42 protein-coding genes and 1 rRNA gene are annotated in these 57,671 nt (G+C 42.7%); 28 read left to right on the top strand and 15 right to left on the bottom strand.

The features are described 5' to 3' along the window. Positions 1-93 precede the first annotated feature (93 nt). Complete coding sequence (locus A37S_RS0116885) at positions 94-552, bottom strand: type I restriction enzyme HsdR N-terminal domain-containing protein (protein ID WP_028298016.1); 459 nt, start codon at positions 550-552, stop codon at positions 94-96. Between the two features lie 44 nt (positions 553-596). On the opposite strand from A37S_RS0116885, the gene holA reads away from it, so the two are divergent. After that, positions 597-1,604, top strand: coding sequence for a DNA polymerase III subunit delta (gene holA / locus A37S_RS0116880; protein WP_028298015.1), 1,008 nt, complete (start codon positions 597-599; stop codon positions 1,602-1,604). A gap of 19 nt (positions 1,605-1,623) precedes the next feature. After that, entirely contained in the window at positions 1,624-2,208 is a 585-nt protein-coding gene (locus tag A37S_RS0116875; protein ID WP_157278761.1) for a hypothetical protein, read from the top strand. 7 nt (positions 2,209-2,215) lie between these two features. Here A37S_RS0116875 and A37S_RS0116870 read toward each other — a convergent pair whose 3' ends face one another. The 5 genes from A37S_RS0116870 to A37S_RS0116845 form a co-directional block, all read right to left on the bottom strand. Beyond that, complete coding sequence (locus A37S_RS0116870) at positions 2,216-3,838, bottom strand: ABC-F family ATP-binding cassette domain-containing protein (RefSeq protein ID WP_028298013.1); 1,623 nt, start codon at positions 3,836-3,838, stop codon at positions 2,216-2,218. Positions 3,839-3,893: 55 nt separating this feature from the next. Continuing rightward, entirely contained in the window at positions 3,894-5,330 is a 1,437-nt protein-coding gene (locus A37S_RS0116865) for a TolC family protein (RefSeq protein ID WP_028298012.1), read from the bottom strand. Between the two features lie 10 nt (positions 5,331-5,340). Then, the gene (locus A37S_RS0116860) at positions 5,341-8,484 is read right to left on the bottom strand and encodes an efflux RND transporter permease subunit (RefSeq protein ID WP_028298011.1); all 3,144 of its coding nucleotides are present in this window, start codon (positions 8,482-8,484) and stop codon (positions 5,341-5,343) included. 173 nt (positions 8,485-8,657) lie between these two features. Then, positions 8,658-9,740: an efflux RND transporter periplasmic adaptor subunit gene (locus A37S_RS0116855; protein WP_028298010.1), complete on the bottom strand. Its 1,083-nt coding sequence runs from the start codon at positions 9,738-9,740 to the stop codon at positions 8,658-8,660. Positions 9,741-10,468: 728 nt separating this feature from the next. Beyond that, positions 10,469-11,008: a DinB family protein gene (locus tag A37S_RS0116845; protein ID WP_028298008.1), complete on the bottom strand. Its 540-nt coding sequence runs from the start codon at positions 11,006-11,008 to the stop codon at positions 10,469-10,471. Between the two features lie 163 nt (positions 11,009-11,171). On the opposite strand from A37S_RS0116845, the gene rpsL reads away from it, so the two are divergent. The 8 genes from rpsL to mgtE all read left to right on the top strand — a co-directional run bounded on the left by rpsL (position 11,172) and on the right by mgtE (position 19,646). Then, positions 11,172-11,585: a 30S ribosomal protein S12 gene (gene rpsL / locus A37S_RS0116840; RefSeq protein WP_028298007.1), complete on the top strand. Its 414-nt coding sequence runs from the start codon at positions 11,172-11,174 to the stop codon at positions 11,583-11,585. A 19-nt stretch (positions 11,586-11,604) separates the two neighbouring features. After that, on the top strand, positions 11,605-12,072 hold the full coding sequence (gene rpsG, locus A37S_RS0116835) for a 30S ribosomal protein S7 (RefSeq protein ID WP_028298006.1): 468 nt from the start codon (positions 11,605-11,607) through the stop codon (positions 12,070-12,072). A gap of 180 nt (positions 12,073-12,252) precedes the next feature. Then, complete coding sequence (gene fusA / locus A37S_RS0116830) at positions 12,253-14,361, top strand: elongation factor G (protein WP_028298005.1); 2,109 nt, start codon at positions 12,253-12,255, stop codon at positions 14,359-14,361. Between the two features lie 87 nt (positions 14,362-14,448). Beyond that, the gene (gene rpsJ / locus A37S_RS0116825) at positions 14,449-14,754 is read left to right on the top strand and encodes a 30S ribosomal protein S10 (RefSeq protein WP_028298004.1); all 306 of its coding nucleotides are present in this window, start codon (positions 14,449-14,451) and stop codon (positions 14,752-14,754) included. Between the two features lie 119 nt (positions 14,755-14,873). Next, entirely contained in the window at positions 14,874-15,551 is a 678-nt protein-coding gene (locus tag A37S_RS0116820; RefSeq protein WP_028298003.1) for a response regulator transcription factor, read from the top strand. Positions 15,552-15,624: 73 nt separating this feature from the next. Continuing rightward, positions 15,625-16,947, top strand: a complete 1,323-nt coding sequence (locus A37S_RS0116815) for a HAMP domain-containing sensor histidine kinase (RefSeq protein ID WP_169719520.1) — start codon at positions 15,625-15,627, stop codon at positions 16,945-16,947. 207 nt (positions 16,948-17,154) lie between these two features. Next, on the top strand, positions 17,155-18,084 hold the full coding sequence (locus tag A37S_RS0116810) for a bestrophin family protein (RefSeq protein WP_028298001.1): 930 nt from the start codon (positions 17,155-17,157) through the stop codon (positions 18,082-18,084). Positions 18,085-18,203: 119 nt separating this feature from the next. Next, positions 18,204-19,646 (top strand): magnesium transporter, encoded by a 1,443-nt coding sequence (mgtE, locus tag A37S_RS0116805; protein WP_342663606.1) that lies wholly within the window; start codon positions 18,204-18,206, stop codon positions 19,644-19,646. Positions 19,647-19,688: 42 nt separating this feature from the next. Here mgtE and A37S_RS0116800 read toward each other — a convergent pair whose 3' ends face one another. Further along, a complete protein-coding gene (locus A37S_RS0116800) occupies positions 19,689-19,925 on the bottom strand; it encodes a hypothetical protein (RefSeq protein ID WP_028297999.1) in 237 nt (78 codons plus the stop codon). Between the two features lie 250 nt (positions 19,926-20,175). Then, positions 20,176-21,006 carry a universal stress protein gene (locus tag A37S_RS0116795; RefSeq protein WP_028297998.1) on the bottom strand — a complete coding sequence of 277 codons (831 nt, stop codon included), beginning with the start codon at positions 21,004-21,006 and terminating at the stop codon, positions 20,176-20,178. A 457-nt stretch (positions 21,007-21,463) separates the two neighbouring features. On the opposite strand from A37S_RS0116795, the gene A37S_RS0116790 reads away from it, so the two are divergent. Continuing rightward, positions 21,464-24,196, top strand: a complete 2,733-nt coding sequence (locus tag A37S_RS0116790; RefSeq protein WP_169719519.1) for a TonB-dependent receptor — start codon at positions 21,464-21,466, stop codon at positions 24,194-24,196. A gap of 266 nt (positions 24,197-24,462) precedes the next feature. Next, positions 24,463-25,431, top strand: a complete 969-nt coding sequence (locus tag A37S_RS0116785; RefSeq protein ID WP_211229809.1) for a hypothetical protein — start codon at positions 24,463-24,465, stop codon at positions 25,429-25,431. A gap of 605 nt (positions 25,432-26,036) precedes the next feature. Here A37S_RS0116785 and A37S_RS0116780 read toward each other — a convergent pair. Further along, on the bottom strand, positions 26,037-27,359 hold the full coding sequence (locus A37S_RS0116780) for a M23 family metallopeptidase (RefSeq protein ID WP_028297995.1): 1,323 nt from the start codon (positions 27,357-27,359) through the stop codon (positions 26,037-26,039). A gap of 238 nt (positions 27,360-27,597) precedes the next feature. Here A37S_RS0116780 and A37S_RS25050 point away from each other — a divergent pair, with 238 nt between their 5' ends. Next, positions 27,598-28,521, top strand: coding sequence for a L,D-transpeptidase (locus tag A37S_RS25050; RefSeq protein WP_036602911.1), 924 nt, complete (start codon positions 27,598-27,600; stop codon positions 28,519-28,521). Between the two features lie 20 nt (positions 28,522-28,541). Here A37S_RS25050 and fmt read toward each other — a convergent pair whose 3' ends face one another. Both fmt and A37S_RS0116765 read right to left on the bottom strand, forming a co-directional pair. Next, a complete protein-coding gene (gene fmt, locus A37S_RS0116770; RefSeq protein WP_028297994.1) occupies positions 28,542-29,459 on the bottom strand; it encodes a methionyl-tRNA formyltransferase in 918 nt (305 codons plus the stop codon). 129 nt (positions 29,460-29,588) lie between these two features. Beyond that, positions 29,589-30,827: an exo-beta-N-acetylmuramidase NamZ family protein gene (locus A37S_RS0116765; protein ID WP_028297993.1), complete on the bottom strand. Its 1,239-nt coding sequence runs from the start codon at positions 30,825-30,827 to the stop codon at positions 29,589-29,591. A gap of 74 nt (positions 30,828-30,901) precedes the next feature. Here A37S_RS0116765 and A37S_RS0116760 point away from each other — a divergent pair, with 74 nt between their 5' ends. The 11 genes from A37S_RS0116760 to A37S_RS0116710 all read left to right on the top strand — a co-directional run bounded on the left by A37S_RS0116760 (position 30,902) and on the right by A37S_RS0116710 (position 50,520). Next, positions 30,902-32,125 (top strand): ABC transporter permease, encoded by a 1,224-nt coding sequence (locus A37S_RS0116760; protein WP_028297992.1) that lies wholly within the window; start codon positions 30,902-30,904, stop codon positions 32,123-32,125. Between the two features lie 182 nt (positions 32,126-32,307). Continuing rightward, positions 32,308-32,874: a sigma-70 family RNA polymerase sigma factor gene (locus tag A37S_RS0116755; RefSeq protein ID WP_028297991.1), complete on the top strand. Its 567-nt coding sequence runs from the start codon at positions 32,308-32,310 to the stop codon at positions 32,872-32,874. 301 nt (positions 32,875-33,175) lie between these two features. After that, entirely contained in the window at positions 33,176-34,309 is a 1,134-nt protein-coding gene (locus A37S_RS0116750) for an FAD-dependent oxidoreductase (RefSeq protein ID WP_028297990.1), read from the top strand. Positions 34,310-34,561: 252 nt separating this feature from the next. After that, positions 34,562-35,887, top strand: a complete 1,326-nt coding sequence (locus tag A37S_RS0116745) for a M20/M25/M40 family metallo-hydrolase (protein ID WP_028297989.1) — start codon at positions 34,562-34,564, stop codon at positions 35,885-35,887. A 52-nt stretch (positions 35,888-35,939) separates the two neighbouring features. Further along, positions 35,940-38,690 carry a M14 family metallopeptidase gene (locus A37S_RS0116740; protein ID WP_028297988.1) on the top strand — a complete coding sequence of 917 codons (2,751 nt, stop codon included), beginning with the start codon at positions 35,940-35,942 and terminating at the stop codon, positions 38,688-38,690. Positions 38,691-38,792: 102 nt separating this feature from the next. Beyond that, the gene (locus A37S_RS0116735; RefSeq protein WP_157278759.1) at positions 38,793-40,196 is read left to right on the top strand and encodes an amidohydrolase; all 1,404 of its coding nucleotides are present in this window, start codon (positions 38,793-38,795) and stop codon (positions 40,194-40,196) included. 545 nt (positions 40,197-40,741) lie between these two features. Continuing rightward, positions 40,742-43,924: a SusC/RagA family TonB-linked outer membrane protein gene (locus tag A37S_RS0116730; protein WP_028297986.1), complete on the top strand. Its 3,183-nt coding sequence runs from the start codon at positions 40,742-40,744 to the stop codon at positions 43,922-43,924. A 46-nt stretch (positions 43,925-43,970) separates the two neighbouring features. Continuing rightward, entirely contained in the window at positions 43,971-45,428 is a 1,458-nt protein-coding gene (locus A37S_RS0116725; protein WP_245586415.1) for a RagB/SusD family nutrient uptake outer membrane protein, read from the top strand. Positions 45,429-45,796: 368 nt separating this feature from the next. After that, positions 45,797-46,975, top strand: coding sequence for a pyridoxal phosphate-dependent aminotransferase (locus A37S_RS0116720; RefSeq protein WP_028297984.1), 1,179 nt, complete (start codon positions 45,797-45,799; stop codon positions 46,973-46,975). A 195-nt stretch (positions 46,976-47,170) separates the two neighbouring features. Next, the gene (locus tag A37S_RS25045; RefSeq protein ID WP_211229808.1) at positions 47,171-48,268 is read left to right on the top strand and encodes an AEC family transporter; all 1,098 of its coding nucleotides are present in this window, start codon (positions 47,171-47,173) and stop codon (positions 48,266-48,268) included. Between the two features lie 86 nt (positions 48,269-48,354). Further along, positions 48,355-50,520 (top strand): S9 family peptidase, encoded by a 2,166-nt coding sequence (locus tag A37S_RS0116710; RefSeq protein WP_051293250.1) that lies wholly within the window; start codon positions 48,355-48,357, stop codon positions 50,518-50,520. Positions 50,521-50,558: 38 nt separating this feature from the next. Here A37S_RS0116710 and pdxA read toward each other — a convergent pair whose 3' ends face one another. After that, entirely contained in the window at positions 50,559-51,614 is a 1,056-nt protein-coding gene (gene pdxA, locus A37S_RS0116705) for a 4-hydroxythreonine-4-phosphate dehydrogenase PdxA (protein WP_028297982.1), read from the bottom strand. 164 nt (positions 51,615-51,778) lie between these two features. On the opposite strand from pdxA, the gene rsmA reads away from it, so the two are divergent. Beyond that, on the top strand, positions 51,779-52,561 hold the full coding sequence (rsmA, locus tag A37S_RS0116700) for a 16S rRNA (adenine(1518)-N(6)/adenine(1519)-N(6))-dimethyltransferase RsmA (protein ID WP_028297981.1): 783 nt from the start codon (positions 51,779-51,781) through the stop codon (positions 52,559-52,561). 2 nt (positions 52,562-52,563) lie between these two features. Further along, complete coding sequence (locus A37S_RS0116695) at positions 52,564-53,517, top strand: NAD(P)-dependent oxidoreductase (protein WP_036602920.1); 954 nt, start codon at positions 52,564-52,566, stop codon at positions 53,515-53,517. A gap of 46 nt (positions 53,518-53,563) precedes the next feature. Here the strand turns inward: A37S_RS0116695 and A37S_RS0116690 are convergent, their stop codons facing one another. Together A37S_RS0116690 and A37S_RS25040 are read right to left on the bottom strand one after the other, a co-directional pair. After that, a complete protein-coding gene (locus A37S_RS0116690) occupies positions 53,564-53,917 on the bottom strand; it encodes a HesB/IscA family protein (protein WP_028297979.1) in 354 nt (117 codons plus the stop codon). An 81-nt stretch (positions 53,918-53,998) separates the two neighbouring features. After that, positions 53,999-54,454: an acyl-CoA thioesterase gene (locus tag A37S_RS25040; RefSeq protein WP_036602909.1), complete on the bottom strand. Its 456-nt coding sequence runs from the start codon at positions 54,452-54,454 to the stop codon at positions 53,999-54,001. A 118-nt stretch (positions 54,455-54,572) separates the two neighbouring features. Here A37S_RS25040 and A37S_RS0116680 point away from each other — a divergent pair, with 118 nt between their 5' ends. Continuing rightward, positions 54,573-55,016 carry an Hsp20/alpha crystallin family protein gene (locus A37S_RS0116680; protein WP_028297978.1) on the top strand — a complete coding sequence of 148 codons (444 nt, stop codon included), beginning with the start codon at positions 54,573-54,575 and terminating at the stop codon, positions 55,014-55,016. A 79-nt stretch (positions 55,017-55,095) separates the two neighbouring features. Here the strand turns inward: A37S_RS0116680 and dnaA are convergent, their stop codons facing one another. After that, a complete protein-coding gene (dnaA, locus tag A37S_RS0116675) occupies positions 55,096-56,526 on the bottom strand; it encodes a chromosomal replication initiator protein DnaA (protein ID WP_028297977.1) in 1,431 nt (476 codons plus the stop codon). 760 nt (positions 56,527-57,286) lie between these two features. Here dnaA and A37S_RS0116665 point away from each other — a divergent pair. Further along, a 16S ribosomal RNA gene (locus A37S_RS0116665) occupies positions 57,287-57,671 on the top strand; the annotation flags it as partial.

Raw genomic sequence — 57,671 nt, 5'->3', positions numbered from 1 at the left:
CAGCGGCATAGGTGTGATACGCATGATCACCGATGTGTGCAGGTATGGGGTTGTTTGTATGGGCGGCCTTTTAGATTAAACAACCCATTGCTTCTATAGCTCTTCGTATACGGGTAGCTCTGGAAGGAAGCGATACGATTGCAAGTTAAAATCGACCAAGGCATAGTAATGCTCCAATCCGTTGCTTACCAAGAGGTATTTCACGCGATGTACCATGTTGTAGCGGGCAATTTGGTCAAAAACCTTTTGGGTGATCTTTACGGTGGGAGCTTTGAACTCGGCAATAAGCAGCCGATTGCCATCCCTGTTAAATAACACTAGATCGGTACGTTTTTGCAAGCTGTTCAGCCTGAGGCCGCCTTCGGCCTGTATAAGTGCTTTTGGAAAATTTTTATTGGAAATGAGGTGCTGTATCCAATGTTGCCTCACCCACTCTTCGGGCGTGAGCAGCAAATGCTTTTTGCGCAGTTCATCGAAAATCAGCAATCTATCGGCATCCTGTTTTAAGGAAAAGGGGTAAGGGGGTAAATTCAAGGGAACCGGCTTAAACATTTCCAAAATTAATTGTTATTTTGCTGTTTTAAAAATAACAATACATGAGCGTACAACAAGTCCTTTCCGATCTGAAACAGCGTAAGCTAAAGCCCGTCTATCTGTTTCATGGAGAGGAGGCCTATTACATTGATCTACTGAGCGATTACATCGAGAAAAATATCCTGAGCGACGCGGAAAAAGGGTTTAACCAAACGATATTGTACGGTAAGGATATAGATTGGGCAACCGTGGTCAATGCCGCAAAGCGTTATCCCATGATGAGCGATTACCAGGTCATCGTGGTCAAGGAAGCGCAAAATCTCAAATGGGATAAAGCGGATGAACTGCTGCAATCCTATGTAGAGAAGCCACTGAACAGCACGGTCTTGGTTTTTGCTTATAAATATGGGAAGTTCGACAAACGGAAAAAGATTTATAAGGCAATAGAGAAACAAGGTGTAGTCTTGGAATCGGCCAAGATATATGACAATAAACTGGGGGCATGGATCAACGACTATGTACTGGAGCATGGTGCACGGATACACCCACAGGCAGGGGCCTTGATGGGAGAATACCTGGGTACGGAACTTTCCAAGGTGGCCAACGAGCTGGACAAACTTTTGCTCAATGTACCAAGAGACCGTGAAATTACCATGGCCGACGTACAAAACAACATCGGCATCAGCAAGGATTTCAACGTATTTGAATTACAGGCTGCGCTGGGTCGACGGGATGTGTTCAAGGTCAATCAGATCGTGGACTATTTTGCCGCCAATCCCAAGTCGAATCCCTTCGTGGTGGTTATGGGATTCTTGTATTCCTATTTTGTCAAGGTGCTCAAGTATCACGCGCTTCCTGACAAGAACCCTGCGGTTGCTTCAAAAGCATTGGGTATGCATAGTTTCTTTATTAAAGATTATGAGCTGGCGGCCAGGAATTACCACTCCGGAAAATTGGCTCAGATCATAGGGTACTTGCGCGAGTACGATCTCAAATCGAAAGGAGTAGGCGCGCAAAATATGGAAATGGCGGATTTATACAAGGAATTGATGTTTAAGATTTTACATTAAAAAACGGATTAAATACAGGATGAATAACTACAGATTTGCATGGAGATATATGCTATTGAGCCTATTGGGACTGTTTGTTTTTGGAATACCTGCTGTGGCTCAGGAGCGAAAGGTATATACGGTGTTGGAAGCAGGTGGCATCTTGGGACTCAATGAGCAAGAACCGATTGACGGGCAGGTGCTGAGTGGTTATAGGATGCGACTGGCATTAGGAAGGAATTTCAACGACAGCTTTTTTCTGGGCTTCGGTCTGGGAAATGAGGTATATAGCGCAGGTCGGCGCCCAGAGGGACTTTTTAGCAGCAGGTTCAGGGTATTGCCTTTCTTTGCCGATTTGCGGGCTAAACTGTCGGAAAATTTTGTTTCTGGAGAGCTCTTTGTCCTTGGCAGCGCAGGTTATGCCCCTCGCTTGGGAAACGATACCTTCCGGGGAGGCCTTGGGCACCTTGGGTTGAGCTACGGCTATCCGTTGTCGCCTGAACGCAATGGAAGTACGGTCAATTTAAGTTTGTTATACGGCATACAGCAAATAGTTTTGCCTTATCAAGCAAAAGACCTACAGCAACATAGCTTGATGCTCACTGTAGGTCTTTTCATAAAATGATATAGTGTTATGCGTAGAGGGCGGCCCTTTGCTTGTCTATGTCTTCATTATTGATATACTCATCGTAGCTCATCAATTTGTCTATGATGCCATTGGGAGTAAGTTCAATAATGCGATTGGCCACCGTTTGAGTCAACTCATGGTCACGAGAGGTGAACAAGATAGAGCCTTTGAAATCTTTCATCCCGTTGTTCAACGCGGTGATGGACTCGAGATCTAAATGGTTTGTAGGTTCATCGAACAATAGCATATTGGCCCGTTGCAACATCATACGGGAGAACATGCAGCGCATTTTCTCTCCTCCCGAGAGTACGGAGCATTTTTTGAGCACTTCTTCACCACTGAATAGCATTTTGCCCAAGAAGCCACGGATATATTGGTCGTCCTGGTCCGCTTCTGAGTATTCCCTCAGCCAATCGATAAGATTTTCGTCCTTGCCATCAAAAAAGCTGCTGTTATCCATGGGGATATCAGCTGTACTGATGGTGACTCCCCACTTAAATTCGCCTTTGAAATCCTTGTCCCTACCTGTGAGGATATCGTAGAAGGCCGAAGTGGCCAAGCTGTTTTCCGAAAGCACGGCTATTTTATCCCCTTTATTCATCATAAAGTTGACTTTGTCGAACAATACCTCACCGTTTAAAGTCTTCCCAAGATTTTCCACCTGCAGGATCTGATCTCCAGGTTCGCGATTCATGTCGTTGAACATGATGGCTGGATATTTGCGACTGGAAGGCTTAATGTCATCCAGATTGATCTTATCCAAAGCTTTTTTACGACTGGTAGCCTGTTTTGACTTAGAGGCATTGGCACTGAATCTGCGGATAAATTCCTGTAATTCTTTTACTTTGTCTTCCAGTTTTTTGTTCTGGTCTGCCCGTTGCTTTAATGCCAACTGGCTAGATTCGTACCAGAAAGTATAGTTGCCGGAGTAAATGGTGATCTTGCTAAAGTCGATGTCTACGACATGGGTACACACGGCATCGAGGAAGTGACGGTCGTGCGATACCACCAATACCAGACCTTGATAATCGGCCAAGAAATTCTCCAGCCAAGCGATGGTGTCGATGTCCAAGTCGTTGGTAGGCTCATCGAGCACCAGAATGTCAGGGTCGCCAAAGAGGGCCTGTGCCAATAGAACACGTACTTTTTGGTTGCCATCCAGCTCTTTTACCAATTTATAATGCAGGTCTTCTTTAATGCCCAGATTGCTCAATAGCGTAGCCGCATTGTTCTCGGCGCTCCATCCATCCATCTCGGCAAACAAATTTTCCAGCTCGCCTGCTCGTTCGCCATCTGCATCGGTAAAGTCTTCCTTTAGATATATGGCATCTTTTTCCTTCATGATGTCATACAGCTTTTTGTGCCCCATCATCACTGTTTCGATGACCGTAAATTCGTCAAAAGCATAGTGATTTTGACTTAGTACGGCCATACGCTCACCAGGGGTGATGCTCACCGAACCAGTGGTTGGATCTACATCACCCGTAATGATCTTCAGGAAAGTAGATTTTCCCGCGCCATTGGCACCTATAATGCCGTAACAGTTGCCCGGCGTGAATTTTAAGTTAACTTCGTCGAATAAAACACGTTTCCCAAATCTGAGGGAGAGATTGCTAATTGAAATCATAAGTGGCAAAGGTACGGAAAATGACTGGAATTGTCGGTGTCGTTTTCTCGGTCACTCAATTCCAGCCACCGCCAAGCGCTTTATAGATATCTACCAGTGCATGCATCTGTTTCATCCTCGTTTCTACTAGTTCAAACCTCGATTCCAATGCGTCTCTCTGAGTAAGCAGGACTTCCATATAATCTGCCCTAGCCGAGCCAAACAGGTTGTTGGAAATGGTAATGGACTGCATGAGCGCTTGTACCTGTTTTGTTTTAAGGTCATAGCTCTGTTTTAGATTGTCCACTTTGGCCAACTGGTTGGCGACTTCGATATACGCATTTAGGATGGTTCGCTCGTACTGGTAAACAGCCTGTATCTGCTTGGCATTGGCACTGGAATAGTCTGCCTTGATGGCATTTTTATTGACCAGAGGGGCTACTAAATCAGCTCCCAGAGAGTAGAGGAGCGACTCGGGCGTCCGTATTAGGTACTTGGGATTGAAGGCTTGATAGCCAATGCCTGCCGATATCCCTAAGGATGGGTAGAACGCCGCCTTGGCTACTTTTACATCTAGTTTGGATGCCGCCAATTCCATCTCTGCTTGCTTGATATCTGGACGGTTGTCTAGTAACTGTGCGGGAAGACCAGCATGGATGGAGGAGGGCAAAGGGCGTTCGAATGCTTCTCGATTTCGCGGTATCGGTTGCGGATACCTCCCCAAAAGAAAATTAATCCTGTTCTCCGTCTCGACTATCTGCTGCTGGATATCATATTGCAGGCTGGTGGTATTGAGCACTTCTGCCTCAAACCTACGTACCGCCAATTCCGTTACCCGAGTGGCCTCTTTTTGCAGTTTAACCACTTTGAGTGCGTTGTTTTGAATTTCGATATTTTGCGTCACAATGGCCAGTTGATTATCTAGCGCCAGCAGCTCGTAATAGGAATTGGCAATTTCGGCAATGAGGTTGGTAATGACGAAATTTTTTCCCTCTACGGTAGCTAGATACTTGTTTATTGCTGCTTTCTTCGAATTATGCAGCTTGTTCCAAATGTCGATCTCCCAACTTGCAAAGGCGCCTGCCAGGAAATCTGGCAGCGGTTCTGGCGTCTCCCTTCCCGGCTTGATGTCTAGGTTGGCCTCGCTAGCCCCACGGCTTGTATAACGCCCTACTTTATCGAAGCCGGCACCCCCTTTTATCCCCACGAATGGCAGGTATTCTCCTTTCCGTGCCCTAATCTCGTTGCGGGCAATTTCTATTTCCTGCAAGGTGATGTTCAGTTCCTGGTTGTTTTTCAATGCGGTGTCAATCAGTGCGCTGAGGTCGGGATCGGTAAAGTATTCCTTCCAGCTTGCCTTTGCTATATTGGTGGTGTCCTGCGAGTTGTTGTAACTCGCAGGAACGGTCCTATCCGCTGTTTTTTCTACTAGGACAGGTACCTTGCAGGCCGAATATGCCAGGGAAATGCAAATAAAACCTAGTAGGTGTTTATACTTTCTGTGTCTAAGCATGATGTTCTAATTATTCAGTTAATGGATTCTCGTCTTCGTCCTTGATTAGCTGGCGGCGGGCAGCTAGTTTTCCAAAAATGTAATACAGGCCAGGTACAATTATAACTCCGAACACGGTGCCGAACAGCATGCCTCCAGCGGCGGCCGAGCCAATAGTATGATTTCCGATAGCACCAGCGCCAGAGGCGAAAATCAATGGAATCATTCCAGCGACAAAGGCAAATGAGGTCATTAAGATCGGCCTAAAACGGACTTTTGCACCTTCTATGGCCGCCTCTAAAATGGTAGCTCCCTGCTGATGCCGCTGGACGGCAAACTCGATGATCAATACGGCATTCTTGCCCAACAAGCCTACCAGCATGATCAACCCAACCTGCGCATAGATATCATTGGCCAAGCCCATGGCTTTAAGCATAAACAAAGAACCAAATACGCCAATGGGCAGCGATAATATTACGGCCAAGGGCAGGATAAAGCTTTCGTATTGTGCGGCCAATACGAGATAGACAAATACCAGTACGACCATGAAAATATAGAGTGACTCATTGCCTCTTTGGGCCTCGTCATACGAAAGGCCTTCCCAGGCGATACCATAGCCATTGGGCAAGGTCTCGTCGGCCGTTTCCTTAATGGCTTGGATAGCCTCTGCCGTAGTATAGCCCGATGCCGGGAGCCCGCGTATTGCCGCCGAATTGTACATGTTGTAGCGGGTGATCTCATTAGGCCCCTGTGTTTTCCTGAGCTTCATGAAAGAGGAATAAGGGACCATTTCGCCCTCTTCGTTTTTGATGAAAAGGTTGAGTACATCAGAAGGGAGCCGTCTGAACTCGGGTGCCGACTGGACGTATACTTTGAAAAACTGCCCAAAGCGGATAAAACCCTGTTCGTAGGTACTACCGATCAAGATGTCCAGGTTTTCCATGGCCTTGCCTATGGACACGCCTTTTTGCATGGCCGCTTTGTTGTCTATGATCAATTCATATTGCGGATAGTTGGCCGCAAAGAAGGTGAAGATACCCGTTAGCTCCTTGCGTTTCCTTAGGTTGGCCATAAACTCCTTATTTACCTTGTCAAAGTTTTGATAATCATCGGAAGCCTTTTTTTCCAGCAAACGCAATGAAAAACCACCTGAAGAACCAAAACCGGGAATAGCTGGAGGCTCAAAAAACTCAATAATGGCGCCAAGGCCTTTGGACTTTTCTTCCAGCTCTTCCATGATTTCCGTAACGGCATGTTCTCTCTCAGACCAGCTTTTGAGGTTGATGAGACAGGTGCCGGCATTGGAACCGCGGCCTTCGGTCATGATCTCATAACCTGCCAATGAGGAAACAGATTCTACACCCTCTATCTCCTCGCAGATCTTTTGGAGCTTTCTTGCCACGTCATTGGTCGTTTCTAATGTCGATCCCGGGGGCGTTTGGATGATCGCATAAATGGTACCCTGATCTTCACTGGGGATGAAGCCTCCAGGCAAGACCTTATTTTGTACGTATATACCCACGCAAAAAGCCAATAGGACTACCCAGGTCACTGTTTTTCGGTCGACGATCCTTCTTAAAAGACCCACGTATTTTCCCGTCAGCTTGTCGAACAACCTGTTGAAACCGTCTATAAACCGGGTAAAGAGGTTGTGCTTTTTTGGCTTGCCATGATTATTTTTCAGCAACATGGCCGATAAGACCGGTGTTAGGGTCAACGCAATCAGTGCCGAAATGACAATGGAACTGGCCATGGTAATGGAAAATTGGCGATAGAAGGTGCCCACTGGCCCCGTCATAAACGAAATGGGAAGAAATACGGAAACCATAACGGCCGTGATCGCTATAATGGCTCCGCTGATTTCTTTCATTACCTCCCTGACCGCATGATAGGGGGAGAGGTGCTTTTCTTCCATCTTGGCATGTACGGCCTCGACCACCACAATGGCATCGTCCACAACGATACCGATGGCCAGTACCAGAGCGAACAAGGTGACCAGGTTGATGGACAGCCCAAATAGCTGAATGACGAAAAAGGCGCCGATAAGCGACACCGGAACGGCCAGAATGGGTATGAGCGTTGACCGCCAGTCGCCCAAAAAGATGAATACTACCAGCGCCACCAGAATAAACGCATCTCGCAACGTGTGCACCACCTGTTCTATAGAGGCATCCAGGAATTGGGAAACGTCGTAACTGATCTTATAATCTACCCCTGGAGGAAAATCTTTTTTCATTTCTTCGAGGGAGGCCTTCACTTGTTCGATGACCTCACTGGCATTGCTTCCGTAGTTTTGGTTCAGCATGATGGAGGCCGAAGGGTGTCCGTCCAGATTGGAGTAGATGTCAAAAAACTCACTACCCAGTTCTACCTTGGCGATGTCTTTCAGGTGAATGCTCTCGCCTTTGGAGTTGGCCCGGATGATGATGTCCTCATATTCTTCAGGCTTGTTGTACCATCCCTTGTAGGTGAGCACGTATTCCAGCGATTGAGCGGCTATGCCCGAGCTCTGGCCTATCCTGCCCGGGCGCCCCACGATGCTTTGTTCGGCCATGGCATCCATTACTTCGTCCACGGAAATATGGTATGCCCGCATGCGGTCGGGGTTCAGCCAAACGCGCATGGCATACCGGCGGCTGCCCAATATCTGCGACCGCGCAATACCTTTGACGCGGTTTATCTCGGGAATCATATTGACGGTGGCATAGTTGTATAGGAACTTTTCGTCGATGTGTTCATCCGTACTGTATAGGTTGACGTACATCAACATGCTGGGCTGGATGGGCGTAACGATGACCCCTTCACGTTGGACCAGTTCGGGCAAGAGCGGCATCACCTGGTCTACCCTTGTCTTTACCAGCACAACGGCCTCGTTGGGGTCTGTACCCGGTTCGAAAATGATACGTAAGGTCGCCTCGCCGGCGCTGGTAGCATCGGTAGCGATGTAGCGCATGCCTTGAACTCCGTTGATGGCATTTTCCAGTGTGATCAGAGATGTCTTTACCAGTACGTCTGCACTGGAACCGGGGTAAGCGATAAATATATTGACCGTTGTGGGCGCAATATCGGGGAATTGTGAAGTAGGCAGCTGCTTGATGGCCAGCGTACCCACGAAGACAATGATGACCGAAATTACTATCGCAAATACTGGCCTATGAATGATTTTGCTAAACATATGATGTTTTTTATAAGTATTTAATTAACGTATGTCGATATGATCGGAGGTCAAATCAGATGGTGCTTTGTGGGGTACATGAAATTGAAAATGGCGAGGTCCCGACCTATGTCGGGATGAGCATTTTGTGAATGCTTACCACAAAGCCAAGCAACATGATAGACGAACACCGACTACTCGGCGTACAATTCTAAGTTGGATATCACTTTTTTGGGATCCATAAAATCGTAGCTGATCTTGCTGTTCTCATTGACCTTACTGAGGCCCTCTAAAAGAATTTTTTCGTTTTTGTCGAGGCCATCTTGCACAATGTAGATGTGGGGCAATTCCGCGGCGATGGTTATGGGTCTCGCTTTGACGATGTTATCTTTGTCTATTGTATAAACGTATTTCTTTTCGAGGACTTCAAAAGTGGTCTTTTGCGGAATAATAAGCGCATTCCCAATCGACTCGATCATCCGTATGCTACCTGTTTCACCATGTCTCAACAATCCCTTTGGATTGGGAAAGGCGGCTCTAAAGGCGATATTGCCGGTCTCGTTGTTGAAATCGGCCTCTATGGTCTCCACTACCCCCGGATATTCAAATAGTTTGTTGTTGGCCATTAGCAAGCTGACATTTACCAAGCTGTCCTTTTTGACTGCCGTTCGGTAGTCTAGGTATTCGGCCTCGGGAACATTATAGTATACCCACATTTTGCTGTTGTCCGAAAGCTCGGTCAGCAAATCTCCTTCGTCTACAAGGCTTCCCTGCCTCACGTGAAACCGATCTATGATGCCGTCAAAAGGTGCCCGTATCTCTGTAAATTCGAGATGCACACGGGATAAGGACAACTCGGCATTGGCCTTGTCCAATTTGGCCTTGGCCATGGCTAGCTCATTGGGTGCTACGATATTGCTGTCTGCCAGTTTCTGGGTGTTTTGATATTCTATTTCGGCAAAATCGGCTTCGGCTTTTGCCCGTTGCATTTCTGCTTCATACAGTTTGGGCATGATGCGGAACAGCAGCTGTCCCTTCTTGACAAATTGTCCCTCATCCACAAAAATCTGCTGTAGGTAGCCTCTCTCTTGAGCCCTTAGTTCGATATGCTGTATAGCACGAATTTGGCAAACATAGTCTTTGGTGATAGACGTGTCCATCTGGACGGGGCTAGTGACGAGAAACTGGTTTTCTTCTTCTTTTTCTTCACTTTTTGACTGGCAGCTGCTATGCCACAGTAGGACGCAACAGCTCATGAACATGAACAATCTCTTCATAAGAATTTGCTTTTTGAGCAATGTGATTTCGTTGAAAATAATTTAAAAAAATGCAAGCACATCACGCGAGAACACATCCTTTCCAATAGCTAATGGGATGTTACGACGTGAAAATGAATTAGTGGGGAGGCAGGTCAACTATAGGATAGATACCTGCGTAAGCTTTGCAAAATCAAATCCGAAAAACCTGAAATAGGAGATAGGAATGGGGAGCGTAATAAGAAAAATGTGTACAGAGCGGCAAGCTGGATTGATGACTTTTGCTCAGATATGCCAATGTCTGGTTATAGAATATGCTGCAAAAGTAGTTGCCAATTTCTGAGTACCGGCGAAAAGAAGATAATTCGTCGTCTTCGTCTTTGCTATCTTCAGCCGTTAGCTTTTCTTTTTCTTTATATATGTCAGATGAGGGATGTTTAACAACCAAGAAATGGCTGTTGTGTGTTCCCGCCCCGAAAGCTAGATGCTGTCGATTACCTTGGCTTTTTAATATGGGATAGTGCTCATTTCCCTGATGTGGACGAGCAGATAGCAGGGCAGTCCCAATTAGCAGGAATATACAAAGCGATAGAAACCTTATTAACCACTTCACCATCTTGGGGGCAAAACTAAGTATTGTCCGTTGTTTAGGCAACACCAATCGTGAAATATTGTTAATATTTGGGAATAATGGCAAAATAGTTACAAACTTATCACCATTTGTTTGTTTTTTTGGATTCTTGCCTCTCTTAATCGGTGTTTTTAATGATTTCGTTGTTTTTAATGGCCTTAACGGTGACTAAAAGTTGCCCGACGTGTCTTTGCGTGTGCTCTGCGGCATGGAAAAGTAATCCGATTAAAGTGGTAGGGATTTGTTTTCGTCCTATACCCCTTGCAGCTGTCAATTCTCGGCTATCGGTATGGCGTAGTTGCAGTATGAAATCCATTGTTTGCGCATCTAATTTGCTGAGCAATTCTTTGACGCTGATAGCTGTGTTCTCTTTTCCTTCCTGTGCTAATTCCTGAAGCTGCTTTTCATTGAGCATCTCCTGTCGGGCATAGGTAGCCATCCGGTCTAAGACGCCAGCTATATGTTGCAGGTGAAAAGCGGTAGATGCCAACCCAAATCGCTTAATCCATAGCTTCTCTTTTGGAAAATCTATCATACATAAATGAATTTCCTCTTGCGCTTGCAGGAGGGCATGTGCCACGGGTTGTAGCAAGGGAGGGATGTCGGCTATTGGGCCTCGCATCCATACTTCTAGGTTTTGCTGCTTTTTATTTGTCATAAACCCCATTGATATTAGCCTAAATTGAGAAAAAAACGTGTTATACAAAAGAAGATTGGAAAGAAATAAAGAATTTTGCTTCAAGGCTTTACAAAGCGGAAAACTTTTCATACTTTTGCAGACCTTAAATAAATAGGATAAAAAGCAAATTAAAAAACGTTAAATGCCTACTATTCAACAATTAGTTAGAAAAGGTAGAGTAGCTCTGGAAGATAAGAGTAAATCTCCAGCGTTGGACAGCAGTCCACAGCGAAGAGGCGTGTGTACACGTGTATACACCACTACCCCTAAGAAACCAAACTCAGCCATGCGTAAGGTAGCCCGTGTTCGTTTGACCAACGGAAAAGAAGTGAATGCTTACATCCCTGGTGAAGGACACAACCTGCAAGAGCACTCGATCGTATTGATTCGTGGTGGTCGTGTAAAGGACTTGCCAGGTGTTCGTTACCACATCATCCGTGGTGCTTTGGATACTTCCGGTGTAGCCGGTCGTAACCAACGTCGTTCTAAGTATGGTACAAAACGTCCGAAACCAGGACAGCCAGCGGCTGCACCTGCAAAAGGAAAGAAGAAATAATTAAACGGAGGAAAGAGAGATGAGAAAGTCAAAACCAAAGAAAAGAATCATTTTGCCTGATCCAAAGTTTAATGATGTTCAGGTAACACGTTTTGTAAACAATATGATGTACGATGGCAAGAAATCCATTGCTTATAGCATTTTTTACAACGCAGTTGATTTAGTTGAGAAGAGAACGAGCGAAAACGGATTGGAAACTTGGAAGAAAGCCCTTAACAATGTGATGCCGGCCGTAGAGGTGAAGTCACGTCGTGTAGGTGGTGCTAATTTTCAGGTGCCTACCGAAGTTCGTCCTGAGCGCAAGATTGCCCTAGGAATGAAATGGTTAATCAGTTATGCCCGTAGACGTGGGGAAAAAACCATGTTTGAAAAGCTTGCCGGTGAAATCATATCTGCCTCCAAAGGTGAAGGTGCGGCAGTGAAGAAAAAAGAGGATACCCATAAAATGGCAGAAGCCAATAAGGCATTCTCTCATTTCAGATTCTAACAGGAAGGAAATGGCAACACAGATTGGAGTTTTGCACGCATAAGTTTCGTTTCAGAACGATGCGTCCATACTTTAATCTGTGTTTTTTGTTTTCCCATCTTGTTAAATGGTATAACGTTCAAAAATTGATCGTAGAAAGAGAATAAAATAACCGCTGGTAGGCGGTGTAGAAAGACAAAAATGGCAAGAGATCTAAAATATACAAGAAACATTGGTATTGCTGCGCACATCGATGCCGGTAAGACCACTACTACCGAGCGTATCCTTTATTACGCAGGTGTAAATCACAAGATTGGTGAAGTACACGAAGGAGCCTCCACGATGGACTGGATGGTTCAGGAAGCAGAGCGTGGTATAACCATCACATCCGCAGCTACCACGGTTTTCTGGAATTACCGTGATAACAAATATCAGGTGAACATCATAGATACTCCCGGACACGTAGACTTTACCGTGGAGGTAAACCGCTCTTTGCGCGTATTGGATGGTTTGGTGTTTTTGTTTTCGGCTGTAGATGGTGTAGAACCTCAGTCCGAAACCAACTGGCGCTTGGCCGATAACTATAAAGTGTCACGTATCGGATTTGTCAATAAGATGGACCGTTCCGGAGCAGATTTCCTAAAGGTGGTAAAACAAGTGAAGGAAATGCTGGGCGCAGATGCTATTCCATTGCAATTACCTATTGGTGCTGAAGACAGTTTCAAGGGAGTGGTTGACTTGATCAATAACCGTGGTATCATATGGAATGAGGAAGACAAGGGAATGACCTTTACTGAAGTGCCGATTCCCGAGGATATGGTAGAGGAAGTAGCTGAGTGGAGAGAGAAATTGCTGGAATCGGTAGCCGGTTATGACGAGTCATTGATGGAGAAATTCTTCGAGGATCCGGACTCTATCACGGAACGTGAAGTATTGGATGCGCTTCGTAAAGCGGTTATCGACAATGCGATCGTACCCATGGTGTGCGGTTCATCCTTCAAGAACAAGGGTGTACAGACCATGTTGGACTTAGTGATGGAATTGTTGCCTTCGCCGCTTGACCAAGAGGCTGTAAAAGGTACTGATCCGAGAAATGGAAACGAGATTATTCGTAAGCCTTCCGTGAGCGATCCTTTTGCTGCTTTGGCATTTAAAATCGCTACCGATCCATTCGTAGGTCGCCTTTGTTTTATCCGTGTGTATTCTGGAAATTTGGATGCAGGATCTTATGTGTACAATGCGCGTTCGGAGAACAAAGAACGTATCTCGCGTATTTTCCAAATGCACGCCAACAAGCAAAACCCTATCCCCAATATCAGCGCTGGAGACATTGGTGCCGTAGTTGGGTTTAAGGATATCAAAACTGGTGATACGCTTTGCGACGAAAAGAACCCAATTGTGTTGGAATCCATGACTTTCCCAGAGCCGGTAATTGGCTTGGCAATAGAACCTAAGACACAAGCTGATGTGGATAAATTAGGTATTGCCTTAGGTAAGTTGGCCGAAGAGGATCCTACTTTCGTGGTAAAAACGGATGAAGAAACAGGTCAAACCGTTATCAGGGGAATGGGCGAGCTGCACTTGGATATTTTGATAGACCGCTTGAGACGCGAGTTTAAGGTCGAGGTCAATCAAGGAGCTCCTCAGGTAGCTTACAAAGAAGCCATTACTGGTGAAGCTTCTCACCGCGAAGTATACAAGAAACAAACAGGTGGTCGTGGTAAGTTTGCCGATATACAAGTGATTATATCTCCTAAGGATGAGGACTACGACAAAGGAAACTTACAATTCGTCAATGAGATTGTGGGTGGAGCTATTCCTAGGGAATTTATTCCTTCCGTACAGAAGGGCTTCGAGTCTGCCATGGTAAATGGTGTGCTTGCTGGTTTCCCGCTTACAGGCATGAAAGTGCGTTTGGTAGATGGCTCGTTCCACAATGTCGACTCTGATGCCCTTTCATTTGAAATTGCAGCTCGTACAGCGTTCCGTGAGGCCCTGCCAAAGTGTAAACCTGTGTTGATGGAGCCAATCATGAAGATCGAAGTGTTGACACCAGAGGAAAACATGGGTGACGTAATGGGTGACTTGAACCGTCGCCGTGGCCAATTGCAAGGTATGGATAGCCGTAATGGTTCTCAAGTTATCAAAGCATTGGTGCCTCTTTCCGAAATGTTTGGTTACGTTACGCAGTTGCGTACGATTACCTCTGGACGTGCTACCTCTACGATGGAGTTTGATCATTATGAAGCTGCACCAAAGAACGTGCAGGATGAAGTAATTGCCAAATCCAAGGGTAAGGTAAACGCCTAAAAAGTAAAATTAAAAAGTAAAAAACAAAAAGAGCCGACCGTTGATAATAGCTCTAACAGTCGGCTATCACTTAAAATAGCAAATAACATGAGCCAAAGAATTAGAATTAAATTGAAATCCTACGATTACAATCTGGTTGACAAGTCAGCTGAAAAAATCGTAAAAACTGTAAAGCCTACGGGTGCGGTAGTAAGTGGTCCTATTCCATTGCCTACTCAGAAAAAGATCTATACGGTATTGCGTTCGCCGCACGTAAACAAGAAAGCTCGTGAGCAATTCGAATTATGTGCTTACAAGCGTTTGCTGGATATTTATAGTTCTAACTCCAAAACAGTTGACGCCTTGATGAAACTTGAACTTCCTAGTGGGGTTGAGGTAGAAATCAAGGTCTGAGGACTTCAATTAAAAAACGTTAAAGAAGCGGCTATCCCTATTAAGGTGGCCGCTTTTTTTATGATTGACCGTTCCTATTAGACATAATTTTGTATCTTAGAAGACTAAAGTATCAATTTATGAAGGTTTTGTTAGTAGAAGATGATCCTAACTTGGCATCGGTAATAAAAAGAGGACTAAGCGATTCGGGATATCAGGTCGAATGTGGCGTAAATGGGCCTGTAGGACTAGATATGGCTCTGGAGAACATGTACGACTTGATTATTTTGGACATTATGCTGCCCCAGATGAGCGGAATAGAGGTCTGCAAGGCACTTCGCAAGGAGCAAATTGATACACCTATACTAATGCTTACGGCTCTTGGTACTACAGAGCATGTGGTGGATGGGCTGGATTCTGGAGCCGACGATTACATGCGCAAGCCTTTTACGTTTGAGGAGCTGAACGCGAGGTTGCGTACGCTTAGCAGGAGAAATAGCCAAGCGCAGCTAAATAGCAATGTTTTGCAAGTGGGCGATTTAAAACTGGACCTCGATCGTAGGATTGCAAGTAGGGCTAGTACCGAAATCACCCTGACCGCTACGGAATTCCGCTTACTGGAATTTTTGATGAAAAACAAAAACAAGGTGGTGACAAGAATGGAAATATTGGAAAACGTATGGGACATCAGCTTCAATATGGGAACCAACGTAGTGGATGTCTATGTAAATTACCTGCGTAAAAAGGTAGATAAGCAATTCGATAAGAAATTTATTCATACCATGATTGGTATCGGATATGTTTTGAAAGACCAATAACGGACCAATCGCGTCTTGTATGCGTATCCAAACCAAGATTTTTGTAGTATTCTTTTGCCTCAGCGTCATTATTATGATACTGTTGATGGGGAGTGTCTTTTATTTTCTCCAGAGCTATGCTTTTGAGGATTTCTATCAACGTATAGAGGCTCGGGTGAGCATGGCAGGGAAAATGGCATTTGAGGAAGATGAGCAGCATATTGATGTATATCGCGAGATAAGGGATCGTTATTTGGGGAAATTGCCAGGCCAGGTGGAGTTTTTCTATAAGGTCGAAAATGGTGAGGTCATAGATGGGAACGAGAAGGGGGACAACTTGGTGCCAAAATCCTTCTTGCGGCAGATTCTCCAAACGGGTAAGGGTCGCTTTAGTCAGGATAATGATTTTTTTGCCGGTCAGAAATTTGCTATCGAAAATAAGGAAGTCTTGGTGGTGGTATATGCCAATGACCCTTCTGGATTTAGGGAGCTTGCTATGCTCAAAAGAACATTGGTTTTTTCTTTCCTTGTTTATCTGCTGATCGTTTACTTCGTTGCAAAATCCTTTAGTAGGCATATCATGGCGCCTATTGTTAGAGTAAATAAAAATATCAGCAAGATTAGGGCGGACAGCTTGGATTTGAGACTCGTCATCGGGAAAAATCAGGATGAAATAACTGAACTTTCCCAAAGTTTCAATGACATGTTGGACAGATTGCAGACATCTTTTGAAACGCAGAATAATTTTATAGGCAATGCGTCGCATGAACTCAAAACGCCCATAGCTGTTATCTCAGCAGAAGCAGAACTTGCTCTTAGTTCCAAAGAGCTAGACGAAGATCTTCACAAATCCTTGCAGATGATACATGGCCAAGCAGCCAGATTGCAACAAATCATAGATGGGTTGCTGAATCTTGCTCGTGCTTCGTTCAATGAAGAGTCGCGGTCCAAAGAATTGATCAGGTTAGACGAATTGCTATTTGAGTCTGTGATGATCTTACGCCATCTCAACCCAGAGTCAAAGATAAATTTTCAATTTGACGAAATGCCTGAAAACGAAAATGCGATTTCATTACAGGGCAATTCACATCTTTTGCAGTTGGCATTCTCAAACATCCTGAGCAATGCATGTAAATATTCGGACAACAAACCCGTGTTGCTGAAGCTGAAAAGTGAGCTCAACCAGATTGTGGTGGACATATATGATGAAGGAATTGGGATTCCCGAACAGGAAGTGAAACACATCTTTGAACCCTTCTTCAGAGCAAGTAATACCTCGGCCTATGAAGGTTATGGCGTGGGGCTCCCTTTGGCTCAAAAAATCATCCGTCTTCATAGAGGAGATATCTATATCAGCAAAAATCATCTGGAGGGCGGTGAGGGAACCCATATAAGGGTAGTCTTACCGTCAAATTAATGGTTTTTAATGCTATTCTAATGCTAAATATTGCATTAGTTTCAAATTCCCTATGCATATTTGTAGCTAAGGCAACTTTTTTTTATTTGCTTTTAGAGATCATGTGGTTTTTGAAAACAAAACAGCTTAAATATGTTTTATACAGGTGATTTAGTTGCTTTCGATCGTTTTTTTTTGATTGAATGTAGATTGATTAATTAGAGAATTATGCTATTGAGGAAGAATATACCTTTGGGTTATGTGATTGGAAAGGTAAAATATGAAATGCTATTTGTTGCTCTTTACGCGGGGCTTACGGTGGTAATGCATCAGACGGACGTTTTTTCTTCTTTGGAGATTCCGATTGCAATTCCTGCCATGATCGCTACCATTCTGTCTCTCCTGCTGGGTTTTAGGTCTAATCAGGCTTATGAGCGTTGGTGGGAAGCGCGTATCATATGGGGAGGAATTGTCAATGACTCGCGCAGCTGGACAAGGCAAGTGCTCACATTTATTGGCAGGCTGGACGATCCGGATGAACACGTGTCCTATATGAAAAAGCGGTTGGTCTATAGGCATATTGCTTGGTTGTATGCGCTCAAAGGAGCACTCCGTGGGCAAGATGTAATGTCGCAGATAGAGCGCTTACTTACTCCAGGTGAGATTGATGCTTTGAGTAATTATGACAACAAACACAATGCCTTGTTAAAGCTGCAAGGCTTCGACTTGCACAGAGCACACAGGGATGGCTGGATGAACGATTATCAGCACGTGTTGATGGAGGAAACGCTTTCCAAATTTTCTGATCACATGGGCAAGTGTGAGCGAATAAAAAGCACCATATTTCCAGAAACCTATACGCTCTATATTCGTGTTGCCATTTTGATGTTTGTCGTTATGTTGCCTTTTAGTTTGATGAATCTATTTGGCTATGTGTCTATTCCCATCTGTTTAGCAGTCAGCGTACTGTTATTCCTTATAGAAAAGATGGCTATTCATTTGCAAGACCCATTTGAAAATAAACCGACGGATACCTCTATGTCTACCATCTCCGCCAAGATTGAAAAAGATCTTAAACAAATGTTACACGAAGATGTATCTACTTTCGATCAGAATATTCCATCCTTTGATGAGAAAGGAAACTTCTTCGTTATGTAGAAGGCGGGAGTGCTAAAAACAAAAATGTTCTTTACACCTGAGGCCGTCCTATTCGGAGGGCCTTTTTGTTTTTTTACGTCCTATCGCTGAACAAATAAGCAGCCAATTGTCTTTAGGAATTGAGAAAAAAAGGCGATTTTAGCGCAGGTTTTACGGAAGAGGTGTATGATATCCTAAAAGGAGGGAGAATGGAAGACAACATTGATGTCTTGGTAGATCAAATAGAGTTGCTGCTGACAGAGGGAAACAAGGAGCACCTACAGGAATACTTGGACAACCTTAATATCTCCGAAGTGGAGAGCCTTATTGACGAATTGCCAGAGTATGGTGCCACTTTCATTGAAACGATGAGCATCAATCGGGCTGTCAATGTGTTTCGTATTCTGGATTTTCCCACGCAAGAGCGTATTATCAAAAAGCTTTCTGGCCCTAAGATTACGGAACTCATTAATGAGCTTCCTCCTGACGATCGTACTGCTTTTTTTGGCGAGCTGCATGGAGACGCCGTGAAAAAGATGATCATCCTGATGCCCGCCAGTGAGCGCAAAGAAGCTTTGACTTTGCTTGGCTACCCGGAGGATAGTGTAGGCAGGTTGATGACGCCTGATTATGTCACCATCAAGGAATCCTACAACGTGGAGCAAGCACTCGCCCATATACGCAAGTTTGGGAAAGACTCTGAGACAATTGATGTCATCTATGTCATCGACGAAAAGGGAGTTTTGTTGGACGATATACGTATCAGGGAAATCATATTGAACACGCCAGATACAAAGATCAGTGATTTAATGGACAATCGGCTTATTGCTCTCAATGCTTTTGATCCACAAGAAGAGGCTATCAATGTTTTTAGGATGAATAATAGGGTGGCGCTTCCGGTAACTGACAAGCAGGGCATCATGTTGGGGATAGTCACGGTAGATGATGTGTTGTGGATAGCCAATGAAGAATATACGGAAGATATTCAGCGTATGGGTGGGTCGGAAGCGCTGGACGAGCCGTATCTAGATGTATCTATATGGCATTTGGTCAGGAAGCGAGCCCCCTGGCTGGTGGTGCTCTTTATAGGGCAGCTGTTTACGACCACTGTAATTGAGGGCTTTGAAACCCAGTTTAGCGTCGCTCTTTTTCTGGTCACTTTCATGCCACTCATTACGTCTAGCGGTGGGAATACGGGATCACAAGCGTCTGCTTTAATCATTCAGGCCATGGCTATGGGGGAGGTGACCCTATCCGATTGGTGGAAAGTGTTCAAGCGAGAACTGGTTTCGGGATTTATCTTAGGGATTATTCTTGGCCTACTGGGCTTAGTAAGAGTTTTTGGTTATCATCTGATGGGAGAAGAATATGGTAACGATTGGTTTATGGTGAGTCTAGTTATCGGTTTCTCATTGGTTGGTGTCATCTTGTGGGGATCGTTAGTGGGAGCCATGTTGCCATTTGTTTTGAAGCGCTTAGGAGCGGATCCAGCTACATCTTCGGCCCCTTTTGTCGCCACATTGGTCGATGTGACAGGCTTAATGATCTATTTCTCCGTTGCTTCGTCAATTCTGTCTCTATAGTTAATCGTTTGCGGTTTAAGTCTTATTGTGGATCTGCAAATCTTATTGCCCTCTGAATAGGTAAAGAATATGGTGCTTCCCCAAAAAGTCCAACAATTCTTCAAACCATTCGCCATCAAAATCTTTTTGGTAGATAATGCGCTTTGTACCAGTATCCAATATGTCCTTGATGCATCCGAATTTTTTTTCCTTGCACACGTTTTTGAACCTTGCGCTAAATTCATGGTTATGGATGGGTACCTTTATCAGGTGTTGGACTGAATTAACGGATGTTTCCATACTACCTCCATTTTTTCGTTGAAATGACGACGGGTTGGCAAATGACGATAAACTGGTGAATAAACCAATTTATAATATAATGTTGTACAAATAAAAAGATGGTCTTATTTTGAAAGTTGTTTTTTCTGACTTTGTTTGCTTTTATTTTGACAAATCTATTTAATAAGTTTCATATGTGCAACAATTTAGTCGTTTTTGGTGAAATACGCGAAAGAAGTTCCATTTAACGATGTGATAATTATGTTATAATTCAAAAATTATCATTTTTAACTATCAGTAAAGGATTCTTGCTTATGGCTGCTAATTTTTCCGTTATACTTCCTTTGATTAGTTTGCTGAAGAATCCATGCTCTTTGGCCACGGCCAAGATGATTGCATTAGCTTTGCTTTCGGCAAAGCTGAGCAAGCCTTCTACTGTACTGCTATTATCTAAGTAATGATAGATGGCATGTTCATTGTCAAACAGTTCGTGAAGATCACCTATTTCGTCAAAATCAGTATTTTTCAACCGAATACCACTGCTGCTCACATTCACAATATGCAAGTTAGCATGTAATTTTGAAATCAATTCCTTAATGAGGTGGATGGGACTGGTGCTTGCAACTTTCTTTAAGTCGGTTGCATAGATAAGATCCTTGGGGAGGGCGAAATCTTTTCTTGGGACAACCATTAATGGGACTTGACAAGTGTTGATCAATTTCAAGGTGTTGCTGCCCACCACGAACTTTTCAGCATTACTTTTGCCACTCAGGCCAATAAATACCATATAGGGGTCGTATTGCCGGACAAGTCCGTTAATGACATTGGAAACATACACCTCTTCATATTTGGTCCTGTAATGAAGCGATCCATCAATTTTTTTGAGTTCATCGGCCAGCTCGTCCAGCAGCATTTCCGTTTCCTCCTTTCTGTTGATGCCTTCCAGGACAACAACTTGAGCAGCGGCCGTTTGCGTGACAATATGCGCAGCATGGAACAGTAGGATATCCTCTATGCCTAGGCTTTTGGCTACGGTAGCAGCGTACTTCGCCGCACAGGTGGCGCTTTCGGAAAAATCAGTTAAGACAATGGCTGTTTTCATGATACTCTATATAATTGATTTCAATACAAAGGTATCTATTTTTGGCAGAATGCGTAATGAGGATTTCCAGCTTAAAGATTGACCTTGGTCATTTTTTTACATAAACATCATTTTTGCATAATGGAAAGTGTGCAACATATAGGTGATAAAGTGGAAAGTGAGGTCATGGTATATACCCTTAATGCTTATTTAATATAAGCTTTACGTAAATTTTAATACACTTGCGTTTTACATAAACTGAATAGCCTCAATCGAAACTAATTGTTAACGTTGGGTTAACATAAACGTCACTTTTATATAATATTCAGTTAACTCCCCTATAACACCTTGGTGATATTTTTGCAGAAACTCTACAGCTATAATGAAATGCAAATCTGGAGGTAATTTACTGACTTGGCAACCTTTAATCTTAATTGAAAGTCCCACTATCTTCTACAAAAAAAGCTTATTTAATAATATGAATTTTCTAAAACAATTTCTCTGTGCGTTGATTTTTACGTCTCTTACATTTGGTTTTTCCAATGTCGTAAAGGCGCAGCAGACCGGTGTAAAGGGTGTCGTTATTGACGTGGAAACCTTGAAGCCAATGGAGGGTGTTACCCTGCAAATACTTAGCTCATCCTATGGTGCCAGAACGGACGCTAAAGGGGAATTTTTTATTGCCTTGCCAAAAGACAAAGATAAAGAATATGTGATGGTGGCGTCGATGGTGGGATATGACACAGATTCGACCACCTTTAAGGTGTTTGCCAATGACGTGGAAGTTGTGAGCTTGGCCCTGTTGAGCAAGAGTTCGGTATTGGACGAAGTGGTGATCACCACCCGCAGGGAACGTGCTAGCGAAATCGCATTGTTGGACATACGCCGTCAGTCCAATTTGACGGTGGAGCTCATAGGCGCACAGGAGCTGTCCAGAAAGGGAGTGCGCGATGCAGAGGGTGCATTGACCAAAATGAGCGGGGTGACCAAATCTGGAGCGGGAGCCAATGTATTTGTGCGAGGCTTGGGCGATCGGTATAATAGTACGACTTTGAACGGCCTGGCTCTTCCGTCGGAGGATCCGCTGAACAAGAATATCTCCCTAGACTTCTTCGGGACATCGGTTATCGATAATATTGCGGTAAACAAAACATTCAATCCTGTTTTGTTGGGAGATGTGGCAGGAGCAAATATCGACATTGTGTCTAAGGAACTGTCGGGAAGAGACTTTTTTGAGATAGGTGCTGCTTCTGGAATTAACTCTCAGGCAATTTCTGCTGATGATTTCAAGAAGATAGATGGGACAAACTGGTTTGGTACCTTGCGGGAGCGGAAATCGCCTATCACCACGCTGTCGCAATATGATTTTGGAAATAGCTGGAATACTTCGCAGATAAATACGCCCATCAACTCGAGCTTCTCCTTGTCGGGTGGAAAGCGGTTTTACTTGCCTAATGGAACTCTGAACTTATTTATTACGGGAAACATGGACTCGGAATATCGCTACTTTGATGGGGTTATTCGTCAGACGAGTACCAATGGAGCGCTTATTTTGGATCAGGAGATGGAGCGATCGCAATATAATGTCTCCAAGACGGCCATGGCCAATTTGAAATATGTTTTTGGTAATCATTATGTTGCCTTTAACTCGATGTACATCGGCGACCAAGGACAGGATTATAGCCAGAATTATGGCATAAACACGCCAGAAGAGGATGGTGATCTAAGACTTTGGAGAAGGCAACACGTAGTAGATAACCATTTATTGGTCAATCAGCTGCTTTCTAAGCTTGATCTGACAAACAACTGGAAACTGGATTTGGGCGTAGGCTACAATTATGTCAACGCGAACGAACCTGACCGCCGTACCACGAATCTCTTGGTTCGCAATGGATCCTATCGTTTCTACAACAATGCCGGTGGGGCCGATAATGAACGTTATTATTCGGAGATATCGGAGAGAGGGTGGGCATTAAAAGCCATAGCTACCTATAGATTTGATAATGCGCAAGATCTGGATCGAAAGATCGAATTTGGGTACAACGGAAATCTGATTACCAGAGATTTTGACGTCAGGATGTTTTATCACAATGTACTGGGAGATCCAACTGTTAGCAATGGTATAGATGATATCAGCAGTAGTTTTAATAATAGTACCCTGCAAGCTAACTATTTTCGGTTGGAAACGAACTGGGGGGCCACTTCTTTGGATCCAAACTGGTACAGTGCAAGGAAAGATATTCACTCGGCTCTAGCTGTAGGTACCTATCAATTCTCAGAAAAATTCACCGGTATTGTAGGTGTAAGGTACGATAAAATTGATCAGGAGATCGATTATAGAATACAGCTTCGAAGCAGTGCTGTAGATCCATCGATTATTGATAAAAGTTATATCCTGCCTAGTTTGAACTTGAAGTACGAGCTTAATGAACAAAGCAACCTTAGGGCATCAGCCAGTATGAGTTATACCTTGCCTCAATTTATTGAACTGGCACCGTTCCAAAATACTTTTGCCACGTTCAGATCGGAGGGGAATCCCAATTTGGTGCCAGTAGAAAACACAAATTTTGATCTGAAATGGGAATGGTTTCCAAGTAATGGGGAGTTGATTTCTGCAGGTGTATTTTATAAAAACATGAAAAATCCCATTGCACGTGTCGAATCAATCAATAACCTAATGAACTATATCAATATAGGTTCGACGGCAGAAGTTGCCGGTGCTGAAATAGAAATGAAGAAAAATCTATTGAAAAAGGCAACCAATAATGGTGAAAATGTTTTGTCTGCAGGTGCGAATGTTTCCTATTTGTACTCCGATCAAGAATTGAAAACCGCTGCGGTACAATTTGGTGAAAAGACAAATAGCGCTTTGCAGGGTGCATCGCCATTGTTGGCAAATGCTGATCTAAGTTATTTGTATAATGGCCGCAATTGGAATGTCACTTCTTCCGTAGTAGCAAATTATTTTAGCGATCGCATCTTCCTAATTGGTACTGGTTTATTTAAAAATGTAATAGAGAAAGGTGTGCCTACTTTGGATTTTGTCGGAAACGCCAGTATAGCCAATAAATGGGGGATTAATCTTCGGGTACGAAATATGTTAAATCCCAACATAAATCTAGAACGAGAGACAGACTCAAATGAGAATATTGTCCTTGAGTCCTATAAAAGGGGGATTGACGCTAGCCTAGGTGTGTCGTACAGGTTTTAACAATTTGATAACATACCCTTAATAGTCAGGTTGAATCAAGAAGCTAATATTGTAACATAATTAAACAAAAGAAAATGAAAACAAAACTGTTTATGAAAGCAAAACTATTTACCATTTTCGCGGTTTTCGTATTTGCACTCACTTCTTGTAGTGATGACGATGACAACCCGATTGGGGGAGCAACTGAATTGACCGTTTTCAACGGTAATATTACCGGAGATGCAATTGTAAGTGGATCAACAATTAACCTTACAGGACCTACATATGTGAAAGAGGGAGCTACACTAACTATCCCAGCTGGTACCACCATTACGGCCACAACAGAAGGAACCAGTGCATTTATCTTGGTAGAGCGAGGTGCAAAAATCATTGCAAAAGGAACAGCATCTGCTCCGATCAAGTTTACTTCGTCTACGCAAAGATCTGGTTCATGGGGCGGTTTGATCATCAATGGCTATGCTCCGCTATCTCGTCCTACGGAAGCTTCTGCAAGTACTGGACAAACAGAGATCAGTCCAAATATCCTTTACGGAGGCAGTGATGCTGCGGATAATTCTGGTGAATTGGATTATATCATCATTGAATACTCTGGTGCCAACATCAATGATGCTGCTGAGCACAATGGCTTGACCCTGAACGGTGTGGGAAATGGCACGAAAATCAGTAACATTTTCATCAAGGATGGAGCGGATGATGCCATTGAATTCTTTGGTGGTTCTGTTAACGTGACTAACCTGTTGGTTGTAAATTCTGAAGATGATATGTTCGATTTTACGCAAGGTTACACTGGTACGCTGACCAATTCTTACGGTATTTGGGAGGCAGGTTTTACCACTAACGAAGCAGACCCTAGGGGTATAGAAGCTGATGGTAACTTAGATGGCGTAAATCCAAGTGATGTTGCACAATCCAATTTTACCATTGACGGTATGACCATCGTGAACCGCTCTACAACTGCATCTGGTATCATGCAGGATATCGTAAAGATTAGAAGGGGTGCTACTGCCACAATCACCAATCTTTTGATTGAAACCAATGCTCAATTTACAGACATTATCGACTTTACTGACAATGCTGGTGCGGGAAATGCAAACTCTAACATTACCTATACTTTTTCACCGGAATCATTGTTTAATGAAGCGCTAGTAAAGGCTCAAGGAGCAACGATCACTAGAAATGCTACACAGACTGGTGCCAATACTTCAGTATTTGCCTGGACAGGTTATACTTTCTAGTATTAAAGTAATATCACATAACAAAAAATAAAATAAAGGCAAAGCCGCTCTATCATCAAGATAGGGCGGCTTTATTTTTTGCGTTAACTAAAAGCACAAAAGGGATTGCCATCCGAACGACGTTGCCTCGGATACCTCCATATTAACAATTACGGACGAAGGCATGTGTTGGATTAGCTTTTTTGTTTCTGGCAAATCGTGGCCTATAGACATCGCTGTTTAAGAACATTATGATAAGAATCGGAAAGCAGAATTTATCCTGAAACAAGGCCTTCGGTACTAATAATGACGGTGGAAAAAAAAGGATATTGAGCCTCAATTTCGTGCTGAATAAGCAAAGATTTGTTTAGAGATGTACATCTTTGAGGCTCATACATGTACATGTCTATGGCCTATAGATGTACATGTATATACTCTATAGATGTACATGTCCGTATCCTATAGATGTACATGTATATATTAGATAGATGTACATCTACGAAAAAAAAGAGGGGCACCTGTCAAAAAAACAAACTACCAAATTAAAAATGGAGACCGTTTTTGGGGTCTCCATTTGCTTTATTTCACAAAGATTGATATTGCGATCAATTTTTCGAATCATGGGGTTACAGCTTTTTCTCTGCTGTTTCCTCTTCTTCGGCATTGGCACTTAGCAGTGTATGGTCTTCTTGCTCGCCTATCTGTATTTGTGCTAAGAGTTGCTGTTTGTTTTCAATGGTCTGTTTAAAGGCAGTGAGATATTTTTTATCCAGCGGAATGCCGGCATTTTGGAAGTTTTGACGAAGTGGGTCTACCTGTTTGCCATTTTTCCAGAATCGGTAGCAGACATGAGGCCCCGTAGCCAAGCCTGTACTTCCCACATAGCCGATCACTTGGCCTTGGCGGATACGCTGACCGCGACTTACGGCACGCTTGCTCATATGTAGATATTGGGTAGCATAGGTTTTGTCGTGCTGTATCTTCACGTAGTTGCCATTGCCTCCACTATAACCCGATTCGGATACGACGCCATTGGCAGTTGCGATGATAGGTGTTCCCGTTGGGGCGGCATAGTCGGTGCCCAGATGTGCCTTCCAGGTCTTCTGCACGGGATGAAGCCTGCGCAGTGAAAATCTGGAGGAAATGCGGCTAAATTTGAGCGGCGCTTTCAGGAAGGCACGTTGTAAGCTGTTTCCCTCGGCATCGTAGTAGCTGCCTTGTTTCTCCCCTTCGGGTTTGAAATAATAGGCTTCAAACTCCTTGTTTCTATGTCCGAAAACTGCAGCCAAGATCTTTCCTTGTCCAATAGATTCTCCCTCAACGTATTGCCTTTCGTATTCTAGTTTGAACCAATCACCTCTGTTGAGGCGATAGAAATCTATGGTGCCACCATAGATTTGAGCGAGCTGGAAGGCCAAGGCTGGATCGGCTCCCTGTTGGCTAAAGACCTCATGCAGCGATCCATTGATACTACCATATAAGGTTTCAATCTTCGTTTCCACCTCTTTCTTGCCAGAAAATACTTGTATGGAATCCCTTAAGTCATATACGACGTAGTCTATCGCATTTGGTTGATATACCATATATGCTAGCCTTTTGCTGTCATTGGCATAATACAGACTATATGGCTTGCCTGCGGCAATTCTGCGCACGTCGTAAACGTCCTTTGATTTCTTAGCTATTTCGTCAATCTGCTGAGCATTGAATTCGGAACCAAGCATGCTGCCCAACAATTCATTGCGTTGCACGGTTCTTTGCTCTACCAAAAATGAATCGACAATTAAACCAAATTCCACTTTGGATACCTTCTTTGGCACTTCTATTTGTACAGCGGATTCTTTTTTGTTTTTGGTTTTTTCGACGTTGAAAGCTGAAAATGCAAAGAAACCTAAACCTAGGATAAAGACAAGAGCGCCTAATACGAACAGGGTATGTTTGTTGAATTTCATCTAATTAAATTGTGTTTTGGCCAGCATATATACATATGTCGGGGTTGATTCGCTTTGAAAAAAATTTTAAATTCCACTAAGTTAATGGTTTTGTAATATAAGAACAAAAAAAAGTCGGGATTATTGCCCAAAGAATGAAATTTTCTTCAATCAGGATCAAGTTTTTAATGGTCTTTTAGTGATCTGTCACTAACAATTGTGTTTGTTGTGTGTTATTGAAGCTGAAAACATATATCCTATGAAGAAAAGAAACATCATTCTGTTTTGCATATTTTTTGCTGTATTGGGCCTATTTCTGGAATCTTGTCGATCTGATAAACAAAAAGACGAGACCGTCACTGAGGATGGACAGCCAGATCCTTTAGATAGTATATCTGTTGTGGAGAAGTATGATGGTGGATACCGTACAATTGCCGTTAAAGGTAACGACAGCTTGACCAATGTTTTTGACAATCGTTATACCGATGAGCAGCGGTATGTTATATTGGCTTTGAATAGACTGGACGGTTATCGGTATAGGTCGGTTGATAGCTTGGTGGTTCCAGATAGTACTTGGTCGGACATCAAGTCCTATAGCCCCTTTCCTTCAGAGTTAGAAACACTAAAGGATGTGAACAAGATAGTGATCTTCTCCTATCCATTGCAGGCCTTCGCGGCCTATGTACATGGCAAGCTACTTCGATGGGGGCCTACCAGCATGGGGAGAAAGGATGCTCAAACACCTACGGGATTGCATTTTGCCAATTGGAAAAAAGAGGAACACATAAGTACGGTGGACGATGAGTGGTTATTGAAATGGAATTTTAATATCATGAACAAGGAAGGAGTAGGATGGCATTTATATGCGCTGCCTGGAATACCTGCTTCACATTCCTGCCTTCGTCTTCTGGAAGAAGATGCCAAATACTTGTATTCTTTTGCAGATATGTGGCTCATTGAGGGGACTGATAACATCTTGGCACAGGGCACACCAGTGCTTGTGTACGGTGCATACGATTTCGAAGGGCGCAAGCCTTGGATGGCACTGGCTGGAAACCCCAAGGCCAACGATATTTCCGTTGATGAGTTGAATCAAGAGCTGCAACCTCATATCGCAAAGATCTTGGAGGAGCAGAAGAAAAGAGAAACGGTAGAAAAAGAGTCTACTAGCGACGCATCTTGATGCGTCGCTTTAATTTTAGACTATAGCCTAATGCCTCTTAGGAATTCCTCTATACCCATACGCTTTTTCCCTTCTAGTTGTAATTCCTTGACCAATATGTGGCCGTCTTTTGTAGCGAATTTCAAGTAGGTCTTATTGTCGCTTAGGTAGTTTCCAGGAGAGGTACTTGGTGTGGCTTTTTCCATTTCTACGGTGAATAACTTTAGATTCTTACCCAGAAAAGTGGTAAAGGCGGTAGGGTAAGGGCTCAACCCACGGATGAGGTTATAGACCTGTTCGGTCGGCTGGTTCCAGTATATGCGACAATCTTCCTTAAAGATTTTCGGTGCATGTTTTGCCACTTGTTCACCAAGCAGCTCTTGCTGTGCTTGCTCGCAAACGTTTCCTTCTTGCAATGCGTCTACGGTTTTTACCAGCAATTTTGCGCCTACTTCCATTAGTTTGTCATACAAGTCTCCCGCCGTGTCATCTGGTTTAATGACAACCTTTTCGCTAAACAGAATATTGCCCGTATCTATTTCCTGCTGAAGTAGAAAAGTGGTGACGCCGCTCTCTGTTTCGCCATTGATGATCGCATGGTTGATGGGGGCGGCCCCTCGATAGTGAGGCAATAGAGATGCGTGCAGGTTGACAGTGCCTAGTGGCGGCATGTTCCATACCACTTCTGGTAGCATCCTGAAAGCTACCACGACTTGTAGGTCCGCGCGATAGCTAGCCAGTTCTTCCAGAAACTTTGGATCTCGCAGCTTTTCCGGCTGCATGATGGGTAATCCTTGCTTAAGAGCAAATAGCTTTACGGCCGATTGATGTAGTTTTTGACCTCGGCCCGCTGGTTTGTCTGGAACAGTGACTACAGCAACTACTTGGTGATTGGTTTGAAGCAAAGCCTGAAGGGACGCTACCGCAAAATCAGGCGTACCCATAAAGATGATTTTCATTTTTTTATAGTGTCAAGTGTCAAGACTTTATATAGGCTCAAAGCAGAAAGACTAAAGCTGTTTGACTATGCGATGCTTCCGTCTTTCAGCTTTGGACTTCAGTCTCATATTCCCAGTCTCATATCTAAATTAATACAACAAATATTTTTCCCTTGTCTTCTTAAAGTTCTCCAACCCTGTCTTCCATGTGGCCCTTATTTCGCTTTCGGTTTTGCCAGCAATGATTTGTTCACGCAGTGTTTTTGTTCCTGCCAATTTATCGAAGCTTCCTATCTGTTTGCTAAGACTATTATCGAAAAAATCTTGCTTTCGGGGGTAGGCATTGTACAATTCAATAAGCCAAGCGAGGTTTATCTGCCCGTCTCTGAATACCGAGGTGTCAAAATTTCTGAGGTCCAATCCGTAACAGGCTTCGTTTTGGTGCAAGGGGGTGGTACTCATACCTGGTATACTTGTAGGAGTAAAAGAAAACGGGTATTTCCCTTTCAAAGCGGGAGCGCCCAAAACGGTGAATGGAAAGGTGGTGCCCCGACCTTGGCTGATGATGGTTCCTTCAAACAAACAAAGTGAGGGATACAGTAAGATAGATTGCTGCGTATTGAGATTGGGAGAGGGCTTAATGGGGAGGATATATTCCATGTCGTGGCGGTAGTTCTCCATTTTGACCACTTCCAACCTACATTGAACGCCATTATCAAGCCATTTTTCCCCATTTATCATTTTAGCATACTCGCCAATGGTCATCCCATGGGTGATAGGGATGGGGTGCATACCTATGAAAGATTTGAAAGAAGGATCTAATATAGGCCCATCAATGGAAAAGCCATTGGGGTTAGGACGGTCTAGCAATAGCAGGGGCTTGTTGTTTTCGGCGCATGCTTCCATCACATAGTGCAATGTGGAAATATAGGTGTAGAAACGTGTCCCTACATCCTGTATGTCGAAAACGACGATGTCTACGTCTTTCAAGTCGTCTGCCTTTGGCTTATAGTTTTTTCCATAAAGGGAGATGATAGGCAGTCCCGTCTTGCTGTCTACGCTGTTGTCCACTTTGGATCCTGCATCGGCTTCCCCCCTAAAGCCATGTTCGGGACCAAAAACTTTTACTATATGGATGTCAAGAGCCAAGAGGCTGTCCACACTGCTTCTATTGCCTATTTGGGAAGTGGGATTGACCACCATAGCCACTTTCTTGCCCTTGAGTTTTGGTAAATAAGCGTCTACGCGATCGGCACCTAATCGTAGATTGGAACTTGGCACTGCTATCTCCTCCTGAGCATGCATTTCCTTTTTGGGAGTCTGGGCTTGTTGGCATGAATTTAAACTACCCCAAAGGATAAGGGATGCCTGAATGAAGTGATTTAACATGAGCTTTGTGCTTGCTAGTGTTTTATTTTGGATATCATTAATTACCTTTGCGAAGGTACAAAAATAATTTAGCCTTGAATTTTCCCTATTTCCTTTCAAAGAGAATTACCCGAGGAAGCCATAGGCGCTTTTCGCAGCTCATCGTTCGTGTGGCCATTGCCGGTATTGTGCTGGGTTTGGCGGTAATGATTCTCTCCATTGCGGTTCTAAAAGGTTTTAAGGCAGAGATTATACAGAAAGAACGCAATTTTAACGGTGACATAAGCATCTTTGCCCAAAATCTTAATGAGGGATACGAAATTAGTCCTTTTTCGATTGATAAAGAAGGACTTGAAAAGTTGTTAGATATAGATGGTGTTGCAAAATTGGAGGCATATGCCACGAAACCAGGTATTATCAATGTGAACGATGAGGTGGAAGGGGTGGTGCTGAAAGGAATTGATTCCACGTATGAGCAGTCGCGCATTGATGCCATGCTAATAAAAGGGAAAGGGATTGATTTTCGAAATGATAGTGTTCCTTCTAGCGGGCAGATAATCATTTCTTCTTATACCGCAAACAGATTGCATTTGGATGTAGGCGATGACTTCTTGATGTTTTTTGTACAAGAACCGCTGAGAAAAAGAAAATTCACGATTGTGGGCATCTATAATCTGGGATTGGAGGAGGTTGATAAAACATTTGTGATAGGCGATATCGGAGTCATCAGGAGGTTAAATAACTGGGAAGAGGAATCGATAGGGGGCTATGAGGTGTTTTTGGATGACTTTTCGCAATTAGATTTAGTTAATGAACGGATACTCGACTTATTACCGGGAGATCTATATGCGCAGACAGTTATGGAGAGTTTTCCAGAGATATTTTCTTGGTTAGGGCTATTGGACATTAATACTATTATTATCTTGGTATTGATGATAGTGGTAGCTACCATTAATATGATTTCCGCTTTGTTGATAATTATTTTGGAGCGTACCAACATGATAGGCGTACTGAAGGCACTTGGTATGAAAAATCGAGGTATTAGGCGTATGTTTGTCTACCATGCCATATATCTCATAGGCATAGGGATGCTCTTGGGCAATGTATTGGGAATAGGCTTATGTCTATTGCAGCACTACACCCATCTATTTGGTTTGGATGAATCCTCCTATTATGTCTCTTATGTGCCCATTATGCTATCATGGACAGACGTACTTTTGCTCAACGTTGGGACATTGTTCGTTTGTATCGTGTCGTTAATAATACCTTCGGCATTGGTTGCAAAAATAGACCCAATAAAAGCTATTCGATTTAAATAATTCTTGTTAAACTCACTTGTCTTTGCGGTTTTGATCGGGTATTTCGTGTTTTTTGTAACATTTTTCTTGCTGTTTAGGTTATTTTTTTGTTGGTTTGTATTGCAAATCGATGCCAATTTCGAAACCATATTATACTGTTGCTAAGGGATTATGTTTCATGTGACAATTAAAAGTCCGTTGGTATGTCGGTATTCAATAAAGAAGAAGAAAAGAAATTGCTTGAACAAATTAAGTTGGGTAATCAATCTGCATTTGAAATACTTTACCAAAAGTGTTGGCTGGTTTTGTTTAATCAAGCTTATAAACGTGTGAAAAATGAAGAACTGGTAAAAGGCATGATTCAGGAACTTTTTACCGAGCTATGGATCAGGCGAGACAAGCTAAATGTACGTGATTCATTACTGTCTTATTTGCACAGTGCCTTAAAATACAAGGTGTTTAATTATTACAAATCACAAATAGTAAAGGAAAAATACCTAGATGCAAAAAAAAGTACCCTAAATCATGAATATTCTTCGTCTACAGATGAAGACTTAAATTACAAAGAGCTTCAATTGGCATTTAATCGGTGTGTATCCACGATGCCTGGCCAACCTCAAAAGGTATACCTCATGCGCTATGATAAGTCTATGAGCTATGCGGAAATTGCAAAAGAACTGAATATCTCTATCAGTACAGTAGAAAAGCATATGATCAAGGCCTTAAGGATCATTCATGAAAAGTTGAGATTTTTTTTTGCTAACTATTGACATGTTGCTTTCTAAAGTGTGTTTTTTGTTTAATATTCTGGCTTTATTTAAGCAGCTTTTTAATAGCATTTGTTGTATGGGGTCTTTTTTTTGTTCACTTATTTTAATAGAAAGAACCAGCCAAGAAAATCTCAAGATATGTTCGACGCTACACACAAGTTATTGAATTTATAAAGGACGCTCGGGAATAGTTGAGCGGATGGATATTATTCTTGGTTTTTGGGATTACTAGTATGGATAATATGGTCCGGTAATTATAACGGAGTTAACTTTAGGAAGCTTTTTACAGTAAATTAATTAGATGGACAGAAGAAATTTTTTATCGTCCGTGGGGCTGGCAGGGCTTGCTGCCAGCCTAGGTGCGGCCGGGTGTAGCACGCAAAAATCAACAGGAGTTTCCCCAACGGGACAGAGCATAGGCCAGCGTAGACTACCAGTGGCTAAATTGTCTACGGACCGCATTGTAAAAGAAACGGTAGGGCTAAGGCCTTACCGCTTGTCCGGTCCCCGAATTGCACTGGAACAACTTGGCAGCAAGCATGTAGTGCACAACTATGGCCATGGGGGAAGCGGCTTTTCATTGTCTTGGGGTTCGGCGAACTTGGCCACTAGGCTGGTGGGCAATGTTTGTCATATAGGAGAGGAGGTAGCGGTAATAGGATGCGGTATTATGGGGCTTACCTCCGCACGCATGTTGCAAGAAAAAGGATATCGCGTGAAAATATATGCCAAGGATATGTTTCCCAATCACACCTCCTCAAAGGCTACGGGAACCTGGTCTCCATCGCATTTGGTCTGTGAGAATGATCGCATAACAGTTGATTTTAAGAAGCTGTGGGAAGATGCCTGTTTGTTTTCATTTAGGTCTTATCAAAACTTATTGGGGCTTGGGGACTTGGTGCAATGGATTGATCATTACAGCGTGGGGGGACGTGTGCATCACGAAGATCCTATATTGCATATCAAAGGCTTAGTGCCTGAGCAGGTGATCCTAAAACCTAATCAGCACCCGTTCCGAGAGCGAAATGTCACCATCCAACCTACCATGGTATTCAATATTCCCTCTTATCTTCAGAAGTTACTTGATGACGTGATGCTTTTTGGTGGTAAGATAGAAATCAAGGAATTTAAGAATAGAGACGAGTTGGAACAACTTCCATATAAATGTCTCGTTAACTGTACCTCTTTGGGCTCAAAACTTCTGTTCGATGATGATGAACTTGTGCCCATATCGGGACAATTGGCATTTTTTATTCCGCAACCAGAGATTACTTATCGCTTAAGCACACCAGAAGGGTATATCATACCTAGAAAGGATGGTTTAGTGATGGGGGGGACCGCCAAAAAAGGAAGCTGGGACACCATTCCCATCAGAGAGGATAGCTTAAAAATGGCAAGTGCGGTTAACGAAGTGGTGTGGAATATGAAGGTATAGCCTTTTCGATGCTTGTTGAATAGAAATACATAATAAAATGTGCTTGCTTAGTGTAAATAGTTCATTACTTTGTTGTTTTTATTGTTATTTGTGAAAAAAAATAATCAATTTTAGTGCTGAAAGAGATTGTTTTTGTTTTTGGGAAAGTTTTTTTGTCAAGAACGGTGTAAATCCTATTAGGCTTTCCGGGGTCTTTAGAAAAGATTTGGTTTTGTTGAGATTAAGTTTTCATTTTTTTTATAAATACATTTAATGATAAAGAACAATACAAAATTATTTTCATCTGTAGCTGTACTTGCCTTGTTTTTGTTGCCGCAAAGTGATTTTGCGGCAACAAAGGCGTTTCAGGACACTACTGCGCAAGAGCCATACAAAAAGCAAATAGCAGCTATCTATAAAAATAAAAAAGTAGAAAAAGCATTTCAGCATATAGATGAACTCGAAGAAGAAACCCGTTCAAATCACATTTTGCTCAATGAGATCGCTGCACCACCGTTTCAGGAAGAGAAAAGGGCAGATCAATATTCACTTATGCTTCGGGAAATAGGAGTAGATTCGGTTTGGATCGATGCAGCGGGTAACGTCATTGCAAAGCGAAAAGGGACCAAAGGGGACAAGACGATAGCCATTGAGGGGCATTTGGATACGGTTTTTCCGGAAGGCACGGACGTCACCGTGAAGCTGAAAGGAGATACTCTCGCAGCACCAGGTGTTGCAGATAACACAAGGTCTTTGGCAGCTTTGCTTACCATGCTAAAAGCCATGAACTTGGCCGGCATAAAGACAGAAGCGGATGTGCTGTTCATCGGTACCGTAGGTGAGGAAGGGCAAGGCGATCTTCGGGGCATGAAGGAACTTTTTGGACTACAGGGGCCAAAGATAGATACACACATTGCACTGGATGGTACTTCCCATGAGCGCATCGTGAATAGAGGCGTTGGATCGCATCGATACCGTGTCACGTTTAAAAGCACAGGCGGCCATTCTTACGGCAGTTTTGGCATGGTCAATACACATGTTGCGATGGGCAAGGCCATCAATTATTGGAGTATGGCGGCCGATGAATTCCTGAATAATGTACCTGGTCCCAAAACGACTTATAGTGTGAGCGTGCTTGGTGGTGGTACATCGGTCAATTCCATCCCTTTTGAATCGTGGATGGAAGTAGATATGCGTTCGGAGGACAAAGATCGGCTGGAGAAGGTGGATGCCTTTCTGAAGGAAGCCGTCTCAAAAGCGGCAAAAGAAGTAAATGCTTCCAAAAGGCAGGGTAAAGACCTAGAAGTGACGATGGAAATGATAGGCGATAGGCCAGTAGGTACGGCTGAGCTGACTTCGCCTTTAGTGCAGCGTATGATGGCTGTTATAGAGTTGGCTGGATTCCAGCCAAAACTGGGCGCGAGTTCTACCAATTCCAACGTTCCTTTATCCCTTGGAAAGCCATCTATTACAATAGGTTCCGGAGGGATAGGAGCGGGTGCGCATTCGTTAGATGAGTGGTATGTCAATAAAGATGGCTACTTGGGTATACGTAACGCTTTGGTAATATTGCTAGCCGAGGCAGGGCTGGGGGAGTGAACATACCGGTACATTTCTGTTTTTAACAAACCAATTATTTATTCCAACATATATGAAAATCAAAAAACACCTAACATCACTTATTCTATCGCTACTGAGTGCATTTGTTGTAGCACAGCAGCCCGTGCCCAGTCCCAAAAGCCATTTTGGTTTCGCTATAGGGGATGATTATCAGCTCACCAATTATGAGCAGACGGAAGCTTATTATAAAAAATTGACAGCTGTGTCCGATAGGCTTTCTTTAGAAAATATTGGCGAGACCGAGGAGGGAAGGAAGCAGTACATGCTGATTATATCGTCTCCCAAGAATATCCAGGATCTGAAAAAATATAAATCCATTTCAGAAAAATTGGCCTTGGCCGAAAACCTGGACGACAATGCGGCCAAGGCATTGGCCCTAGACGGTAAAGCCGTCGTATGGATTGACGGAGGGCTTCACAGTACGGAAGTGGTCGGCACAAATCAGTTGATCGAAACCGCGTACCAGCTGTTGAGTCGGAATGATGAGGAAACCTTGCGGATCTTGGACAATGTCATTGTATTGTTGGTCAATGCTAATCCCGATGGGCATTCATTGGTGGGCAATTGGTACATGAAAGATGCCGATGTTAAGAAAAGAAATACAAATATCCCTAAGTTGTACCAAAAGTACATTGGTCATGACAATAACCGTGATTTTTACATAGCCAATATGAAGGAGTCGTGGAACATGAATAGGCAGCTCTATCTCGAATGGTATCCACAGATCATGTACAACCATCACCAGACTGGGCCTGCGGGTACGGTATTGGCGGGTCCGCCCTATCGCGATCCCTTCAATTACGTGTTCGACCCATTGATGGTGACGGGTATAGATGCCTTGGGTGCCGCCATGTACAGCCGCTTGAATGCAGAGAATAAGCCGGGCTTTACCAGGCTGACGGGCTCCAGTTTCAGCACATGGTACAATGGTGGTTTGCGGACCACCACTCAATACCATAACATGATAGGCCTGCTAACGGAGATCATAGGCAACCCTACGCCTACGACAATTCCCTTGGTGCCTGATCGCCTACAGCCTACGGGTGCTACCCCCAATCCTGTTGTTCCTCAGGAATGGCATTTCAGGCAATCTATCGACTATTCCGTTTCGCTCAACTATGCCGTACTGGATTATGCGGCCAGGTATAAAGACGAAGTGCTGTTCAATATATACCGGATGGGCAAGAACAACATTGAGCGTGGCAGTAAGGATCATTGGACACATTATCCCAGGTATATTGACTCCATAAAAGTGGCCTTTGAGCGCGATAAAAAAGCCGGAAAGGCTCCAGAACCTACCCAAGAATTTTTCGGCTCGCGGGATAACGTGCCAATGAGCTATTATGATAATGTATTCAAAAACCCAGAATATCGCGATCCACGGGCATATGTGATTCCTTCAGATCAAAGCGATTTTCCTACAGCGATATCTTTTGTCAATGCCTTATTGAAGACAGGCATCACCGTACACAAGTCAAACGCTGATTTCACTATTGGCACAAAAAAATATCCCGCTGGTTCCTATGTGGTGAAAGCCGACCAGGCGTTTAGGCCTCATCTTTTAGACATGTTTGAGCCCCAAGATTACCCAAATGATTTTCAATATCCCGGCGGCCCCCCTATCAGGCCATATGATGCTGCGGGGTGGACACTGGCCTATCAGATGGGAGTGAAGTTTGATCGTGTGATGGAGTCGTTTACTGGTCCATTTGAACGCGTTGCTAAAGGAGACTTGCAATCGCCATCCAAGAAGGCAATGCCCGAAAAGAACAAAACCGGTTATTTGCTTAGTGCCGCCACAAACGCCTCCTTCTTAATTGTCAACGACCTATTAAAGCAAGGAGTGGAAGTGTCTAGGGTGAAAACACCCATCCAGGGATTATCCAAAGGGTCATTTTATCTAACACCAAAAGCTTACCAAGCTTTGAAATCGGCTGCTGAAGAACAAGGTGTCGATGTAGTTGCTGCACAGGAAAAACCCAAGGACGCAGTACGTATAAAACCAGCCCGTATTGCCTTGTTTGATCATTATGGGGGATCCATGCCATCGGGTTGGGTAAGGTGGTTGATGGAACAATTCCATTTTTCATTTCAGCTCATTTTTCCTCAGGAAATTGATGGCGGAGATCTAAATAAAAAGTATGATGCTATTCTATTTATCGGCAGTGGTATCCCAGACGCATCGGGAAGGCCTGATAGACGTTTGTCCCGGATGCCCGATCCGGATGGAATACCGGAAGAATACCACGCTTGGCTGGGAACCATTACGGTAGAGCAATCTATCCCTAAGCTGAAGGAATTTATGGACAAGGGAGGTGAAGTGGTGACCGTTGGCAGTAGCGTTAGTTTGGCCCAATTGATAGGTTTGCCCATCAAGGATGCAATGGTAACGGTAAATAAAGAAGGTAAGGAAGTGCCATTGCCAAATACAGATTTTTATGTGCCCGGAAGCATTTTGAAGGCAAAGGTTGATTTGGAACAAGAAGCCAATTGGGGAATGACCGATTATATGGACATCGTTTTCAATAACAGTCCTGTTTTTAAGTTAGATCAGCAACAACCTACAGATGCAATCAAAGTGCTGTCCTGGTTTGACAGTGCCACACCTTTGCGCAGTGGCTGGGCTTGGGGACAGCACCACTTGAAAGATCACATAGTGGCTTTTGAAGCGAACGTAGGTAAAGGAAAGTTATATGCATTTGGTCCAGAGATCACATTCAGGGGGCAGGCGCACAGCACATTCAAACTATTGTTCAACACGCTCTACATACCATCGAAATAGTTAACTGATTTGTTTAAAGTTAATAAGATTATCATGTTCAATTTGATGTATATATTTTGGGTAGGATCATTATGTGTATTTTTATGTTTTCCAGCCTTTCTCATGGCACAAAAAAAGGGCACCAAAAATGTACAGTTGAAAGAGCATATCATGCATTCGCTCGATGGTAAATTTGATCAATTGAAGCAGGCGGAACAAGCCATATGGACTTACAGTGAAGTAGGCTATAAAGAAAAGGAGAGTTCGGCCCTACTGCAAGGCATGCTAGAGGAAGAAGGCTTTCAGATAGAAGCTAGTGTTGCAGGGATACCAACGGCATTTGTGGCTACTTACGGTACAGGAAAACCGGTAATAGGCATTTTGGCAGAATACGATGCATTACCAGGTCTTTCTCAGGATAGCTTGCCGATAAAAAAAGAGGTAGCAGGGCGACTTGCAGGGCATGGTTGTGGTCATAACCTGTTTGGGGTTGCATCAGTGGCGTCTGGAATAGAGCTGAAGAAGCTTATTGAAAGCAAGCAGATCCAGGGTACTGTTAAAGTATATGGATGCCCTGCCGAGGAGGGGGGATCGGGTAAGGTATATATGGTAAGAGAAGGTCTGTTTGACGGTGTCGATGCGGTTTTGCATTGGCATCCATCGTCTCAAAATAGTGCATCTGCCAGTAGTAGCCTTGCCAATATCAGTGCAAAATTCCGCTTTAAGGGGCTGGCATCACATGCTGCAGGTGCTCCGGATAAAGGACGGTCTGCACTTGATGGAGTAGAAGCTATGAATAATATGGTCAATATGATGCGCGAGCACATTCCTTCCGCTACCCGCATTCATTACATTATCACGGATGGAGGTAAAGCTCCAAATGTCGTTCCCGATTTTGCAGAGGTATATTATTATGTACGCCATGTGGACCCAAAGATTGTACGTAGTGTCTTTGAAAGAGTGGTCAATGCGGCAAAAGGGGCTAGCTTAGGTACAGATACTCAAGTAGACTATGAGATTATCGGGGGCGTGTACAATGTGCTTGCCAATGTACCCCTAGCAAAGAGGATGTATGATAATCTTCAACAGGTAGGCGGCGTATCCTACGATGCATCGGAGCTTGCCTTTGCCGAGCAAATCCAGACAAGCTTTACGCATGAGTATCCAGAAATTAATACTGCTGGGACCATCCAACCCTTTGCCATTACTTTGAATGACGCTACTGGAGGCTCCACAGATGTGGCGGATGTGAGTTGGGTGGTACCCACTGTCGGTCTAGCAGCTGCTACGTGGGTGCCGGGCACGCCAGCGCATAGTTGGCAGGCAGTAGCGGCAAGTGGAATGAACATTGGTGCCAAAGGTATGATGGTCGCTGCAAAGACTATGGCCATGATGGGGATAGACTTGTTTGCAGATAGCGACCTCCGAGAAGCGGCACGAGCAGAATTGGAGAAGATGCGAGGACCGGATTTTCAATATGTTCCCTTATTGGGCGAAAGAGCACCAGCTTTAAATTATCGAGATTAATTTCTAAATGATTTGGCAAATCGTTCAGGATTTGAATGACGTTAGCACACCTATACCTATACAATAGTAATTTTCCGTTGCATCAATTGATTTAAAATATGATCCAATTGTGTGTCCTACCAAGGGATAAATATTTATTCGCTAGAGGCGATTGATTTATGTCGACGGGAGGCCGCCAGAAACGGTTGTCTCCCAAACTTATTTTCCTGAGCTATTAACGAGCATCTATTTTTGAAGATTTCCAAGATCGGTCTTGGTCAGGTTGCTTTTGGTGTAACATTCACTCTTTTCAAAGGCTGTTTTAATGCTTATTTAATGCGTTTTTATCTTAATTCACTATAGGGCTTGCGTGGCTGCGCTTTTTTTGTTAAAACTGATTTTGTTGATTGATTTTTATCAAAATGATAAAAATAATAAATAATTGGAGGTTTTTTGATGGTTTGTTTACTTAGTTTTAAATGAGGTGATTTGTGTGACGTAGCTTATGGCTCGCCATTCAACTCATGAACAAACACAATTTTCCAACCATACCAAATTATTTTTTTATGAGAAAAAATCTATTAAGATTATTAAGCTTATTGGCGCTGATGTGGGTATTTGTCCCTTCATTGTGGGCCAATGAACTATTGATTGACCGTACTGTAAGCGGTATCGTAAAAGATGCAGAGACGGGGGAGGTACTTCCCGGTGTATCCGTGATTGAGAAAGGCACCACAAAAGGAGCCCATACTGATGGAGACGGACGGTTTTCGCTGACTGTGTCAGATAATGCCACGTTGGTCGTTTCCTTTTTGGGCTACAAATCACAAGAGATTGTTGTAGGGAACCGAACGGTTATTAATGTTAGCTTAGTTTCTGATGCGCAGGAATTGGGAGAAGTGTTAGTAGTGGGCTACGGAACCCAGACTAAAAAAGAATTTACTGGTGCTGCGTCTCGTGTACTCCAGGAAGATTTAAAAGATATTCCTGTACAAAGTTTTGACCAGGCACTCATTGGTAGAGCTTCTGGTGTAAATGTTTCATTGCCAAATGGGCAATTGAATAATGCACCGGTTATTAGGATTCGCGGTGTTAACTCTATCTCTTTGAGTTCTTATCCACTTTTCGTAATTGACGGTATCCCTGTAACTAGTGGCGATGTGTCTTCAAACGCTACTGTTCCTAATAATCCCTTAGCAGACATCAACCCTTCGGATATTGAATCAATTGACGTGTTGAAAGATGCTGCATCTACTTCGATTTATGGATCTCGAGGTGCTAACGGTGTGATTTTAGTGACAACCAAAAGGGGGAAAGAGGGCAATGCCCGCGTTACCTATGACGGTTGGTACGGTATCACGAACGCAGTTCGTTTGCCAAAATTACTGGATGCACAGCAGTTTATGGATATTAAAAATGAAGCGCAAATGAATCGTAAGATTCTTTCTGGTCAAGCAGATAATCCAAACGTTGCGTCCGCACTTTATTTTCCAAGCTATAATGCGGATGGCTCGTTAGTGAATACTAATTGGTTAGATTATATTTTCCAAACCGGGCAGTCTCATAATCATGCAGTGAGTATCAGTGGTGGTAGTCCAAAAACGAAGTATTTTTTCTCTGCAAACCTTTCTGAGCAATCTGGAATTTTGCAGAAAAATGAATTTGATCGTGCAGGTGTACGCTTCAATATTGATCATGAAGCGACCAATTGGTTAAAATTGACTGGAGGATTAAATTATTCAAAATCTGAAAACCGGTCACCAAATTCTGGATCTAGAGATGGTAATGCACAATTAATTGTTGGTGCTGCACGTATGGCTTGGACGTTGAATCCAAACGTGCCTGCCAGAAATGCTGATGGTACTCCACATTTGAATAACAATATAAATGGAACTATCGGTAACGGCAATAACGACGTCGTTAGCGTTTACTATAACCCATTAACGTTATTTGAATTGGCGAAATATACATCTGCAAACGATCGTGTTTTAGCAAATGTGGGTGCGACAATTACCTTTATAAAAGGATTAACTTTTGATACGAAGTATTCGGTTGACAGAATGCGTACAGAAGATATTAGTTCCGCGAGCGCGTTGCCAGGATCTTCTGCAGCAGCATCTGGTGGTTCAGTGACAAATATCACTAGATTAAATAATAACTGGAATTTTGCGAATACGTTAAATTATGACGTACGATTTGATGAACATCATATTTCGGCATTGGCAGGTATGGATGTACAAGAGTTCAACGTAAATCGTTGGGGAGCAAATGTGCAACAAGCTGCGGATCCTTATTTTACCGATTTTCAAGGTAGTTGGGGACAGATTTCTTCTTCAGGAAATATCCTATCAAAGGCATCTATCATTTCTTATTTGACTCGTGTTGGCTATGATTACGATTCAAAATATTTTATCACCGTTAATTTTCGACGCGATGGGAACTCAGCGTTAGGGTTTGATACTAAATGGGGGAATTTTGGTGGTGTATCTGCTGGTTGGCTATTGTCAGATGAAAGTTTCTATAAAGAAAGTGGTTTAAGTTCCGTGTTGAATAATGTAAAGTTGAGAGGAAGTTGGGGTAGAGTAGGTAATGGTAACTTGGATCCTTATGCATCATTGGCCCTTTACTCATCTAATTTATATGGTAGCGCCGCCACATGGGCAATTAGTCAAGCTGGTAACCCGGCTTTAGGATGGGAGACTGGTGATCAGATTAACATCGGTGCTGATATGGGCTTATTCCATGATCGCTTACAAGTTGATTTTAGCTGGTATAAAAATAATGTTGACGGATTAATCCTACAAGTTCCGCAAGCGCCCTCTAAAGGAATCCCTGGGAACTCTATTTACCAAAATGTCGGATCACTTTATAATAAAGGTGTTGAGTTAGGTTTAAGTGGCGATATTATGCGCAAGAGTAAATTTACATGGACGTCCTCTTTGAATTTTACTTATAATAAAAATGAAGTTATTTCGCTTGCAGGTGAAGGAGATCGTATCGTGAGCAACTCGTCTGGAAATCCGTTTAATATGACGGAGGCAGGTTACTCAGTGGGAACTCTCTACGGCGCAGTTACCAACGGTATTAATCCAGAAAACGGGCGTCGTATATTTATTAACGCTGCTGGAGAACAGATCCAGTATTCTGCAGCTGTTGCGTCTGGTGAATCCCAATGGCAGTATTTGGATGGCTCCCCAGCAGCTGCAATTACTGCTGCTGATTATGAACCATTAGGAAATGCCCTGCCTAAATGGTATGGCGGTTTCCAAAATACTTTCCGTTATGCTAATTTCGATTTGGGAATTAATTTTTCGTTCTCCGGCGGGAACAAGATTCTAAATGGTAATACTGGTACTTGGCTAGATCAGCGTTATTTTAATAACTCTGTGAAAGTTTTGGATCGGTGGCAAAATCCAGGTGACGTAACCGATGTGCCTAGATTAGTGTATAATGACAATTTCGCAAGTGGAAATATTCCAAATATTTCTGCCTACATTGAAAAAGCTGATTTCTTACGTTTACAAAATGTACTGTTGGGTTACAAAGTGCCTAGTCGTCTGTTCGGTACTTCAGGCATAAGTAACATTCGTGTATATGCGCAAGCTACAAACGTATTCTTAATTACAGGATATACAGGGTTAGATCCTGAGTCATCTATTAACGGGAATAGAAATACATCTCCAGGTGTTGAATATAACTCTATAGGTAATGGTAGAACGATTACATTCGGTGTGAATGTTGCTTTCTAAAAATTATAATGACTCAGAAAAAATTTAAATTATTAATCGGCAAAATATGAATATGATATATAAATCAGTAAAGATGTTTGGTGGGGTAGTCGGACTATCATTGATGCTCTCGCTTCATTCATGTGATGAAGCCGAATATCTTGATCAAGTTCCGCCCACTCAATTAAGTGCCAGTGACATTTTCAGTACACCAGATCGTATTGAAGGATTGGCCAATGGGATGTACGCTGCTATTAAGGACGCTAATTTTTACGGCGGCCGATTGTTGATGTTCATGGATGTACGTGGAGAGGATTTTATTAATACAACTTCGAATTCCTTTACCGGGTTCGATGCATGGAACCATAGTTATAATTCCGGGTCAAGTGACATTATAAATGTATGGTCGAATGGCTACACCGCAATAAATAGAGCGAATATCTTAATACAAGGGTTAGCAGATAATCCAGATGTTGTTACTGCCGAGGTAGCTGCAGGGTACGTTGGTGAAGCTAAATTTATAAGAGCTTTATCTTATTACACCTTAGTTACCTTGTTTGCTAGACCGTATGCTGAAAGCAACGGATCTGCTTCTGGTGTTCCATTGCGTTTATTGGCAGAAACGGATACTGAAAACAATGATCTAGCACCAAGTACTGTAGCGCAAGTTTATCAACAAATATTGCAAGATTTAAATGATGCGGAAGCAGAGCTACCGTCGTCTAGAAGCAATGCGCTGTTAAATACTACGCGTGCACACAAGAACACGGCGATAGCGTTGAAAACACGTGTCTATTTGAGTCAGGGGGACTGGCCGGCAGTAGTAGCTGAGGCAAGCAAAATTTGTTCGGGTGATACAGAATTTGCCTCTCCAACAGGTGTTCTGCACGCTTTGCAGGAGGATATAGTTGGCTTGTTCGCTACGAATTATACGACTACAGAGTCAATTTTTTCAATGCCATTCACTAATCTAAATATGCTTTCTGGTCAGTCTGCATTGGGTTATCTGTATAATGGAAACGAGGAATATTTCTTAAATCCAGCGCAAATTGTTGGTAATGCTCAATGGGGACCAGACGATGCAAGGTGGGGCCTATTAAGAAACGCAGGTGGTAGAAATTATTTGGCAAAGTTTGGTCAAGGTGCACCATACTTAAGATATATGCCGGTAATTCGCTATGCAGAAATATTGTTGAATTATGCCGAGGCCGCCGCTGAAACAGGGGATCTCGCTTTGGCTAAAGCGCTACTGGAAGCTGTGCACCACCGCTCTGATCCTGTTTATGAATTTCCCGCTTCGGCTACGGCAACAAGCGCTGCATTAATTGAAAGCATCGAAACCGAGAGAAGAATTGAGTTACTGGGTGAAGGATTTAGGTCTTGGGATATTACGCGTCGAGTACGTCCTTTTCCTGAGAAAATAGGTCCATCGTTTTCGACAAATGCCGTGGCTCCTTCCGCTTCAAATTACATCTGGCCAATGTCTAATAACGAGCTTTTGACCAATAGTTTGATCGGAAATTAAAATTTGAAATTTCTCTTCATTAATCCCCGATGCATTGCTGTCGGGGATTTTTATCTTTTTATGTGTCGGTCAATATAATTAAAAGATCAGCTCCTGGTGATTTTGAACTCATCAGGAGTTTTTTTGTAAATTCTGATCCTATTGCTTGAAATGAATGATGTCTTTGTGTTGCTTATGGTTATTATGTGTGTAATATTTTCTTTATCATGGGTGTTTGATTGCTTTTTGCTTCTATTTTTAACAAAAATTAAGTTATTTTTGGCTAATATTCGTGTTTGTTTAGAGATTATTCGTCATTCAGTTTACTATCTTAGTGTAAGAAATATATCGCACGATCAAAATTATCCAACAACAAAAATTAAAATAATATGTCAACGACTATTAACCGCAGGAATTGGATTAAATCAGGTTTAATCGCAGCAGGTGGTATTACACTTGCTCCCAAGTTGAGCTGGGCTTCTTCCGCAGACTCAAAACGCGTGAATCCACAAAGCATAATTTGGGAAGTGGATCACCCGTCCTATTTAAATGATGCGCCAGCTATGAGGGCTAGGCTAAATGCCAATGAAAACCCGCACGGCCCATCACCAGAAGTAAAAAAAGCTATTGCCGATGCGATTTCTTCAGGTAATCGTTATGGGCATGGTGACGCCTTCACCCTTATAGGCATGATCGCCGAAAAAGAAGGTGTTTCTCCAGAGTGCGTTATGTTGGGGCCTGGCTCTACAGACTTGTTGGAGAAAACAGCGATTAGTCGTTTTATCAAAGGCGGGAATATCGTGTCGGCAGACCCTTCTTATATGTCATTGATCAATACGGCACAAGCTGTGGGAGCTACCTGGAAGCCCGTTCCGCTTACCAGCGATTACGCTCATGATTTGCCGGCAATGGAAAAGGCGGTGGATTCGGAAACGCAATTGATCTATGTTTGTAATCCCAATAATCCAATTGGTTCTATAACCAATGCGGAAGATCTAAAATCTTTTTGTAAAACAGTGTCCAAGAAGGTGCCTATTTTCGTAGATGAAGCCTATCTGGAGTTTTTGGAAGATCCGGATACCAATACCATGGTAGGATTGGTATCGGAAGGACATGATGTCATCGTGGCACGCACGTTCTCAAAAATACACTCTATGGCCGGTCTGCGTATTGGTTATATTGTAGCTACTCCAGAGCGTATCAAGAGCATTACGGACATGGTGAGAGGTACTATGGGACTGTGTGTTACGTCTGTGAAAGGTGCTATCGCCAGCATGCAGTCCAAGGAGTTCTGTGACCAGTGTAAAGTGTTGAACACGGCCTCAAGGGAATATCTTTGCAAGGAACTGGATAAGTTGGGCTATAAATACATTCCCTCGTATACGAATTTTGTTATATTCCCGCTCAAGAAAGATACCGATGGCAGAGCGTTCTCGAAAGCGTTGACCGAACAGGGAGTTGGCGTGAGAATGTATTCTTTTAAAGATGAACCTTGGTGTAGGGTGAGTATGGGGACTATGGAGGAAATGCAAATCTTTACGGACGCCTTTAAGAAGGTGACTGCTTAGAAATTTTCAATATTTTTCTTGTTTTTGTTTTGTGTTATACGTGGCAGCGACTCAAGCTCAAAATGAGGGCTGCCATGTTTTTCTCCAATGTTTTTGCTTTTTCTCCCTTGTGCTTGAATTTTATTTTATATTTAGATGAATCCCGCCGTTCAGAAAACATTATCCTTACTATTAATACTGTGTATTGGTTTATTCTTGAAGAAGAAGCTCGTTAAGCCAGAACATCAACAATCTCTCAAAGTCATCATTCTTAATATTGCTTTGCCTGCAGTGATATTTATCGCACTGATGAAGCTTCATGTAAAGGCCGAATTACTAATCCTCCCGCTGTTGGTACTTTGCTACAATGGCTTGTTTCTGTTGATTTCATGGCTGGCACTTCCTTTTTATGGACTTAGAAAGAATAGCGCGGAAATACGTACCTTGATGCTCTTAATGCCTTCTCTGGCTCCAGGTCTGTCCTGTTTTCCTTTCATTAGTGAATACATTGGTGAAGAGGCCCTAGCCAGAGGCGCTCTGGCGGATGTGGGTAATAAAATAGCCGTGTTGATTTTTAGTTATATGCTGGCAATGCATTGGTTCTATAAGCTGAATAGCCATGTGAAACATTCCGGCCATGCAAAGATTAAATCCTTGTTTATAGGTATGCTAAACGAACCTATTAATGTGGTGATGGCCTTGGCGATCGTATTGTTGTGTTGTAATGTATATTTTGAAGATTTGCCTCTATTCCTTCAGGATGCCGCCAAGTTGCTCGCTGACCTAATGACTCCACTCATATTGCTGTTTATCGGGATAGCCGTGGTTTTTAAATGGGATGAATTTAAACAAATAGGCACATTACTTTTGTTTCGGGCGGGCATGACTTTTATCGTTAGTGGTATTTTCTTACTGTTTATTCCTGGTGCAAGCCATATGGCTATATTATTGGCCGTCGTATTTCCTCAAAGTTCTTGTAGTTTTTGGCCTTTGGCACATATGGCTGCCGTGGAGGTTTTGAGCAAGAAGGAAGGAAGTAGCTCATCTCCAAAAGTGTTTAACATGCAATTGGCAATGAATGTGTTGGCGCTTTCTCTCCCATTTTCTACCTTGATGGTTTTGTCCATATTTACTAGTGGCGCTTTCTTTACCCATATTCCGAATATTTTCTTTGTAGGTATTGGCTTGATCATTTTATCTGCCATTCCGGTAGTTATAAAATGGTATAAACGTAAGTCAAAATATAAAGCATATAAAAATGGCGACCTGGAAAGGAAAGAACAAACTTTTTTCCCCAGTGAGCAGTTCAGCTGAGTAGCTATTTGCATAGATAAAATTTTCGTTACTTTTTCTCTTTTGGGAGCTAATGTGCTATCTTTATTATATAATTTTTTTATGCCATGACCAAAACTAAATTTTCATTTTTCTCTTTTTTTGCTGTATTCTTATTGGTTGTTCCTGCTATAGGACAAGAAAAGGAACTCATCAAAGTAACCGACATGGTTAAGCTTCAGAGGGTAGGGAATCTTCAGGTCAATCTTCAAGACAAATCCATGTTTGCTTTCGAAGTAAATAGCATAAAGCCTCGTAAAGGGAGTGAAGTAGATTTTGATTATGATAGTCAATTGTGGATAGGGAGTTTGAGAGATAAAACGTCTATCAGGCAAATGACTTATGCCGATGAAAGTAAAAATATGATTGGTTTTGATCCAAGCGGCAGTTGCATATTGTTCCTGAAGCGAGTGGATGGCAAAAATCAACTTTTTTCCTTGCCATTAGACGGTGGTGAAGCCAAGCAAATGACAGATTTTTCCTATGGAGTAAGTAACCCGATATGGAGTCCAAATGGTCAAACCATGATTTTTTCGGTGTCCATGAACGTTGAGGACCTGGTAGAGGACACAGTGTTTAATTCACATGGAGCGTTGCCTACTTGGTCAGACGAAAAACCTGGTTATAAAGGTGATGAGTCGTTGGTGCCAAATAAAGAAAAGGCAAATCCCGATGGTAATTTAGACGAAATCAGAGCCTATCTCCAAAAAAATGTCCACGATAGTAAAGCAAAAGTCATCAATAAATTACAATTTCAAGGAGAGGCAAATACCACATCCGAAATGCGGATCGGTCATTTAATGAGATGGAATTTCGCATCAGAAGAACGGCCCGTTGCTTTGACAAAAGGTTTCAGGACTTTTAGCAATGCTTACTTTTTGGATGATGATCACCTACTCGTTCATGTCAAAGCAGATACCCTATCGCATCCAGATAAAGTGCTTGAAAATGAAGTCTATGAAATGACCATTTCAACTGGACAGCTGAAGAGAATATATGGAGCTCCTGGCAAAAGCTTTAATGTTGTTGCGGCGTCTCATTCGGGTAATTACCTAATAGTCTCGAGTTCCGAGGTGGGATCTCCTAATGTTCCCGTGTATTCTCTAATAGATCGGAAACGAGGAAGTGAGGAGGTTTTCGACGAAGATCGTAATTTGACCAACTTTAAATGGGATGATAAAGAGCGCGTGCTCTATTTCACCAAGCAGGCCAATGGAAGTTTGTATCTATGCAGAAAATATTTGGATGGAAGTAAGAAAAAGGTCGAGGTGCTGAGTAAGGAAGACGAAGGTATAAGTGATTATATTCTTTGTGGCGAGCAGCTCGTATATGTTCATACAACCGTAAATAACCCGTCAGAGTTAGAAGTGGCAGATAGCGATATGGCAAAGAGCAAGCCCATTTCTTCTTTTAACGCCAGCTGGTTGGCCGGGAAAATGTTGAGTATGCCAACGAAGCATCATTTTACGAATGATGAAGGGATGGATGTGGAATATTGGGTAATGAAGCCTGTTGGATTTAAATCTGGAAAAAAGTACCCACTTTTGTTGGAGATACATGGTGGACCGGCAGCAATGTGGGGGCCAAGCGAGCTTAGCATGTGGCACGAATATCAATATTTCTGTTCGCAGGGATATGGAGTGGTGTATAGCAATCCAAGAGGGTCGGGGGGATACGGAAATGATTTTCTGAGAGCCAATATGGATAATTGGGGTGAAGGCCCGGCTAGTGACGTGTTGGAAGCATTGGACAGAACGGTAGCTGAGGGGTGGGCAGATACCTCCAAATTGGTTATAACAGGGGGATCATATGCTGGATATTTGGTGAGTTGGATTATAGGTCATGATCAACGATTTGCGGCTGCATGCAGTCAAAGAGGTGTGTACGATCTGAAAACTTTTTTTGGTGAAGGCAATGCATGGCGATTGGTGCCAAATTATTTTGGAGGGTATCCTTGGGAGAAAGACGTGGAGAAAGTTTTATATCGCGAGTCGCCAATCAATTATGTACAGAATATCCATACCCCATATTTGATATTTCATGGCGAAAACGATCTACGTACCGGGGTCATCCAAAGTGAAATGCTGTACAAGAGCCTTAAGGTTCTGGGGAGGCCGGTGGAGTACGTAAGGCATCCGGGCGCAACTCACGAGATTACCAGAAGTGGCGACAATAGGCAGCGTATAGATCAGATGTTGCGGACTTACGAGTTTTTTGAACGGTTCATACATTAATGGTCGTTGCCGTGTTGTCTCAGCTTGGGATATACTAACTAATCCCTGTCCTTAGAAAGTTTTCTGATTTTCAGGGGATTCATGAGTAGTTCTTCCTGTTCTTTCCTTCTTTTGACTATATGGATGGCCGAGAAAATGGCTTCTACGAACGAAGTCTCAATTGCCTTGTTTTGTCCTGCGATGTCGAAGCCCGTACCGTGATCTGGAGAGGTACGCACAACAGGTAGCCCAGCAGTAAAATTGACGCCACTGTGAAATGCGATTTGTTTGAAGGGAATAAGCCCTTGGTCATGGTACATAGCAAGTATAGCATCGAACTTCGCATAATGATCGCCAGCAAATAGACCGTCGGCGGCATAAGGACCAAAAGTAAATATACCCTGTTCATTTGCTTTTTCTATTGCAGGGATAATGATATCTTGCTCTTCCGTACCAATTAGCCCATTGTCCCCCGCATGCGGATTGAGCCCCAGGACGGCTATCTTTGGCTTTTGAATCCAGAAATCCTGTTTCAATGAGCTGTCCATCAGTTTCAACTTCTCTACAATGCTGTCGATAGTGATGCTGGAACTAACGTCTTTGACGGGGATATGGCCTGTAACTACACCTATCTTAATCTCGTCGCTGATCATGAACATCAAGGAATTGCTGGCGCCACATTTGCTTTGTATATATTCGGTATGGCCAGGGAAAGAAAAGCGATCAGATTGTATCCCATGTTTGTTTATGGGGGCAGTGACGAGGGCATCAATTTCACCTGCAAGTAGATCCTCCATTGCTCTTTCCAATGAGATTAGTGCATATTTGCCGCCTATTTCGTTGGCAACTCCCAAATCTATCTTCACCTCTTCCTGCCAGCAATTGATCATATTGGGCCTTTTGTCGTTCGCCTGTGAAGGAGTATTGATTACCTGAAAACTAAAATCGTTAATGCCTAATGTTTTGCGATGAAAAGAGGCTGCTTTAGTGTTGCCGTATACTATCGGTGTGAAGAAATCTAGAATGCGGTTGTCTGCTAATGATTTGATAATGATTTCCAGTCCAATTCCGTTTATGTCTCCGATACTAATACCTATCTTTAGTTTTTCGCTCATATATCGTTGCAGTAATACAAATGTCAAACCTAATATAAAAAAACGATGATTGCAATTTTGGAGGATGCAATTCCTTCGCTGTTGGCTCAATTCATGTGGGATAAAATTTTAAATGTTATTTTTTACTTTTTCTATGATGTATCTTTGTCTCGTATTCAATAGTAATGGCAGAAGTAAGAGCAAAAAAGCACCTAGGACAACACTTTCTAACAGATAAGGGAATAGCATTAAGAATTGTAGAAGCACTTGAGCCTACAAATAGATTCTCTCAAGTATTGGAGGTAGGGCCAGGAATGGGGATATTGACGGAACATTTGATTCGAGACGAAAGGTTTGTTGTCCATACGGTAGACATCGATGAGGAGTCGATCGCTTTTTTGTCGCGTCAATATCCAGAACTTGAAGAACGTTTGCTGCATGCCGATTTTTTACGGATGGATTTAGCCACATTGTTTGTTGGTCCGCTAGCTATCATCGGCAATTTTCCATATAATATATCTTCGCAAATACTGTTCAAGGTATTAGAAAATAGAAACCAAGTAGTAGAAGTAGTAGGTATGTTCCAGAAGGAGGTTGCAGAGCGATGCACTGCGCAGCCAGGTACTAAGGAGTACGGAATTCTAAGTGTGTTTCTGCAAGCATATTATCGTGTTAATTATCTTTTTACCGTGAAGGCAGGTTCCTTTAATCCTCCGCCCAAGGTACTTTCTGGCGTCATTCGTTTGGAGCGTAACGAGGTGCAGGTATTGCCATGCAATGAAAGCTTGTTTTGGAAAGTGGTAAAGGCAGGATTTAATCAAAGACGAAAGACATTGCGCAACGCGCTTTCCATGCTATTGCCCAAAGATAAGATGGGGGAGAGCCCGCTGTTTGATCTACGTGCCGAACGACTCTCCGTTGCTGATTTTGTTGTGTTGACCAATATTATAGATACCAATAGAAAGTGAAAATGAAAAAAGGTCGTCCTTTGGAGAAGCCAAATGTGTTGATTGTAGATGATATTCATGAAATATTTCTTTCTATGTTGAGTGATGCTGGGATTCCGTATGTCTATAGACCGGATATCGATCTGGAAGAAGCAAAGACTTTAATTGGAGATTTCGATGGGTTGGTGATTCGTTCTAAGTTTAAAGTTGGGAAGGAATTCTTAGACTGCGCATCGCAACTTAGAATGATAGCTAGGGGAGGAGCTGGTATGGATAATATAGATGAACATCAAGCTCAGGAAAGGGAGGTCACCCTGTTGAATGCACCTGAGGGTAATCGCGATGCGGTTGGCGAACACATGCTCGGCATGCTTTTGACACTGATGAACAATTATGTACGTGCCGATAAAGAGATAAGAAACGGATTGTGGCGTCGGGAGGAAAACAGGGGAGAAGAATTGATGGGGAAAACCGTTGGTTTGATAGGTTACGGCAATAATGGTCATGCAATGGCCAGGAAACTGGCTGGTTTTGGTGTCAACGTTTTGGCCTATGATAAATATAAGACCGATTATACTGACCACTATGCTAGGCAGGCATCGATGGACGAATTGTTTGCAGAGGCGGAAATATTGAGCTTACATATCCCGCTCACAGCTGAAACTAAAAATCTCGTCAATGATCATTTTATATCCAACTTCAAAAAGAGTTTTTATTTCTTGAACGGTGCGCGAGGAGAAATCGTCAATGTGGCTGCCGTTGTAAGGGCATTGGAATCAAGGAAAATAAAGGCAGCAGCATTCGATGTGCTGCCAATAGAAAAATTTCCCGCTCTTTCGGAAGCTCCTTGGTACAATGACCTAGTTTCAAACGAGCGTGTGCTTCTTTCTCCACATGTAGCCGGTTGGACCTTTGAATCGTATTATAAGATTGCCTATGTGCTTGCTAAAAAAGTAATCGCTTTTTACCAAGGCTAATGCCAAAAAAGTTTCCTTCCGTACATTAACTATTGATAAGGTGTTTCTAGGCCGAGAAGGACGTGCCACAGCCACAGGTGCTAGTAGCGTTCGGATTGTTAAACGTGAAGCCTCTGGCATTCAGTCCGTTCTGAAAGTCTATTTCCATGCCAGCAAGATAGAGTCCATGGGCTTTATTCATAAAGACCTTAATGCCGGAAATAAGATATTCTGTATCGCCCTCTTTCTTCTGGTCAAACCCCAGTATATAATTCATGCCTGCGCAGCCCCCACCTTGTACGCCCACGCGCAGGCCAAAATCTTCTGCTACTTCTTGTTGTTCCCTTATTTTATTAAGCTCTTTAACAGCACCCTCAGTTAGTGTTAGAGGGGCTACGCTTGTCAATTCGGTAGTGCTCATATCAATAGAAAATTAAAAGTTCAATGTACAAATATAACATACATATCGTGATATTATGTCTTAATAACTAGGTTTGTGACCTTACCCAAACAATTGAAAGTCTGCGGCATCTTCTTCCATTCTTTCCTTGTACTTTTGAGGTATTCCGCATGAGTTGTTCGCCTTATAGTCAAAGCACACGCATACCGTTTTTCCTAGGGCATGTGTTTTTGTATTCGTACCTTTTGTACTAATCAATATATAATGGATGTCGAAACTGCTTTTTCCTACTCTTGTTGTTTTTACATATACCTTTAGTCGATCTGTTAGTGTGATTGGAAGAATATAGTCTAGTTCGGATCGGGCAATTATGATTCCCATCTCGTCCCAGTTCCAGTCAATAACTTTGTGCCAGTAGTCGGTTCGTGCAATTTCCAGATAAGTAAGGTATACTGCGTTGTTCACATGATTAAAGGCGTCCATATCTGCAAACCTTATTTGGATATCGGTATGATGGTGAAATTGAGATAAATCTATGTTCGTGTGTCTTTTTGTCATTTTATTTGAGTTTTAAGCGTCAAAATGTCTTTGTTTTCTTTGTGTTCTTAATTGGTATATGCTTTGAAGAGTTGCTTGTGTAATTCAAAATTAAAGAAAAATTAAAGGAGATAAAAAAATGAATGCTTCAAAATATGTAGCTAATCACAAGTCCCAAAATAGGGGTGTAGACAATTGGGTAGACAGTTTGTTCGATGGTTTGTTTGCCGAATATGATTCTGATAAGAAAGTGAAATACGTGCCAGCAGTGAATTTGGCGGAGTCCAACGAAGGGTTTCATGTGGATATGGCTGTTCCTGGTTTTAACAAGGAGGATATAAAAATCCAAGTGGAAAAAAATATCTTAACTATTTCGGCAGAGAAAAAAGAAGAAGATACGGTAGTGGGCAAATGCTATAATCGAAAAGAATTTAATTATTCTAATTTTTCAAGGTCATTTACTTTGCCCGAATCTGCCGATGTGAACAAGATTTCAGCAGCATACAAGAACGGTATATTGGAAGTTTCAATATCTAAAAAGGAAGAAGAAAAAGCTGTTTTAAAGTCGATAGAGATACAATAGGTATTTACGTATAAATAAATAGAGATATGTTAACAGAAAAGGGAGCTAAAAGCTCCCTTTTCTGTTTTAACTGGAACACTTATCCCATTTTCAACTTTTTCTGTATATCTTGAACATAGGATTTGAATGTTTTGTCTGTATCGATCAGGTCTTCCACCGTTTGGCAGGCATATATCACCGTGGAATGGTCCCGACCGCCGAAGAAAGCACCAATAGATTTTAAGGAAGTCTTCGTGTGATTCTTTGCCAAATACATGGAAATTTGCCTGGCTTGAACAATCTCCCGCTTGCGCGTTTTGGATTTTACCATGTCCACGGGCACCTCAAAGTATTCACAAACTAGCTTTTGGATATAATCGATAGATATTTCTTTTTGGGTGTTCTTTATGAAATTGCGCAGCATGGATTTGGCCAAGCCGAGGTCTATATCTTTTTTATTTAGGGTTGCTTGGGCTAATAATGAAACCATGGCGCCCTCAAGTTCGCGTACATTATTGTCAATGTTGTGAGCGACATATTCTACTACTTCTTCAGGCAAGTTGATGCCATCGGCATACATTTTCTTTTTGAGAATGGCCATCCTCGTTTCGAGATCGGGTACCTGCATGTCTGCAGATAAGCCCCATTTAAAACGGCTTAGTAGGCGCTCTTCTAGACCGGCCAAATCTTTTGGCGCTTTGTCTGATGTCAGTATAACCTGTTTACCAGATTGGTGTAGGTGGTTGAATATATGGAAGAAAATATCTTGTGTTCGCTCTTTACCCGCAAAATTGTGCACGTCATCCATGATGATGACATCCATTGCCTGGTAGAAATTTACGAAATCATTAATGGTATTGTTCTTAAGGGAGTCGACAAATTGCTGGCAGAATTTTTCACAAGACACATAGATGACCAATTTGTCAGGTAAATTCCTTTTTACCTCATTTCCTATCGCCTGTGCCAAATGTGTTTTTCCTAGGCCCACACCTCCATATATCATTAAAGGATTGAATGAAGTTCCTCCGGGCTTTTGCGCAACAGCAAATCCCGCAGAGCGAGCAAGCCTATTGCATTCTCCCTCTATAAAGTTGTCGAAGGTGTAATTTTGGTTCAGCTGGGGGTCTACCTGTAGTTTTTTTAGTCCTGGAATGACAAATGGATTTTTGATATCCTTATTTATGGTGACAGGAACTGGTATCGATTGCCTTTTTCCTTCGGCGCCGTTGCCGTTGGATGGCATATTGGTAGTATAGGGCGCCATGCTTTTTGACGATTTTTCAACAACGATGTTGTATTCCAGCCGTCCGGCATCACCAAGTTGCTTTTTGACTGTTTTTCTCAATAACCCCACATAGTGCTCTTCCAACCACTCATAAAAAAAAAGACTTGGTACCTGTATGGTTAAAACATTTCCATCCAAACGTAAAGCTTTAATTGGTTCAAACCACGTCTTAAAACTTTGTGCCGGTATGTTGTCTTTTATGATTTCAAGACAACAATTCCAGACACTCGTACATGTTTTTTCCATACTGTATATCATTAATAAACTGATTATCAATTATAGGAGGACAAAATGTTAATAACCTGTCCGAGTTTCGAATTTCAAAAAAAAAATCTACTTAAAAAATTAAAAATAAAAAAAAATGTAACGTTCAGTTTTTCAGTGATTTATATATTTATCGGCTACCTTGCACTGCTAGTGCTTTTTTGCAGTCATTTTTTTCCACATCGACTTGTATTTAAATATTTTTTGGCGGCTATTTCGCTGTTTTTTGAAACGGATTTAGCAAATGCTTTTATTGATATATTAGTGTTTTACTTCATTTGCACTTTGTATGGGTAGCCTTTGTTTTCCTGAATGAAGTTTGTTTTATGATCAGGTGATTTGCAATATGGACTAACTTTAATATAATATAAGGGATAAATAAGGGACGTCGGTATGTTTGTTATTTATGAGATGTGTTAGGTTGTATGTTATTATATGTTCTATTATATATAGTGCACGGATAGTAGGAGGAAAATGGCCATGGACAACAAATAATGGAATGGTGTAAATAAAAAAATAAAAAACATTTGCACGGTATAATGTAAGTTGTTACCTTTGCAGCCCGCAAGAAAGGAATTGCGGATCTGAAATCAGGAATGGGGAGCCAATGAAGGCGCTTATTTCACGAGGCCGAAGCGCGAAGCGGAGGCAAAAAGGTTCTTTGGAATATTGGAAAAGACAGCAAGCATTCATGCAAAACGAAGTGATTCGTGATCAAGAACAAAACAAGAGAAACAGATTTACAATGGAGAGTTTGATCCTGGCTCAGGATGAACGCTAGCGGCAGGCCTAATACATGCAAGTCGGACGGGATTCGGCCCTTCGGGGACGATGAGAGTGGCGGACGGGTGCGTAACGCGTGAGCAACCTGCCCACGTCAGGGGGATAGCCCCTCGAAAGAGGGATTAATCCCGCATGCGACGGATGGCCCGCATGGGTCTTCGGTCAAATATTCATAGGACGTGGATGGGCTCGCGTGGCATTAGCTGGTTGGCGGGGTAACGGCCCACCAAGGCGACGATGCCTAGGGGCTCTGAGAGGAGTGACCCCCACACTGGTACTGAGACACGGACCAGACTCCTACGGGAGGCAGCAGTAAGGGATATTGGTCAATGGGGGGAACCCTG

The organism is Olivibacter sitiensis DSM 17696, from assembly GCF_000427965.1.
Taxonomy (GTDB): Bacteria; Bacteroidota; Bacteroidia; order Sphingobacteriales; family Sphingobacteriaceae; genus Olivibacter; species Olivibacter sitiensis.
This window is presented reverse-complemented; position numbering and strand designations above follow the sequence as displayed.

Coding starts and splice junctions, on each gene's coding strand:
- A37S_RS0116865 (WP_028298012.1), bottom strand. CDS start 5,330: ATGCTTAGACACAGAAAGTATAAACACCTACTAGGTTTTATTTGCATT.
- A37S_RS0116730 (WP_028297986.1), top strand. CDS start 40,742: ATGAGAAAAAATCTATTAAGATTATTAAGCTTATTGGCGCTGATGTGG.
- rpsL (WP_028298007.1), top strand. CDS start 11,172: ATGCCTACTATTCAACAATTAGTTAGAAAAGGTAGAGTAGCTCTGGAA.
- A37S_RS0116740 (WP_028297988.1), top strand. CDS start 35,940: ATGAAAATCAAAAAACACCTAACATCACTTATTCTATCGCTACTGAGT.
- fusA (WP_028298005.1), top strand. CDS start 12,253: ATGGCAAGAGATCTAAAATATACAAGAAACATTGGTATTGCTGCGCAC.
- A37S_RS25040 (WP_036602909.1), bottom strand. CDS start 54,454: ATGACAAAAAGACACACGAACATAGATTTATCTCAATTTCACCATCAT.
- pdxA (WP_028297982.1), bottom strand. CDS start 51,614: ATGAGCGAAAAACTAAAGATAGGTATTAGTATCGGAGACATAAACGGA.
- A37S_RS0116690 (WP_028297979.1), bottom strand. CDS start 53,917: ATGAGCACTACCGAATTGACAAGCGTAGCCCCTCTAACACTAACTGAG.
- holA (WP_028298015.1), top strand. CDS start 597: ATGAGCGTACAACAAGTCCTTTCCGATCTGAAACAGCGTAAGCTAAAG.
- A37S_RS0116810 (WP_028298001.1), top strand. CDS start 17,155: ATGCTATTGAGGAAGAATATACCTTTGGGTTATGTGATTGGAAAGGTA.
- A37S_RS0116855 (WP_028298010.1), bottom strand. CDS start 9,740: ATGAAGAGATTGTTCATGTTCATGAGCTGTTGCGTCCTACTGTGGCAT.
- A37S_RS0116845 (WP_028298008.1), bottom strand. CDS start 11,008: ATGACAAATAAAAAGCAGCAAAACCTAGAAGTATGGATGCGAGGCCCA.
- rpsG (WP_028298006.1), top strand. CDS start 11,605: ATGAGAAAGTCAAAACCAAAGAAAAGAATCATTTTGCCTGATCCAAAG.
- A37S_RS0116795 (WP_028297998.1), bottom strand. CDS start 21,006: ATGAAAACAGCCATTGTCTTAACTGATTTTTCCGAAAGCGCCACCTGT.
- fmt (WP_028297994.1), bottom strand. CDS start 29,459: ATGAAAATCATCTTTATGGGTACGCCTGATTTTGCGGTAGCGTCCCTT.
- A37S_RS0116680 (WP_028297978.1), top strand. CDS start 54,573: ATGAATGCTTCAAAATATGTAGCTAATCACAAGTCCCAAAATAGGGGT.
- A37S_RS0116695 (WP_036602920.1), top strand. CDS start 52,564: ATGAAAAAAGGTCGTCCTTTGGAGAAGCCAAATGTGTTGATTGTAGAT.
- A37S_RS0116885 (WP_028298016.1), bottom strand. CDS start 552: ATGTTTAAGCCGGTTCCCTTGAATTTACCCCCTTACCCCTTTTCCTTA.
- dnaA (WP_028297977.1), bottom strand. CDS start 56,526: ATGGAAAAAACATGTACGAGTGTCTGGAATTGTTGTCTTGAAATCATA.
- A37S_RS0116745 (WP_028297989.1), top strand. CDS start 34,562: ATGATAAAGAACAATACAAAATTATTTTCATCTGTAGCTGTACTTGCC.
- A37S_RS0116755 (WP_028297991.1), top strand. CDS start 32,308: ATGTCGGTATTCAATAAAGAAGAAGAAAAGAAATTGCTTGAACAAATT.
- rsmA (WP_028297981.1), top strand. CDS start 51,779: ATGGCAGAAGTAAGAGCAAAAAAGCACCTAGGACAACACTTTCTAACA.
- A37S_RS0116800 (WP_028297999.1), bottom strand. CDS start 19,925: ATGGAAACATCCGTTAATTCAGTCCAACACCTGATAAAGGTACCCATC.
- A37S_RS0116710 (WP_051293250.1), top strand. CDS start 48,355: ATGACCAAAACTAAATTTTCATTTTTCTCTTTTTTTGCTGTATTCTTA.
- A37S_RS0116780 (WP_028297995.1), bottom strand. CDS start 27,359: ATGAAATTCAACAAACATACCCTGTTCGTATTAGGCGCTCTTGTCTTT.
- A37S_RS0116870 (WP_028298013.1), bottom strand. CDS start 3,838: ATGATTTCAATTAGCAATCTCTCCCTCAGATTTGGGAAACGTGTTTTA.
- A37S_RS0116860 (WP_028298011.1), bottom strand. CDS start 8,484: ATGTTTAGCAAAATCATTCATAGGCCAGTATTTGCGATAGTAATTTCG.
- A37S_RS0116750 (WP_028297990.1), top strand. CDS start 33,176: ATGGACAGAAGAAATTTTTTATCGTCCGTGGGGCTGGCAGGGCTTGCT.
- A37S_RS0116765 (WP_028297993.1), bottom strand. CDS start 30,827: ATGTTAAATCACTTCATTCAGGCATCCCTTATCCTTTGGGGTAGTTTA.
- A37S_RS25050 (WP_036602911.1), top strand. CDS start 27,598: ATGAAGAAAAGAAACATCATTCTGTTTTGCATATTTTTTGCTGTATTG.
- A37S_RS0116735 (WP_157278759.1), top strand. CDS start 38,793: ATGGCACAAAAAAAGGGCACCAAAAATGTACAGTTGAAAGAGCATATC.
- A37S_RS0116815 (WP_169719520.1), top strand. CDS start 15,625: ATGATACTGTTGATGGGGAGTGTCTTTTATTTTCTCCAGAGCTATGCT.
- A37S_RS0116790 (WP_169719519.1), top strand. CDS start 21,464: ATGAATTTTCTAAAACAATTTCTCTGTGCGTTGATTTTTACGTCTCTT.
- A37S_RS0116820 (WP_028298003.1), top strand. CDS start 14,874: ATGAAGGTTTTGTTAGTAGAAGATGATCCTAACTTGGCATCGGTAATA.
- A37S_RS0116875 (WP_157278761.1), top strand. CDS start 1,624: ATGAATAACTACAGATTTGCATGGAGATATATGCTATTGAGCCTATTG.
- A37S_RS0116720 (WP_028297984.1), top strand. CDS start 45,797: ATGTCAACGACTATTAACCGCAGGAATTGGATTAAATCAGGTTTAATC.
- rpsJ (WP_028298004.1), top strand. CDS start 14,449: ATGAGCCAAAGAATTAGAATTAAATTGAAATCCTACGATTACAATCTG.
- A37S_RS0116725 (WP_245586415.1), top strand. CDS start 43,971: ATGAATATGATATATAAATCAGTAAAGATGTTTGGTGGGGTAGTCGGA.